Annotated in this window: 50 protein-coding genes and 1 pseudogene (2 of these 51 cut by a window edge); 20 read left to right on the top strand and 31 right to left on the bottom strand. The window is 60.6% G+C overall.

What is annotated here, in order from left to right; all coding sequences use genetic code 11:
- Positions 1-598, bottom strand: the 5' portion of a protein-coding gene (locus MUN80_RS03785) for a T9SS type A sorting domain-containing protein (RefSeq protein WP_244719832.1). 3392 nt of this gene lie to the left of the window's left edge; 598 of the gene's 3990 nt are visible here — the first part of the coding sequence; its start codon is at positions 596-598; its stop codon lies off the left edge, out of view.
- A gap of 291 nt (positions 599-889) precedes the next feature.
- Between MUN80_RS03785 and MUN80_RS03780 the strand changes: the two genes are divergently transcribed.
- The 3 genes from MUN80_RS03780 to MUN80_RS03770 all read left to right on the top strand — a co-directional run bounded on the left by MUN80_RS03780 (position 890) and on the right by MUN80_RS03770 (position 4809).
- Positions 890-1489, top strand: coding sequence for a gluconate 2-dehydrogenase subunit 3 family protein (locus tag MUN80_RS03780; RefSeq protein ID WP_244719829.1), 600 nt, complete (start codon positions 890-892; stop codon positions 1487-1489).
- 115 nt (positions 1490-1604) lie between these two features.
- Positions 1605-3281, top strand: coding sequence for a GMC family oxidoreductase (locus tag MUN80_RS03775; RefSeq protein ID WP_244719827.1), 1677 nt, complete (start codon positions 1605-1607; stop codon positions 3279-3281).
- Positions 3282-3471: 190 nt separating this feature from the next.
- On the top strand, positions 3472-4809 hold the full coding sequence (locus MUN80_RS03770; RefSeq protein WP_244719825.1) for a family 1 glycosylhydrolase: 1338 nt from the start codon (positions 3472-3474) through the stop codon (positions 4807-4809).
- A gap of 12 nt (positions 4810-4821) precedes the next feature.
- Here the strand turns inward: MUN80_RS03770 and MUN80_RS03765 are convergent, their stop codons facing one another.
- From MUN80_RS03765 to MUN80_RS03735, 7 genes are all read right to left on the bottom strand, one after another.
- Positions 4822-5406, bottom strand: a complete 585-nt coding sequence (locus tag MUN80_RS03765; RefSeq protein WP_244719822.1) for an immunity 53 family protein — start codon at positions 5404-5406, stop codon at positions 4822-4824.
- A gap of 84 nt (positions 5407-5490) precedes the next feature.
- Complete coding sequence (locus tag MUN80_RS03760) at positions 5491-7002, bottom strand: catalase (RefSeq protein WP_244719820.1); 1512 nt, start codon at positions 7000-7002, stop codon at positions 5491-5493.
- Positions 7003-7311: 309 nt separating this feature from the next.
- On the bottom strand, positions 7312-8259 hold the full coding sequence (locus MUN80_RS03755; protein WP_244719818.1) for an SdiA-regulated domain-containing protein: 948 nt from the start codon (positions 8257-8259) through the stop codon (positions 7312-7314).
- A 46-nt stretch (positions 8260-8305) separates the two neighbouring features.
- On the bottom strand, positions 8306-8599 hold the full coding sequence (locus MUN80_RS03750) for a hypothetical protein (RefSeq protein ID WP_244719816.1): 294 nt from the start codon (positions 8597-8599) through the stop codon (positions 8306-8308).
- 90 nt (positions 8600-8689) lie between these two features.
- Complete coding sequence (locus MUN80_RS03745; RefSeq protein ID WP_244719814.1) at positions 8690-9577, bottom strand: sensor histidine kinase; 888 nt, start codon at positions 9575-9577, stop codon at positions 8690-8692.
- Complete coding sequence (locus MUN80_RS03740) at positions 9481-10059, bottom strand: hypothetical protein (protein WP_244719812.1); 579 nt, start codon at positions 10057-10059, stop codon at positions 9481-9483. The genes MUN80_RS03745 and MUN80_RS03740 overlap by 97 nt, the downstream gene beginning before the upstream one ends.
- 126 nt (positions 10060-10185) lie before the next feature.
- Positions 10186-10863, bottom strand: a complete 678-nt coding sequence (locus tag MUN80_RS03735; protein ID WP_244719810.1) for a response regulator transcription factor — start codon at positions 10861-10863, stop codon at positions 10186-10188.
- Between the two features lie 108 nt (positions 10864-10971).
- Here MUN80_RS03735 and MUN80_RS03730 point away from each other — a divergent pair, with 108 nt between their 5' ends.
- The 4 genes from MUN80_RS03730 to MUN80_RS03715 all read left to right on the top strand — a co-directional run bounded on the left by MUN80_RS03730 (position 10972) and on the right by MUN80_RS03715 (position 15734).
- Positions 10972-11904 carry a hydrogen peroxide-inducible genes activator gene (locus MUN80_RS03730; protein ID WP_244719808.1) on the top strand — a complete coding sequence of 311 codons (933 nt, stop codon included), beginning with the start codon at positions 10972-10974 and terminating at the stop codon, positions 11902-11904.
- Positions 11905-11967: 63 nt separating this feature from the next.
- A complete protein-coding gene (locus tag MUN80_RS03725; protein WP_244719806.1) occupies positions 11968-12741 on the top strand; it encodes an alpha/beta fold hydrolase in 774 nt (257 codons plus the stop codon).
- An 81-nt stretch (positions 12742-12822) separates the two neighbouring features.
- Positions 12823-14832 carry a type I pullulanase gene (gene pulA, locus MUN80_RS03720; RefSeq protein ID WP_244719804.1) on the top strand — a complete coding sequence of 670 codons (2010 nt, stop codon included), beginning with the start codon at positions 12823-12825 and terminating at the stop codon, positions 14830-14832.
- A 65-nt stretch (positions 14833-14897) separates the two neighbouring features.
- Positions 14898-15734, top strand: a complete 837-nt coding sequence (locus MUN80_RS03715) for an MIP/aquaporin family protein (protein ID WP_244719800.1) — start codon at positions 14898-14900, stop codon at positions 15732-15734.
- A 259-nt stretch (positions 15735-15993) separates the two neighbouring features.
- Here MUN80_RS03715 and MUN80_RS03710 read toward each other — a convergent pair whose 3' ends face one another.
- The 3 genes from MUN80_RS03710 to MUN80_RS03700 form a co-directional block, all read right to left on the bottom strand.
- Positions 15994-18333, bottom strand: a complete 2340-nt coding sequence (locus MUN80_RS03710; RefSeq protein ID WP_244719797.1) for a patatin-like phospholipase family protein — start codon at positions 18331-18333, stop codon at positions 15994-15996.
- Positions 18334-18471: 138 nt separating this feature from the next.
- Positions 18472-18843 carry a DMT family protein gene (locus tag MUN80_RS03705; RefSeq protein ID WP_244719794.1) on the bottom strand — a complete coding sequence of 124 codons (372 nt, stop codon included), beginning with the start codon at positions 18841-18843 and terminating at the stop codon, positions 18472-18474.
- 366 nt (positions 18844-19209) lie between these two features.
- Positions 19210-19446: a hypothetical protein gene (locus MUN80_RS03700; protein ID WP_244719792.1), complete on the bottom strand. Its 237-nt coding sequence runs from the start codon at positions 19444-19446 to the stop codon at positions 19210-19212.
- A gap of 403 nt (positions 19447-19849) precedes the next feature.
- On the opposite strand from MUN80_RS03700, the gene MUN80_RS03695 reads away from it, so the two are divergent.
- Positions 19850-20818, top strand: a complete 969-nt coding sequence (locus MUN80_RS03695) for a GDP-mannose 4,6-dehydratase (RefSeq protein WP_244719789.1) — start codon at positions 19850-19852, stop codon at positions 20816-20818.
- Positions 20819-20895: 77 nt separating this feature from the next.
- Here MUN80_RS03695 and MUN80_RS03690 read toward each other — a convergent pair whose 3' ends face one another.
- From MUN80_RS03690 to ruvX, 4 genes are all read right to left on the bottom strand, one after another.
- A complete protein-coding gene (locus tag MUN80_RS03690; protein ID WP_244719787.1) occupies positions 20896-23736 on the bottom strand; it encodes a S9 family peptidase in 2841 nt (946 codons plus the stop codon).
- Between the two features lie 99 nt (positions 23737-23835).
- Positions 23836-24813 (bottom strand): zinc dependent phospholipase C family protein, encoded by a 978-nt coding sequence (locus MUN80_RS03685; protein ID WP_244719785.1) that lies wholly within the window; start codon positions 24811-24813, stop codon positions 23836-23838.
- 139 nt (positions 24814-24952) lie between these two features.
- Positions 24953-25561, bottom strand: coding sequence for a peptide deformylase (gene def, locus MUN80_RS03680; protein ID WP_244719783.1), 609 nt, complete (start codon positions 25559-25561; stop codon positions 24953-24955).
- Positions 25558-25968, bottom strand: coding sequence for a Holliday junction resolvase RuvX (ruvX, locus tag MUN80_RS03675; protein WP_244719781.1), 411 nt, complete (start codon positions 25966-25968; stop codon positions 25558-25560). Before ruvX ends, def begins: the two co-directional genes overlap by 4 nt.
- 411 nt (positions 25969-26379) lie before the next feature.
- Between ruvX and MUN80_RS03670 the strand changes: the two genes are divergently transcribed.
- Positions 26380-27756, top strand: a complete 1377-nt coding sequence (locus MUN80_RS03670; RefSeq protein ID WP_244719779.1) for a S41 family peptidase — start codon at positions 26380-26382, stop codon at positions 27754-27756.
- Entirely contained in the window at positions 27663-28067 is a 405-nt protein-coding gene (locus MUN80_RS03665; RefSeq protein ID WP_244719777.1) for a DUF8443 domain-containing protein, read from the top strand. The genes MUN80_RS03670 and MUN80_RS03665 overlap by 94 nt, the downstream gene beginning before the upstream one ends.
- A 201-nt stretch (positions 28068-28268) precedes the next feature.
- Here MUN80_RS03665 and MUN80_RS03660 read toward each other — a convergent pair whose 3' ends face one another.
- Both MUN80_RS03660 and MUN80_RS03655 read right to left on the bottom strand, forming a co-directional pair.
- Positions 28269-29300 (bottom strand): transglutaminase-like domain-containing protein, encoded by a 1032-nt coding sequence (locus MUN80_RS03660; protein ID WP_244719775.1) that lies wholly within the window; start codon positions 29298-29300, stop codon positions 28269-28271.
- A gap of 114 nt (positions 29301-29414) precedes the next feature.
- A complete protein-coding gene (locus MUN80_RS03655) occupies positions 29415-29999 on the bottom strand; it encodes a hypothetical protein (RefSeq protein ID WP_244719773.1) in 585 nt (194 codons plus the stop codon).
- Positions 30000-30155: 156 nt separating this feature from the next.
- Between MUN80_RS03655 and MUN80_RS03650 the strand changes: the two are divergent.
- The 3 genes and pseudogenes from MUN80_RS03650 to MUN80_RS03640 all read left to right on the top strand — a co-directional run bounded on the left by MUN80_RS03650 (position 30156) and on the right by MUN80_RS03640 (position 33461).
- Positions 30156-31363 (top strand): annotated as a pseudogene (locus tag MUN80_RS03650) (homogentisate 1,2-dioxygenase).
- Between the two features lie 210 nt (positions 31364-31573).
- Positions 31574-32779 carry a T9SS type A sorting domain-containing protein gene (locus MUN80_RS03645; protein WP_244719771.1) on the top strand — a complete coding sequence of 402 codons (1206 nt, stop codon included), beginning with the start codon at positions 31574-31576 and terminating at the stop codon, positions 32777-32779.
- A 154-nt stretch (positions 32780-32933) separates the two neighbouring features.
- A complete protein-coding gene (locus MUN80_RS03640) occupies positions 32934-33461 on the top strand; it encodes a hypothetical protein (protein WP_244719768.1) in 528 nt (175 codons plus the stop codon).
- A gap of 55 nt (positions 33462-33516) precedes the next feature.
- Here MUN80_RS03640 and MUN80_RS03635 read toward each other — a convergent pair whose 3' ends face one another.
- The 6 genes from MUN80_RS03635 to MUN80_RS03610 form a co-directional block, all read right to left on the bottom strand.
- Positions 33517-35076, bottom strand: a complete 1560-nt coding sequence (locus MUN80_RS03635; protein WP_244719765.1) for a T9SS type A sorting domain-containing protein — start codon at positions 35074-35076, stop codon at positions 33517-33519.
- A 280-nt stretch (positions 35077-35356) separates the two neighbouring features.
- Positions 35357-36913: a hydroxymethylglutaryl-CoA reductase gene (locus MUN80_RS03630; protein WP_244719762.1), complete on the bottom strand. Its 1557-nt coding sequence runs from the start codon at positions 36911-36913 to the stop codon at positions 35357-35359.
- Positions 36914-36974: 61 nt separating this feature from the next.
- Positions 36975-37781, bottom strand: coding sequence for an energy transducer TonB (locus MUN80_RS03625; RefSeq protein ID WP_244719759.1), 807 nt, complete (start codon positions 37779-37781; stop codon positions 36975-36977).
- 4 nt (positions 37782-37785) lie between these two features.
- The gene (locus MUN80_RS03620) at positions 37786-38580 is read right to left on the bottom strand and encodes an energy transducer TonB (protein WP_244719756.1); all 795 of its coding nucleotides are present in this window, start codon (positions 38578-38580) and stop codon (positions 37786-37788) included.
- 92 nt (positions 38581-38672) lie between these two features.
- On the bottom strand, positions 38673-39140 hold the full coding sequence (locus tag MUN80_RS03615) for a hypothetical protein (protein WP_244719753.1): 468 nt from the start codon (positions 39138-39140) through the stop codon (positions 38673-38675).
- 434 nt (positions 39141-39574) lie between these two features.
- A complete protein-coding gene (locus tag MUN80_RS03610; RefSeq protein WP_244719750.1) occupies positions 39575-40375 on the bottom strand; it encodes a WG repeat-containing protein in 801 nt (266 codons plus the stop codon).
- A 211-nt stretch (positions 40376-40586) separates the two neighbouring features.
- Here MUN80_RS03610 and MUN80_RS03605 point away from each other — a divergent pair, with 211 nt between their 5' ends.
- The gene (locus tag MUN80_RS03605; protein WP_244719748.1) at positions 40587-41402 is read left to right on the top strand and encodes a phytanoyl-CoA dioxygenase family protein; all 816 of its coding nucleotides are present in this window, start codon (positions 40587-40589) and stop codon (positions 41400-41402) included.
- A gap of 102 nt (positions 41403-41504) precedes the next feature.
- Entirely contained in the window at positions 41505-42290 is a 786-nt protein-coding gene (locus MUN80_RS03600; RefSeq protein ID WP_244719745.1) for an SDR family NAD(P)-dependent oxidoreductase, read from the top strand.
- Between the two features lie 7 nt (positions 42291-42297).
- Here the strand turns inward: MUN80_RS03600 and MUN80_RS03595 are convergent, their stop codons facing one another.
- Entirely contained in the window at positions 42298-42954 is a 657-nt protein-coding gene (locus MUN80_RS03595) for a phosphatase PAP2-related protein (RefSeq protein WP_244719742.1), read from the bottom strand.
- 158 nt (positions 42955-43112) lie between these two features.
- Between MUN80_RS03595 and MUN80_RS03590 the strand changes: the two genes are divergently transcribed.
- The 3 genes from MUN80_RS03590 to MUN80_RS03580 all read left to right on the top strand — a co-directional run bounded on the left by MUN80_RS03590 (position 43113) and on the right by MUN80_RS03580 (position 46648).
- Complete coding sequence (locus tag MUN80_RS03590; RefSeq protein ID WP_244719739.1) at positions 43113-44393, top strand: amidohydrolase; 1281 nt, start codon at positions 43113-43115, stop codon at positions 44391-44393.
- Positions 44394-44455: 62 nt separating this feature from the next.
- Positions 44456-45772, top strand: coding sequence for an amidohydrolase (locus tag MUN80_RS03585; protein ID WP_244719736.1), 1317 nt, complete (start codon positions 44456-44458; stop codon positions 45770-45772).
- 9 nt (positions 45773-45781) lie between these two features.
- Positions 45782-46648: an ATP-grasp domain-containing protein gene (locus MUN80_RS03580; RefSeq protein ID WP_244719734.1), complete on the top strand. Its 867-nt coding sequence runs from the start codon at positions 45782-45784 to the stop codon at positions 46646-46648.
- A gap of 213 nt (positions 46649-46861) precedes the next feature.
- On the opposite strand, the gene MUN80_RS03575 is transcribed toward MUN80_RS03580, so the two are convergent.
- Positions 46862-47629, bottom strand: a complete 768-nt coding sequence (locus MUN80_RS03575) for an SDR family oxidoreductase (protein ID WP_244719731.1) — start codon at positions 47627-47629, stop codon at positions 46862-46864.
- A gap of 294 nt (positions 47630-47923) precedes the next feature.
- On the opposite strand from MUN80_RS03575, the gene MUN80_RS03570 reads away from it, so the two are divergent.
- Positions 47924-50374: a M4 family metallopeptidase gene (locus MUN80_RS03570; RefSeq protein ID WP_244719728.1), complete on the top strand. Its 2451-nt coding sequence runs from the start codon at positions 47924-47926 to the stop codon at positions 50372-50374.
- Positions 50375-50452: 78 nt separating this feature from the next.
- Here the strand turns inward: MUN80_RS03570 and MUN80_RS03565 are convergent, their stop codons facing one another.
- The 3 genes from MUN80_RS03565 to MUN80_RS03555 all read right to left on the bottom strand — a co-directional run bounded on the left by MUN80_RS03565 (position 50453) and on the right by MUN80_RS03555 (position 53073).
- Positions 50453-51397: a DUF6794 domain-containing protein gene (locus MUN80_RS03565; protein ID WP_244719726.1), complete on the bottom strand. Its 945-nt coding sequence runs from the start codon at positions 51395-51397 to the stop codon at positions 50453-50455.
- A gap of 145 nt (positions 51398-51542) precedes the next feature.
- Positions 51543-52277 carry a hypothetical protein gene (locus MUN80_RS03560; protein ID WP_244719723.1) on the bottom strand — a complete coding sequence of 245 codons (735 nt, stop codon included), beginning with the start codon at positions 52275-52277 and terminating at the stop codon, positions 51543-51545.
- A 76-nt stretch (positions 52278-52353) separates the two neighbouring features.
- Positions 52354-53073: a tetratricopeptide repeat protein gene (locus MUN80_RS03555; RefSeq protein ID WP_244719721.1), complete on the bottom strand. Its 720-nt coding sequence runs from the start codon at positions 53071-53073 to the stop codon at positions 52354-52356.
- Between the two features lie 203 nt (positions 53074-53276).
- On the opposite strand from MUN80_RS03555, the gene MUN80_RS03550 reads away from it, so the two are divergent.
- Positions 53277-54164 carry an alpha/beta hydrolase gene (locus MUN80_RS03550; protein WP_244719718.1) on the top strand — a complete coding sequence of 296 codons (888 nt, stop codon included), beginning with the start codon at positions 53277-53279 and terminating at the stop codon, positions 54162-54164.
- A 134-nt stretch (positions 54165-54298) separates the two neighbouring features.
- Here the strand turns inward: MUN80_RS03550 and MUN80_RS03545 are convergent, their stop codons facing one another.
- The 3 genes in view from MUN80_RS03545 to MUN80_RS03535 are tightly spaced (at most 45 nt apart) and all read right to left on the bottom strand, a layout consistent with a single transcriptional unit that may run on beyond the window.
- Complete coding sequence (locus MUN80_RS03545; protein WP_244719715.1) at positions 54299-54808, bottom strand: methylated-DNA--[protein]-cysteine S-methyltransferase; 510 nt, start codon at positions 54806-54808, stop codon at positions 54299-54301.
- Between the two features lie 45 nt (positions 54809-54853).
- The gene (locus MUN80_RS03540) at positions 54854-55573 is read right to left on the bottom strand and encodes a phospholipase D-like domain-containing protein (RefSeq protein ID WP_244719712.1); all 720 of its coding nucleotides are present in this window, start codon (positions 55571-55573) and stop codon (positions 54854-54856) included.
- Between the two features lie 6 nt (positions 55574-55579).
- Positions 55580-56628 carry the 3' portion of an amine oxidase gene (locus MUN80_RS03535; RefSeq protein ID WP_244719709.1) on the bottom strand. The gene runs 181 nt beyond the window's last position, so 1049 of the gene's 1230 nt are visible here — the last part of the coding sequence; the start codon falls outside the window, past its right edge; it ends in the stop codon at positions 55580-55582.

Raw genomic sequence — 56628 nt, 5'->3', positions numbered from 1 at the left:
TGCCCGCGTCGAAGTTGTAGCCGTAGAAGCAGTCCTGGATGGTGTTCGACAGAAACCGGTTCAGGTTGTTGTTGCCGTCCTGCAAAAACACTCCGGAGGTTTTGGTGGCATTGGCCCGGTTCAGGTCCACGGTGCTGTTCTGCACCAGGTTGTTGGTTGCCCCGTTTTTCAGCCAGAAACCGTATTCCAGCTGCTGAGCGGCCGTAGTGTTGGTGGCCGCATCCGCTACGTCGATGCCATTGATGGTCACGTAGTCGGCCCCGTCCAGGGTCAGGCCGGCGTCGGTGGCACCGGTGCCGGTGCCCTGCAGCCTGGGGTTGGCGCCGGTACCGTCCTTGAGGAAGATGATGCGGCCAGTAGCCGTACCGCTGACGGTAATGGCTGGGACAATTTCGGTAAAGACGGCCCCGCTTTTTACCTGAAACAGCACGCCGTCAGCACTCACGCCGCCGGCATTCAGGGCCGTAATGGCGGCCGTAAAGGACGGGTAGTTGTCGGGGCCCGTGCCGGCCGGGTCTATGGTTTTGGGGCCGCTGAGTTGGGCGGCCGCCGGGTGCGCCAGCCCCAGGGCCAGCAGTGAGTAGAGAAGGTGTTTCATCCGCAACAGGTGTGGTTCGGCAGAGAGTATTAAATCCTGTTCAAGGTAGACAAAACCCAGCGGAGTGTTGCTTTTGGGCTATATAGGCGGTTCACGGAGTAGGAGGGGGTTTACCTGCTAAGCCCGGCTTGCGTAAGCGGGTTGTATTCACATAACGCATTGATTATTTTATCAATTGGCCGGACAAAACCCCGCTGGGCCGGTTAAACAGGTGCCCTGAAGCTCAACGGCAATAACCTTCCGGGCGCTTAGCTCGTCAGTAACGTATCTTTTATGGCTTTCCTTCCCGATATGGCTTCTTCTGCTTACCCCGCAGGCACCGTACGTGCCCTGCTGGCCACCGACCTTGTGACCGAAGCCACGCGTACGGCCCTGCAGGCCCGCCTCGACGCGCCCGACTACGAGCCCCAGTTTTTTGATGCGGCTACCTACGAGCTGCTGCGCATGGTGGCGGCCCGCCTGTTTCCCCAGCCCGACCGGGACTCGCCCATCGAGCTGGCCCCGGCTATCGACCAGCGCCTGCTCACGGGCGGCTCCGATGGCTGGCGCTACGACGTGCTGCCTCCCGATCGGGAAGCCTACCGCCTGGGGCTGGGTGGCATCCGGGAAAGCGCCCGGGTTATATTCGGGGCCCCGTTTGAGGAGCTGACGGGCCTGCAGCAGGACGCTGTACTGCAAGCCGTGCAAAACGAAACCGCGCCGGGCCCACTCTGGGATACGCTGTCGGCTAACCGCTTCTTCGAGGAGCTGCTGGCCGAACTGACCGAAAACTACTACGCCCACCCCCTGGCCCAGGAAGAAATCGGCTACGTGGGCATGGCCGACGTGCCCGGCTGGAGCAAAATCACCCTCAACCAAAAAGAAGACCGGGAGCCAGCGGTGAATGAGTGATTGAGTGAATGAGTGAAGTGGATTTTCGGCTGGCGCAGCCTTGCGGCAACAGAACAACTCACTCATCTACTAATTCAAGCATTCACTATCTCACTCATTCACTCATTCACCGTTTATGCCCGACGAAGAAACCTTGGAAGAAGGCATTCTGAACCCCGTTAAGCCGGAAATTCAGGATCCGCTGCTCCAAAGCCTGCTGGCCGATGCCCCGATGGTCGAAAGGCCCATCGTGCCCGAACCCGCGCCCCTGGAAATTCCGCTGCCCGCCGAAACCGTGGATTGTATTGTCATCGGGACTGGGGCCGGTGGGGCGCCGCTGCTGGCCCGCCTGGCTATGGCCGGCCTGAAGGTGGTGGCCCTGGAGGCCGGCCCCTGGCACGACCCGAAAAAGGACTTTGCCACCGATGAAAAAGCCCAGGAATTTCTGTTCTGGAACGACGAGCGGCTCTCGGCCGGCCACGACCCGGTGGCCTTCGGCAAGAATAACTCGGGTACCGGTGTCGGCGGCTCTACGCTGCACTACACGGCCTACACCCCACGCCCTCAGCCCGAAGACCTGCACCTGCACCGCGACTTTGGCGTGGGTCAGGACTGGCCCTTCGGCTACGAGGAGCTGGAACCCTACTTCGAGGAACTAGAGCAATTTCTGGGTATTTCAGGCCCGACGCCGTATCCGTGGGGGCCGGCCCGCCGCAAAGGCTACCCGCTGGCTCCGCTGCCGCTGAACGGCGCCGCCCAACTCATGCAGCGGGGCTGTGAGGCGCTGGGAATCAGGACGTCGCCGGCGGCCAACGCAGCGCTGTCGGCACGCTATTACCAGGAAGGCGTAGGCTGGCGCGAGGCCTGCACCAACCGGGGCTTCTGCCAGGCCGGCTGCAGCACCGGGGCCAAGGCCAGTATGGACGTGACCTTTCTGCCCCTGGCCGCCGCTTATGGTGCCGACATCCGGCCCGGCTGTTACGTGACGGAAATCGAGCGGGACGACACGGGCAAAATCACCGGCGTTATCTATCAGCAGAATGGAGTAGAGCAGCGCCTGCGCTGCCGCCACCTGTTTCTGTGCGCCGGCGCCGTCGAAACGCCGCGGCTGCTTTTGCTCAACGAATTGGCCTTGAGCAGCGGGCACGTGGGGCGCAACTTTATGGCCCACCCCGGCGTGCAGGTCTTCGGCACCTTTGCCGAGGAAGTCCGGCCCTTCAAGGGCATTCCCGGCTCGTTGATTTCCCAGGATACCTTCCGCCCCAAGGATGCCGATTTTGCCGGTGGCTACTTGCTGCAAAGCATAGGCATCATGCCTGTCACGTTTGCCGGACAGGTGGCCCGGGGGCGTAAACTATGGGGTGAGCCGCTGCGCCAATACATGCAGCAGTACAACCACATTGCCGGCATCAACATCCTGGGCGACTGTCTGCCCCACGCCGACAACTTCCTGGAACTGGCCGAGGAAAAAGACGCCCGCGGCCTGCCCAAGCCCCGGTTGCACTTCACCAACCACGAAAACGAAATCCGGATGAACGCCCACGCCGAAAAGCTGATGCGGCAGATCTGGGAAGCCGCCGGCGCCACCGATATCTGGGCTTTTCCCCGCTCGGCTCACGTCATCGGCACGGCCCGCATGGGCCTTTCGGGCGACGACGCCGTGGTGGATGCCAACGGCAAAGCTTTCGACGTGCCCAACCTCTACATCTGCGACAACTCGGTGTTCCCCAGCGCCCTGAGCGTGAATCCCGCCCTGACTATCATGGCCCTGGCCCTGCGCACCGCCGACAAATTCCTGGAAAACCAGAAGTAGGCCGAGCGTCTTATATCCCGAGCAGTGCCCGAAGAGCAAGGTGGTAGACCGGCGTTGTTTTAGCAAACAATGACCCCTAACGCAAACAAACTCTGGCTCAACAGATTATTTACCTAGCCCTTATCAGCTACCAGAGTCAATACTTCCCCGTCCTTGCTTCTGTCAGGAAGCTTTGGTCAACCAGCATCGTATGGCGAAAGACTTTTTAAAGCATATCAAAGCCCGGTTCGGGGAAGGCAACTATGCCGGCGACGAATACGGCGGAGCCGGGGGGCGCGACGGCAGCGGCCTGCCTACCGGAGAGCCCGGCAACTTCATGTTTGCCACCGGCATCGAGTGCTCCTATCCCACCATCGACAATGGCAAAACCCGGCGCGACCTGCTGGCCGAGTGCGGGCACTACGACCGGTGGAAAGAGGATTTGGCCCTGGTAAAAGACATGGGCCTGAAGGTGTTGCGCTACGGATTGCCCTACTACCGCATTCATAAAGGGCCGGGCCAGTACGACTGGGAGTTTGCCGACCAGGTAATGGCCGAGATGCAGCGCCTGGACATCACCCCGATTCTGGACCTGCTGCACTTCGGCCTGCCCGACTGGCTCGGCAACTTCCAGAACCCCGAGCTGCCGGTGTACTTTGCCGAATACGCCGAAGCCGTGGCCCGGCGCTACCCCTGGGTGCGGTACTACACGCCCATCAACGAGATTTTCGTGACGGCCCGCATGAGCGCCAAGGACGGCATCTGGAACGAGCAGCTGCGCTCCGACCAGGCCTTCGTGACGGCCATGAAGCACATTGTGGCCGCCAGCATCATGGCCAACCAGCAGATTGCCCAGGTGAGGCCCGACTGCATCATTGTGCAAAGCGAGTCGGCCGAGTACATCCACGAGCTGCGCGCCAACCCCTGCGCCCGGATCAAGCTGGAAAACAAGCTGCGTTTCCTGTCCCTGGATTTGCTCTACGCCCACCACCCCGACGCCGACGTGCTCAATTATCTCTACGACAACGGGATGACTCGTGAGGAGTACGACTGGTTTATGGCCGGTGAGCCGCCGGGCTACCAGGTGATGGGCAACGACTACTACGGCCGCAACGAGCGAATCATCTTGCCCAACGGCGAGGAGTGTACCAGCGTGGACGTGCTGGGCTGGTACAACATCACCCACGAGTACTACCTACGTTACCGCAAGCCGGTGATGCACACCGAAACCAACGTCTTCGACGCCCACGATGCGCCCACCTGGCTCTGGAAGCAGTGGGTCAATATTCTCCGGATGCGCGAAGAAGGCATTCCGGTGCTGGGCTTCACCTGGTATTCCCTCATCGACCAGGTCGACTGGGACATAGGCCTGAGCCAGAAAGTGGGTAAAGTCAACGCCTGCGGCCTCTACGACCTCGACCGGAACCCCCGCAAAGTATCCGAAGCCTACCGCCAGCTCTTGCAGGAGTACGGCCAGATTACCATCGTGCCCCACGGGGAAATGTTCCAGGTAACCAAGCAGCCCGCCACGCTAAAGGTGGAGGTGTAGGTGCGTAAGGTTTTATCGAAGGGTTTGTCTCGAATAAATATAATTCCAGCCGTAGTTGTAAGTCAGCATCAGGAGCCTGTCCATGTCGGTGTCTGATGTTTGAGCAAGCTCTTCCAGGGCTGGCTTTATTCTGTGCGCTAACTCGCGCCCTCTATCTGGCATAGTCTGCGCTGTTACGCCCTCTGCCTCTATGAGCTGCTCGAGAAGCTTGCCTATCGGTTTTGGCAGGCCTCTGTCTAGCGTAAATCCCTCGGCAATAGGAATAACGCGGGAGCTTGTATGCTGGTGAAGAAAAGCTTCTTCTCCAAATTCAGCCAAAGCTCGGAACTCATTTAGTAGAAACTCAAGCTTGGTTGGGTCACCTGAAGCGTCAAACACTTTATCTACTACCTTGATGTAGTGCCAGTCATCGGCTGATTCTCCAACTGATACTTCCAAGCGAATGTCTTCCAAGTCGGTATAAGCCAGGTCTATTCTAACCCACCAGCCAGGATTGTCGAGCGTCTCAATTTTGACTCCGTATTCATGCTCCCACTCTCCATCACACTGCGAGAGGTACCAGTTTTGAATCCACGTTAAGATGTTTGCCTGCTTCATTAACTGAAAGTAATGAAAACCAAACAGCCGACCTCCTTACGGAAGCCGGCTGTTTGTGCAGAAAAAGGCAGGTCAGGTAGTAAGCTAAACCGTAGCGGCTGCTACGTGTTGCGTGGGCATCTCCACATCCACGCCCAGGCCTTTGGCAATGGCCATGCCCAGGCGGATGTCGGCGCGGAACCAGTGGCAGAGCTGGCGCTGAATGATCAGGTCCTTTTTCGGGCCGCTGATGCCGCTCATCGAGCCCACGATGTTGTCGATGAGGTTGCGCTGGGCCTGGGCATCGAGCAGGCGGAACAGGTTGCCGGGCTGGGTGTAGTGGTCGTTGTCGCCGGGGCCTTCGTTGCGGTCGAACCGGTCAGCGTAGAGGCCGTCGAGCAGTTCGGCGGGTTCCCCTACAGTCTTGTCTTCCATCGGGCCATCGAAGGAGTTGGGGAAGTAGTTGGGGCCGGGGCCGCCGTTGTCGCCGAGGGCCATCTGGCCGTCGCGCTGGTAGTTGCTGAAGCCGTAGGGGCAGGCATTCACGGGCAGATGCTCGTAGTTGGCCCCGAGGCGGTAGCGTTGCGCGTCGGGGTAGCCCAAGAGGCGGCCCTGCAGCATTTTATCGGGCGAGTAGCCGATGCCGTCCACCACGTGGGCCGGGGCAAAAGCGGCCTGCTCGACGTGGGCGTGGTAGTTGACGGGCACTTCGTTGAGTTCCATTACGCCTACTTCCTGCAGCGGAAATTCGCCCTGGGGCCACACTTTGGTCAAATCGAAGGGGTTCCAGCGGAAGGTGCGGGCCTGCTCCTGGGTCATGGTCTGGATGAACATCTTCCAACGGGGAAAATTACCGTTGTCGATGGCCGCTACCAGGTCGTGCTGGGCAAAGTCGGCATCCTGGGCCTTCATCTGGGCCGAGTCGTCGCTGCTGAAGTTCTTGACGCCCTGCTCGGTGCGGAAGTGGAATTTCACCCAGGTACGCTCATTGTTAGCGTTAATCAGGGAGAAGGTGTGGGAGCCGTAGCCGTGCATGTGGCGGTAGCCGTAGGGCGTGCCGCGGTCCGACATCAAAATCGTGACCTGGTGCAGGCTTTCGGGGTTCAGGCTCCAGAAGTCCCACATCATCGTCGGCGACTTCAGGTTGCTCCGCGCCTCGCGCTTCTGAGTGTGGATAAAGTCGGGAAACTTCACCGGGTCTTTCACGAAGAACACCGGCGTGTTATTGCCTACCAAATCCCAGTTGCCGTCTTCGGTGTAGAACTTCAACGCAAAACCGCGGGGGTCCCGCTCGGTGTCGGCCGAGCCTTTTTCGCCGCCCACAGTGCTGAAGCGGGCAAACATGCGGCACTCATTCCCGATTTTGCTGAAGAGCTTGGCCCGGGTCAGATGGGTGATGTCGTGCGTCACGGTGAAGGTGCCGTAGGCCCCGGAGCCCTTGGCGTGCACCACGCGCTCCGGAATCCGCTCCCGGTTGAAGTGAGCCAGCTTTTCGTGCAGAAAGTAGTCCTGCAGCAGCAGCGGGCCCCGGGCACCGGCCGAAACCGAGTTCTGGTTTTCGAAAATCGGGCGGCCCGCCGCCGTAGTCAGCTTCTTGGGTTGAGTGGATTCTTCCATTAGAAAAGAAATGCAGAAAAAGATTGGAGGTCGACTGCGCCCGACTGAACCGGCGCGGAGCAAAGGTTGAGCTTAAGGATGTATAATGAAAATTGATAATGTTGATATTGGTATAGCATGTATTGATACTGAAAGCAGAAAGCCCCGAGCTGACCTGCCGCAGCAGCTCAACTCGGGGCTGATATAGAATTGCTTGACCCGTATGAACAGCAAGCCATGTAACTGTCATATCTCCCGTTGACCGACATGACGAGGGGGCAAAGGTGGTTTTCGGCAGACTTATGAGCGGCCGACACCGGTTGAATCCTCTTACCGGCTCTGGGTGCGGAACAGGTAAATGCTGGCCTCGCCCGAGCCTTTACCCGCTTCGGTGGCCACGTACAGGTCGCCGCTGGGGGTGAAAGTCATGCCTTCTGCCTGGGGAAACAGGTCGTCGGGCAGGGGCTGAGCGGCCAGTAGCTGCCCGTTCTTGTCGAGCTCCACAATGCCGTTTTGCTTGGCCGACAATACGAATACGTGCCCGGTGACGGGGTGCACGGCTAGGGCCGAGGGCGAAAAGCCTTTTCCGCCGCCTTTCTTTTTGCTCTTCTTGCCCGACTTGCCCGCCGCGGCATCAGTAGCCGGGCTGGAGCTGCGAATGGCTTCCACGTCGAGCACGTAAGCCGGCTTGGGTTCGGCCTTGAAGGTTTCGGGATTCAGGCGGTAGATGGCACGTTGCCCAAAGGAAAGGCCGGCCCCCGGCTCGCCCTTGCAAGCTACCAGCAGGGTTTTCGAGGCCGCGTCATAGGTCAGGCCCTCGGTTTCATTATCGAAGCTCAGGCCGGTTTCAAATTCCTCGGTTTTGCCGCCGGAGTAGCGGAACAGCTTTCCGTCGCTGCGCATAATGAACCAATCGGAGCCCACGCGGGCCACGTCTTCGTAGTCGCCGCTGCCGGCGAAGGGAATGACTCGGTCGACTTTCTTCGTGCTCAGATTGTACTCGTAGAGGTTGCCGGTTTCGTCTTCGATACCGGTAATATGGGTGCTGCCGGCCAGGGCAATGCCCGACAACTCCGCCAGCTCGGACGGCATGGAATACGTAGCGACCGGGCGGGTAAAATCATAGGCCATAGCGGCTTTAGGTGCCGGCTGAGTTGTGCGCTGACTCACGGTCTGGACCGGCAGCGCGGCTTCGGAGGCCGTTGGCTCAGCCGAATTGGTGGCGGGAGAGCTGCACGAGGCGGATAGGAAAATCGAAGCAAAAAGCAGGTTTTTCATAGGAAATCGGTCGGAATAGAGAGCGGAAAGGGGGTGGGAGGCAAGTTTATTGGCTGACAATACGATGGGCCGGCGCGGAAGTATGGCTTTGACACTCGGCAAGTTGGCGGCGCGTTTGGCGGAGCTCCTCGCTCAGCGCCACCCAGGATGCATCATCTTCTTCGTTGGTATCGTCATCGTCGTCGTCGGGGTTGCTGACGAGCTGAGCCGGGGAGGCCGGCGGTGGGGCGGTGGGGGCCGGCGTGCGGTGTAGCAGCAGATACAGATTTAGCCCAAAGGAGAGCAGCAGCATAGCCAGCCAGGCCAGCACAGGGGGAGACGCATGAGTGGTTGGTTTCATCGGGTGCTTGCGTAAGTTCTCTGCAAAGGACCGGCCCCGACATTAACGTGGTCTGACTACCACATTAAAATAACCTGAACGCGCGGCAGCTTACGCGGCCGGCAGCAGCACCGTCACCGTGGTGCCCTGCCCCACGCGGGAGTCGAGTACCAGCCGGCCGGTGTGCACCTGAATAATCTTCTGAGTAATGGCCAAACCCAGGCCGTAGCCGGGCTTGTCGTGGCCGTTGCGGCCCCGGAAGAGGGGCTCCAGCACCCGGGCCGCTTCCTCGGGCGGCAAGCCCGGACCGGTATCGGCCACGGTGAGCTGCAAGGTGTGGCGCGTCTGGTAGCCTAGCTGCACGCGCACGGACTGGTCGGAGTATTTGCAGGCGTTATCGAGCAGGTTGAGCACGGCCGTTTGCAGCAGTTGGGCGTTGCCGCGCATCCCGAATACTTCCTCCACCGACTCAGGCCAGGTCCCAAAATCCACCTGAATGGGGCGGCCGGGGTAGCGCAGCTTGCAGGCATCCACGGCCTGCAGCACCACGTCGTCGAGCGACACAGGGGCGCGGGCAAAGGACGTGTCGTCGGCCTTGGCCAGAGCCAGCAGGCCGTTGGTCAGGTCAATGACTTTCTGGATTTCCTCCACCGCCGAGTCGATGCTGCGCTTGGCGGCGGGCAGCTCGGTGTCATAGGCCGAGGCCGTTTCCAGGGTGCCCAGCACGTTGGCCAGCGGGGTGCGCAGCTCGTGGGAGGCATGGGCCACAAAGCTTTTCTGGTTTTCGAAGGCATGCTCCAAGCCGCTGAGCATCTGGTTGAAGGTCATGGCCAACTGGGCAATTTCGTCCTGCCGGTTGCCCTCGTCCACCCGCCGCTTCAGGTTGGAGGCTGTAATGCCCTTTACCTCGGCCACCATGCGCTGCAAGGGCCGCAACGACCGGTCGGCAAACAGCCAGGCGGCCCGATAATGAGCACCAATGCCCCAAGGTTGCCCCAAAGCAGAATCGACGTCAGCGTGTCGAATTCCCGGCCGCCGAACTGGTCCCGCCCGGCCACGAACACCAGAAAATCCCGCTTTTTGTGCCGGTACAGAATGCCCAGGGTCTCGATCTTGCCCTGCCGGAAACGCGCTGGTTTCTTGCGGGTAATCTTATCAAAATACTCCGCGTCGCGGGACGGGGCGGGCTCGTCTTCCTGGCTTAGGTGAAATACCAGCCGCCGCTGCGCATCATAGATGCTGATGCGCTCATTGTGCATGGTCAGCAAGTCTTTCTTGCGGAAGCTGCGCAGCACGTCGGGGTCCAGGTCGAGGCGGTGAATAAGCAGGTTGGCCGTCTGCTCGGCCTTGCCTTCCAGCCGGTGGTAAAAGCGCAATTCCCGCGCCCGGGCACTGTAGTAATAGATAAACCCCGTCAGGCACAGCTGAATGGCAAACACCAGCGCCATAAACCGCAGAATGAGCTTATTGCGAATCAGCATGGGGTTAATGTGCTAGTGGGTTGGAATGTGCTCAGGTGCTAATGAGGCTACATGTGGGAAATGCGTCCTTGCGAGTGAAGCCAAGCAAGGACAGGACCTCGTTTCTCACATTCCTCACATTTTCCCTTATTCTTCCCGCATCACGTAGCCCATGCCGACCACGGTGTGGATGAGTTTGGGCTCGTGACCTTTGTCGAGCTTGCGGCGCAGGTGGCTGATGTAGACGTCGATGACGTTGGTGTTGGTGTCGAAGTCCAGCTCCCAGACTTTCTCGGTGATGTCGACGCGGGAAACGATCTTGCCTCGGTGCAGCAGCAGGTGTTCCAGCAGGGCGTATTCCTTGGCCGTCAGGTCGATGCGCTGCCCGGCCCGAGTTACGGTTTTGCTTTCCAGGTTGAGCTCCAGGTCCGCCATGCGCAGGGTGCGCTTCACGCTGGCTTCCGTGGCGTTGCGCTTGGTCAGGGCCCGGGCCCGCAGCAGCAGCTCCTGAAACTTGAAGGGCTTGACCAAGTAATCGTCGGCCCCGGCCTCGAAGCCCTGGGTTTTGTCTTCCAGGCTGTCGAGGGCCGTGAGCATGAGCACCGGCACGCGGGCGTTGTCGGCCCGGATGAGCTGGCAGAGCGCGAAGCCGTTGATGTAGGGCAGGTTTACGTCGAGCACAATCAAATCGTAGCTGTTTTGCCGGAACAGCGAGAGGCCCATCTGGCCGTCGAAGGCCACGTCCAGCTCGTAGCCTTCGTTTTGGAAGCCTTTCTGAATAAACGAAGCCAGCTTGGGCTCATCCTCGACCAGTAATAATTTCATGCGCCGCGCAAACAGTAAGCACCTGAACTACGGATGGGTTGCCGGCTTGTTGTATAAGAGAGCCTGATAGAACCGGAGCAGGGTATAGTCAACCCTTATCTTTGCCCCATGACCGTACAGCAGCTGGAATACCTCGTGGCCCTGGATACGCACCGGCAATTCGTGCTGGCCGCCGAGAAGTGCTTTGTGACTCAGCCCACGCTCAGTATGCAGGTGCAGAAACTGGAAGAAGAGCTGGGCGTGCTGCTCTTCGACCGGACCCCCAAGGGCGTGCGGCCCACGGCGGTGGGGGCCAAAGTAGTGCAGCAGGCCCGGCAAGTGCTGCGCGAGGTGCAGCAATTGCAGGAAGTAGTGCAGCTCGAAAAAGGCGACGTGGTGGGCGAGCTGCGTCTAGGTGTCATTCCCACGCTGGCACCCTACTTAGTGCCGCTGTTTCTGGTCGAATTGGCCGAGCGCTACCCCGGCCTGCACCTGCACGTAGAGGAGCTGCAGTCGGCCCAGATAATGGAGCGGCTCAAGGGGCACACCCTCGACGTGGGCCTGCTCGTAACGCCCCTCGACGACCGGGCTTTGCGCGAAATTCCGGTGCTGGAAGAGCCATTTCTGGGCTATGTGGCCGAAGGACATCCGCTGTATACCAAAGCGCTGCTCGAACCCGTTGACCTCGACGCCGACGGCCTGTGGCTCTTGCAGCAGGGGCACTGCTTTCGCCATCAGGTGCTCAACCTGTGCAACCCGCCCGCCCCGACCACGCCCCGGCCCTACACCTACGAAAGCGGCTCCATTGAAACGCTCAAGCAGCTGGTGGCGCGCACCAACGGCTACACGCTGGTACCCGAGCTGTCGGTGCTGGAGGAAGTGGGCCAGAACCCGATGGTGAAGCGCTTTGTGGGGCCCGAGCCGGTGCGGGAGGTAAGCTTGGTGGTGCATCACGGCTTCGTGCGGCTGCCGCTGCTGGCTACGCTGCGCGACGTAATTCTGGCCAAGCTGCCCGCGCGGCTGCAAGTGGGGCAGGCCGGACAGAAAATTCGGTGGAAGTAATGGTTGAGCTTACCCGAAAGCCGGGTGCTTTCCGTACGTCATGGAAAAGCTACTGCCCGACTCATGCCCCAACCCGTTGATTTACCCGCCCTGGAAGCCGGCACCGGGCCGCTGACCTTCGTTTTTCTGCACTACTGGGCCGGCAGCGGCCAGGAATGGCGGCTGGTGCTGGAGGAGTTGAGTGCCGATTTCCACTGCCTGGCTCCCGACCTGCGCGGCTTCGGACAAGCTCCGGCCCCGCCTTTGGGCTACGCCGTGGAAGACTACGCGGCCGACATACTGGCCTTCATCAAGCAGCGCGGCCTGACCAGCTTCGTGCTGGTCGGCCATTCGATGGGCGCCAAAATGGCCATGTTTGTGGCCTCAGAACAGCCAGTGGGCCTGCGCGGATTAGTGCTGGTGGCCCCGTCGCCGCCTACCATCGAACCCATGACGGACGAGGAGCGCAGTGCCTCGCTCAAAGCCTTTGGCCGCCCGGAAGCCGCCGCCGCTACTTTCAATAAAATCGTGGTGCGCCCTGTCTCGGAGGCGGTAAAGGCCAGTATTATCGCAGACAACCTGCGCGCCTCGCACCCGGCCTGGGACGCGTGGATGCGCTATGGCAGCCGGGAGAATATTGCCGCCCGCCTATGCCTGGTGCAAGTGCCCTGCTTTATCCTCACCGGTAGCGCCGACCCGATTATGTCGCCCTCGGTCCACGGCCTGGAAACCTTGCCCTACCTGCCCGACAACACGCCCCTGGAAATTCTGGGTGGCGTGGGCCACCTGCCGCCCCTGGAGGCTCCGCAGGAAGTAGCCCGGCTGCTGCGGGAGTTTGTGGGGAAGAATAGGTTATAGCTTTTTCTGTGTCCTTGCGAGCAAGGTGAAGCAAGGACAGCTCGATTCTCAACCCTGCCTGTTTTTGAGCAACTTTACTCTATGAAGTTTTTGCTCCTCCTAAGCCTGTTCCTGGTGGCCTCTGCCTGCGCTGTTTCCCATAAAACCGGCTCCAAGATTCCCGATTTTGCCGCGTATCCTACCTACACCGGCTCCGACCTGGGCCTGACGTTTGTGCGCGGGCAAGCCCGGTTGCGGGTGTGGGCCCCCACTGCCGAAGCCCTGCAGCTCAAGCTGTATACCGAAGGCGAAGGGGGAGCCCCGGCAGCCACCTACGCCATGGAAAAGTCGGTGGGCGGGACCTGGGTGTACCAGCTGCCGGCCCAGCCCCCGGGTCGGTTCTACGTGGTGCAGGCCACCATCGGGGGGCGGCAGATGGCCGAAGTACCCGACCCGTATGTGCACGCCGTGGGCATCAACGGTCTGCGCGGGGCCCTGCTCGACCCGGCCACCGTGAGTCCGCCCGCCTGGCCCGACGACCGACGGCCCGAGCTCAAGCAGGCTACCGACATCGTCATTGGCGAGGCTCACGTGCGGGATTTGAGTATGCACCCGCAGTCGGGCATCGAGCACAAGGGCAAGTTGCTGGGCCTGACTGAGGCCGGTACTGCGGGCCCGCAGGGCGTGAGCACCGGCTTGCAGCACTTGCAGGAGTTGGGCATTACGCACCTGCACCTGCTGCCCACCAACGACTTTGCCTCCGTGGATGAAAGCAGGCTGAGCGAAAACCGCTACAACTGGGGCTACGACCCGCTGCACTACTCCGTGCCCGAGGGCTCCTACGCTACGAACCCCGCTGACCCCGCCGCCCGCATCCGGGAGTTTAAGCAGCTCGTGCAAACCCTGCACCGCCACGACCTGCGCCTGGTGCTCGACGTGGTGTACAACCACACCGCCGACGCGGCCCGCAGCTCCTTCGACCAGCTCGTGCCCGGCTATTACTACCGCCAGAAACCCGATGGCACCTACTCCGACGCTACCGCCTGCGGCAATGAAGTGGCCTCCGAGCGGACCATGGTGCGCAAGCTCATCGTGGAATCGGTGGCGTACTGGGCCCGGGAGTACCACGTGGATGGCTTCCGCTTCGACCTCATGGGCGTGCTGGACTTGCGCACCATGCGGGCCGTGCGCGTGGCCCTGGATGAAATTGACCACAGCATCTTTATCTACGGGGAAGGCTGGACGGCCGGCAGCAGCCCGCTGCCCGAAACCGAGCGGGCCGTGAAAGCCAACGTGTCCAAGCTGGACCGCATTGCCGCCTTCGGCGACGAGTTGCGCGACGCGGTGAAGGGTCACTACGCCCGCCAGAACGAGGCTGGTTTTGCCAGCGGGCAGCCCGGCCTGGAAGAAAGCGTGAAGTTTGGCATCGTGGCCGCCACCCAGCATCCCCAGCTCGACTATGCCAAAGTGAATTACTCTAAAGCGCCCTGGGCCAAGGAGCCCAGCCAGGCCATCAACTACGTGGCCTGCCATGACGACCGGGTGCTCTGGGACAAACTCACCGTAGCCAACCCCGGGGCCTCGGAAGAAGAGCTCATCCGGATGGACGTGCTCAGCAACACCATCGTCTTCACCAGCCAGGGTATTCCGTTTTTGCCCGTCGGCGACGAATTTCTGCGCACCAAGGGCGGCTCCCACAACTCCTACAACCTGCCCGACAACGTGAACCAGCTCGACTGGACCCGCAAAGCTCAGTATCCGGGCGTGTACGAGTTTTACCGCAAGCTCATCGGCCTGCGCCGCACCCACCCGGCCTTTCGGCTGCCCACCCGGGAGCTGGTCGAAAAGCACTTAGCGTTCCTGCCCGCAACGCCGGCCAACACTATCGGTTACCAGCTGCAAGGCCACGCTGGCGGGGATGACTGGGGTACCATCACGGTGCTGTTCAACGGCAACCGGGCGGCCACTACCGTGCCCCTGCCGGCGGGCAGCTATACCATTGTGCTGCGGGGCCAGGAAATCAACCAGAAGGGCCTGGGCACATTGACGGTGGAAGCCGGGAAGCCCTTGAGCATACCCGCCTCCTCAGCCCTGATTCTGGTGCAGCCCTAGCTCGGCGGTAACAACCGAAGCGCCGGGTTAGCGTTTCACCAAGCTCAGGAGTAGTCTTTCATTCAATGACCTTGTTATCCGAAATGCGCCACGCCTGGCACCGACACTGGTCGCACTACGCGGCGGAGGCGGCAGGCATCGGTTTCTTTATGCTGTGCGGCACGCTGCTCACCATCCTGTTTGAGTACCCAGCGTCGCCGGTGTACCAGGCCCTGGCCGGTCAGGACTTGCTGCGCCGCGCCGGTATCGGGCTGGGCATGGGCCTGGTTATTGTGGTGCTGGTGTACAATCCATGGGGCAAGAAGTCGGGGGCGCACATTAACCCGGCCGTGACTATTGCCTTCTGGCAAATGGGCAAAATCCGGCGGGCCGATGCCTTATGGTACATGCTGGCCCAGCTGAGCGGAGCTTTGCTGATGGGCCAGCTGCTCAAGCTGACCTTAGGCTCTGTCTTTGCCCACCCGGCCGTTAATTACCTGGTAACCGAGCCCAAGGAGCACGGGCAGCTGGTGGCTTTCGGCGCCGAGTTCGTCATTTCCTTTATCCTGATGGTAGTCATGCTGTTGGCCCTGCACCACGAGCGGCTGAAGAAGTCGACCGGCTGGCTGATTGGGGTGCTGCTGCTGCTCTATATCACCTTCGAAAGCCCGCTTTCCAGCATGAGCCTCAACCCGGCCCGCACCTTGGGCAGCGCCGTGGCGGCCCAGAGCTACACCGGCCTGTGGCTATATTGGGTGGCGCCCATAGCGGCTATGCTGCTGGCTACCGTTTTCTTTAACAGTGTCTACAAAGGCGAGGAGCTGGCCTGCGCCATCCTGGCCGGCTGCGAAGCCGCCCCGACAGCCCGCACGCCTCCACGCCCCACGCCACCGAGCCCCCAGTGTACCCGCAGGAAGCGGTGAGATAGTGAAGCGGTGAGATAGTGAAGTGGTGAAATGGTAAGTTGAAAAAGTGTCCTTGCGAGGCGCAGCCGGGGCAATCCGTCCTGTGAAATGTGCTGAGTATCCTTCAGTGAAAAGCCCTTTATGCCAGATGGAATAAAGGGCTTTCTGGTAAAAGGACGGTTGTCACTAGCAGAGGACGGATTGACGCCGCTTCATGCACGGAATGTCGTGCCTGCTCGCAAGAACCCGGTGAACATCAAACTCACCAGTTCACCACTTAATCCAACGACCGGTCGCGGAAGAGGACGTAGCCGATGTGGGCAAACACGCCGAATTTGTTGTCGGCATCGTCGTAGTGGATGAACTGCAGAGAGGCCGGGCCCACGGGCGTTTGATACACAAAGCCGGTCATGGCCGTGAGGTAGGGGCGGCTGATGGTATTGCCGCGCTCGGCCAGCAGCGTGTTGCCTTCCTGCCGCTCCCACTGCCGTACCAGCACGTGCCCGTAGATTTCGGTGCGCCACTCCACCGGACCCAGCACGGCTTTGGTATAGCGCAAGCCCACGGCCGCGTAGGCCGTACCCCGGTAACGGTCTAGAAACAGGGTGCGGGAGTCGGGCAGGGGCAAAAAGGCCGGGGCCGAAGTCAGGGAAGCCCGGTAGGTGGCAAAGGGACCCTGGGTAGTAGCCACGGCATCGAAGATGTAGCCCCAGGCATTCACCTTGCGGCCCACCGAATCAACTTTGTTGAAGGTGAAATACTGTTCAATGAAGAGGCTGGCCTTCAGGAAATTGTGGGTGCGGCTACGCTCGGTTAGGTCGCCGGCGGTGGTGCCGGGCGTGTACTTTTCCTGGGCCGATACCGCCCGCACGCTGAAGTCGGCGCGGCGGCCACTAACGGCATACTGCCGGCGGTTCAGGGAGTTACGCTCGAAGCGGCCGGCCGCCGTGACGCCCTGGAGGCGGTCCAGGTCGAGGGTGGCGTTGGAACTGATTTCGTCGGTATTGGCGTACTGGTCGCGGTTTGTGAACAAGCCCCCGCTGAGGGTGTAGCGGCTGCGGTAGTTGGGGCTGAAGCCAATCTGGAGCTCGGTTTTGAAGTCGCGCTGGCTGAGCTGGGTGTTCTGGGCCGTGGAGCCCAGCAGGCCGCCGGTGTCCTGGTAATTGAAGTTGTTGAACGTGACGGTGGGCTCAAAATACAGCGGAATCCGGCCCGGAATGCTGATTCGGAACGAGCCCCGGGCCCCGTTGTAGAAGCGCCCGATGGTGGCATCAGCCCGCACGGTGTAGAGGTAGCGGTTTAGGTACCGGTAAGCCCCGCCGATGTAGAAGTTGTTCATCGAGCGGGTCGAGAGCATCACGCCCAGGTCGGCAGTGAGGTTGCTGTTCTGGCGGGCATCAATGCCCAGCACGTAGCCTTCCTGCTTCTGGTCGTAGCGGATGCGGGGGTACACGTTGTTGAAGAAGTCGTTGTTGACCAGGCGGTAGTAGCCTTCCTCAATGTCGCCGGGGGAGTAGCTAGTGCCGTTGCGCACGAAGAAGCGGCGCACGAAATCCTGCTGCTGGCGGGGCAGGCCCTGCACGGTTATCTGCTTGAAGTCGGGCCGGGGCGCTTTTTCCTGGAAGGCCCGCCGCCGCTGCTGCAGGGCCAGGGTGTCTTCGCGGCGGGGAATCCGCTTGAGCAGCAGCTCCATCTTCTTATCGGCGGCCTGCTCGCCCAGCTGCAGCAGCTGGCGCACCTTGTTGAAGTCGGCGGCGGTGATGCCGTCCAGGTTGGGCTGGATGAAGATGCCGTTCTTGCCCACCGAAGTCGTATCGGCCACGTTCGAGCCCAGAAACACCAGGGTGCTGGTCAGCAGCTGGTCGTCCTTTTCCTTGGGGTACTTATTGAAGGCCACGTCGCCCACGTTTACCCCGATGATGATGTCGGGCTTAAATTCTTCGCGCATTACACCGGTCGGGAAGTTGTCCACCACGGCTCCGTCGAAGAGGTAGCGGCCGTCGGCCTGCCGGATGGGACGAAAAGCCAGCGGAAAAGCCATGGAGTTGCGCACCGCATCCGACAACGAGCCGCTGCGCTGCACCACCTTTTCGCGGGTAAATACCTCCGAGGCCACGGCCCGGTAGGGCACCAGTAGGTTGTTGAAGTCGTAGCCCGAAATAGCGCCGGCCGGGGCCAGCATGGTGGCCAGCACGTAGTTCAGCGTCACGTCGTCGACCAGCTTGGGCGTCACCCGCGTTTTTAGGGTCGAGTCGACGGCCAGGCGCAGGTGCAGGGCAGCTGGGGTGGGGTCTACGTCGTAGTAGTTATACACCTTGCCTTCGAGCGGCGCCCCCGACACCCAGTTCTGAAACTCGGGCTTGAGCACAATTTCCTCGATTTCCTTGGGTGAGTAGCCCGCCGCGTACAGGGCGCCCACGATGGCACCCATGCTGGTGCCCACGATGTAGTCGATGGGAACCCGGTTTTTTTCGAGTTGCTTGAGCACGCCCACGTGGGCCAGGCCTTTGGCGCCGCCGCCGCTGAGCACGAGGCCCACTTTTTGAGCGTGAAGGGAGGAAGGGAGCAGGAATAGAGCAGCCAGCAACGGGGCCAGCCAGCGGTAGATTTTTTGCATAGGAAACGGGAAAGGCCTTACACAGGCCCGCGGCTTTCCCTACGCATTCAGTTTCGGGGAGTTGCCCCGGCGCGGCGCTTCCCGAAGCTGGGCTATACCGGGCTAGGTGAAAAGGCCCGGGTCAACGCTACGGCTACCCTACCACTTCTTGAAGATGACGTAGACGGCCGCCACCAGCAGCCCGAAGCCCAACAGGTGGTTCCAGCCCAGTTTATCGGTTTTGAATACGTACACGGCGCAGAGCGTGAACACCGTCAAGCTCACCACTTCCTGAATCACCTTGAGTTGAAACAGGCTGAAGGGGCCGCCATTTTCCTGGAAGCCCAGGCGGTTGGCAGGCACCTGAAACACGTACTCAAAAAAGGCCAGGCCCCAGCTAATCAGAATCACGCCGACCAGGCCCAGGCCGTGCAGCCACGAAATCTTCTTGAACTGTAAGTGCCCGTACCAGGCGAAGGTCATGAACAGGTTGGAGATGGTCAGCAGCAGGATGGTATAGAAGCCTTTCATCGGCAAAAGCATAGAAGTACACAGGTGGCCGACCGGCAGGCGGCATAGCGCAGTACGGCAAAAGTTCTAGCTGGGCTGTTCAGCGCCCCGCTATTTCCCCAAGCTTCCTTCCGTAGCTCATGACCATGTAGCCTGGGCCGCTGGGTGCATATCGAAGGGGCTAAAGCCAGCATAAAAGTACAGTCCGGTGTGGTAGTCAGGCCAACTACCACACCGGACTGTAAGGCTTCTCTTAATTTCAGGGGGCTTGGAACACCTAGCTTACCACCGTCCTGAGCGGAAAAACTACCGGTAGATGATCCAAAGGCCCTAAAAAAGTGAAATTCGTGCGCCGTGCCCAAACTCGGGGGCCGGATACGGGAGGCATCAGGAAGAAGCTTGGGCGCGGAAGAGTTGGATTTGCTTGGGGTCCCGAATGGCAAACTGCACAACGTAGTCAGTTCCCCTTCTGACGCGTTTGGCTTCCAGCTCGATGCCGAGTATGGCCATGATTTTCTGAATCAATCGGGGAATGGGCCGCGGGATACGGCCATTCTTGAGGTTCACAATCATGGAATAGTTGAGTTGTTGTTTTTCGGTCCAGGGCTTTAAGTCTCCGTGCATAAGGGAGCTCAGCCAATGCTGAACGTAGGCAAGGCCCTCGTCATAGGAGATGAGTAAGCCCGGGTCTGAGGCGGCTGAAGAAGCCGGTTTCGAATCTGACATGAGCGCGGGTACAAGAGGTGTGGAGCATAGAGGACGGGGGTAAGAGTAGGATAATATATACAAAGTTGTTGAAACCAAGCCTGTACAAAATTGCCCCCATCTGACACCTGCCCCAGGCCAATCGGGAAAACTACGGTCACAATACCGGGTTATAGGAGGCGGGTAGATGGAAAGCGGGTCATCTTTGCCTAGCTTGCCTGCCAATTACCCTACTGCCTCCTTTTCGTTGAAGCAAGCTGAACCAGCACTACCGATTTGCTCGTTGTTTTTGCCCGGCGATTATCCTTACGTTTCTACCTGCTTGCCACTATCTACTGTTTTTGTTACGGGCTGCGCCGGCTTTATCGGCTCCCACTTGTGCGAGCGGCTGCTGCACGACGGCTACCGCGTGGTAGGCCTCGACAACTTTGATTCTCTGTATCCACGGGCGGTGAAGGAGCAGAACCTGGCGGCCTTTGCCCAGCACCCGCACTTCACCTTCTACGAAGCTGACCTGCGCCGGGGCCCGGCCGCCTTGCCCGCCGTACAGGCCGATATTGTGGTGCATCTGGCGGCCAAAGCCGGCGTGGGGCCCTCGGTGCAGCAGCCGGCCGCTTACGTGGAAAACAATGTTATGGGCACTCTGCACCTGCTCGAATGGATGCGGGAGCGAGGCGTTCGTAAGCTGTTTTTTGCCTCCTCGTCGTCGGTGTATGGCAACTCGGCCGAGAAGCCTTTTCGGGAGGATGTGAACACGCTGGCTACCTGCATTTCGCCCTACGCCGCCAGCAAACTGGCCGGCGAGCAGCTGGTGCATACCTATCATCACCTCTACCAGCTCGATGCGCTGAATGCGCGCTTCTTTACTGTGTACGGCCCCCGGCAGCGCCCCGATCTGGCCATTCACAAGTTTGTGCGTCTGCTACAGGCTGGGCAAGCCATTCCGGTGTTCGGCACCGGCAGCACCGCCCGCGACTATACCTTCGTGGCCGATACCGTGGATGGTATTGCCCGCGGCTTGCAGTATTTGCTGACTAACCACGGCGTGTTCGAAACCGTGAACCTGGGCAACAGCCGCCCCGTGCCCCTGCTCACACTCATCGAGGCCGTGGGGCAGGCTGTGGGCATCGAGCCCGAGCTACGCTTCGAGCCCCCGCAGGCCGGCGACGTGGACATCACCTTCGCCGACATTCGCAAAGCCCAGACCCTGCTCGGCTACGCCCCCCAAACCAGCCTGACCGAAGGTCTGCGCCAGTTCGTAACCTGGCTGCCACAGGTGCAAGAGGTGTAAAGCTAGGTAGGAGCCACAAGAAAAAAGAACGTCATGCTAAATTCAGCATGACGTTCTTTTTTGGGTTTGTCCTAAGCTTACGGTGCCGTTTTTACCGCACTGCTCGACGTGGTTTCCAGGCCCCAGTTGCGGCCTTTTTCCACGGCGGGCACGCCGCGCTGCAGCCATACCGGGGCCGGAGCACCCTTGAGGTAATGGTCGAAGAACTGCAGCTCCCGCACCGAAATATCCTTGCGGTTTTCGCGCTTTACCAGGTTGTGGGCCTCGCCGTTGTACTGCAGCAGCCACACGGGCTTGCCCAGGCGGCGCAGGTCGGTAAACATTTCTATGCCCTGGTACCACGGCACGGCCCCGTCGGCGTCGTTGGACATAATCACCACCGGCGTCTGCACCTTGGGCAGGTGGAACAAGGGGGAGTTCTGGATGTAACGGTCCGTCTGGTCCCACAAGGTGCCGCCGATCCGGCTCTGGGTGTGCTCGTACTGAAACTGCCGGCTCATGCCCGACTCCCAGCGGATGCCGCCGTAGGCCGAGGTCATGTTCACGACGGGCGCGCCGGCCCAGGCCGCGGCATACATATTGGTTTGAGTGATGAGGTAGGCCACCTGGTAGCCGCCCCAGCTCTGGCCCTGCAGGCCGATGTGGGCCCCATCGACCCAGCTGTTTTTCTTCAGATCCTCTACGCCGGAGTTGATGAATTCCATAGCCGACGGGCCCGGCTCCCCGATGGTGTAGCTGATGTCGGGGGTGAAGACCAGGTAGCCGTTGCTGGCAAACATGGCAATGTCGAGGCGGGAAGGCGTGGGGGCGGGGGCGGTGTACTTGTAAAGGCCGTCGGAAAGCTTTTCGTAGAAATACACCACCATTGGGTATTTCTTGGCGGGGTCGAAGTTCTCGGGCTTGTAGAGCACGCCGGTGGCCCTATAGCCCTTGGGCGTGGTCCAGTGCACGAGGTCAGCCGTAAACCAGTTGTAGTCCTTCTGCTGGGGGTTGATGCTGCTCAGCTTGGTTTCCTTTTTCAGGTCCCGGCTCACGTACAGGTCGGGCGAGGTGCTCACGTTCGACTTGGTGTAGATAAACGTGTCGCCCTTTTTGGCCTGCATCAGGTTGGAATAGCCGAAGGGCGCCATCACCAGCTGCTCGGGGGCTTTTAAGCTATTGATGCTCTTGCGGGAGTAGCCCCACTGCTTGGTCGTTTCGTTTTGCACCAGCAGCAGCAGCTCTTCCTTAGGCTCGATGAACTTCTTCTTGTCGACGGGAATCGTGTAGCGGAAAATCTGCTTGGTGCTGCGGCCCACGCCGCCCGTGAAGTTCACCGCCACGCCGGTTTTGGGGTCTACTTTCCAAATGTCGTACCGGTCGTAGAGCAGCACGGCCGCGTCGTCCTTGGTCCAGGCGGCCAAGCCGTAGGGCTGTGGGTCGTCGGGCGAGTCGTTTTCCTCGTCGGTAAACGACACGCCGGTTTTGCCGGTCAGGTTCACGGTTTTGCGCCCGTCCACGCCGTAGGCAAACCAGTTCTTATTCGCGTAGTCGTACCACACCACGTATTTGCCGTCGGGCGACATCTGGAACCGGCTTTTGGCCGCTTTGGGGTTGATGGCCACAAACTCCCCGCTCACCGTTGACACCAGGTAGGCCTGCTTGAGCGTGGTGCCTTCCCACTGCATCGAGACCCGCTTGCCGGTGTCCGTCACGGCCAGAATGTACTCGGCGTTGGTGTTTTCGGGCAGGAAGGAGTCCCGCAGGTGCTCGTTTTCCAGCTGCACAAACTTGCCACCCTTCTTGGGGTAAATAACCGCCAAGTAATTGCGCTGCAAATCTTTTTTCAGGGTCTTGAGCTGCATGGGCTGCAGGTAGTCATCCTTGTAGTTCCAGATGTCGAGCTTGGCCGTTTCAAAGTCGACGATGCTCGTATCCTGCGGGATTGGGTCAGGGGCCGTGCCGAAAAACAGCTTCTCCCCGTTCTTGCTGAACGAGACCTTGCCAAAGCCGCTCGGCGACCAGCCCTTGCGCAGCGGGGCCCCACTCGGGGCCAGCAGCACCCGGGCCGAGTCGGCGCCCAGGTCGGAGTAGTACAGGCTAAAGGGCTTCGCCAGAGCTTTTTCCGGGTGCTTCTCGGCCGTGAAGGCCACCTGCTTGCCAGCTTCGTCGAAGGCAATGTTCTTGTACACGCCCTTGCCCGCGCTGACCAGCTTGGCCGTGCCCGAGGCCACGTCCAGTACATACAGCCCCGATTTCACGTCCTTGTTGCCCTTGGGCGCCGTCACCGCAAAGCCCACCTTGTTGCCGGGCTTGCTGATCTGGAACTCTGTCACGTACTCAAACGTGCTGGTCTTGCCCGTGAGCAGGTTTACCACCGTCAGCGGGGCGCCTTCCTTCTTAGTTTCCAGCAGTTGGTCGGTGAGCTTCTTGATGGTGTCGGTCGGCGCCTTTTTGGCCGCGTCCTTCACCGGCAGCCGCTCCCCCAGAAAAGCCAGCACGGCCGCCTCTTCCGCCAGCTGAAACGACTTCACGTTGGGGTACTTGCTGAGCTTGTTGCCGGCCAGGGTGTACACGCCCAGGGAGTCCTTGGGCATGTCGGCGGGCTTTTTCTTCTTGATTTTGGCCTGGCGCACCACCTGGTACGGGGGCCGGATGCTGAAGACGGCAAACTTGGAGTCGGCCGTAAACTGGGCCGAGTCGCCGCGGCTCACCTGGCGCAGGGTTTCGTTGGCGGCTGTCTTGAAATAAAGCGTTCCGTCGCCCTGCTGAGGCTTCACCTGAAACAGCACATACTTGCCGTTCTGGCTGATTTTCTGGTTGGCCACGCTTTGCCACTGGTCGTAGACCGAGTGGTCAAGCGGCTTTTTCGGGGTTTGCTGGGCAACGGCGGGCTGCAGAAAAGCCAGGCCGGCCAGCAGGGCAAACGGTTTATACATCAACAGGTAGATAAGCTCGCGGGAGAGAAGGAAACAGTTAGGATTCGGCAAAAGAAGCAAAACCAACCTAGGGGTTGCAGGCAAATTAGCCGGTTCGGCCTAATCCTCATGCCCCGGAACAGCGGCCTGGGCCGGCGCGTTCTTGAGCTCCGCCGATTCCTTGGCCAGGCGCTGCTTCTCGGTTTCGGAAGTCGTGCGGGGCAGCTTGCCCAGGTCCGGCTGCCCGGCATCGACCCAGCAGGTGTACCAGTAGCTGCTTACCAGCTTCACGGCCAGGCGCATCTGCCGTTCTACCTGCCCGTTAAGGCGCTGGTGATACTCGTTGGTGAAGTCCCGCGAATAGACGCGCACGGTCTGGTTGCCGCGCTCCTCGAAGCCAAACTTACGGTCCTCGGCAAAGTCCTTGGTCAGCTCCCGTTCAAAGCGCAGCACCGAGTCGACGGCCGAGTAGGAGCGTCCCACGGCGTTCCAGATGGTTTGGGTCGGGTTTTTCAGATACACCGGCTGGCCCACGAAAAAGTCGTAGTTGGCACTCAGGATTTCCGGCATCCGGCTTTCCCAGAACCCGTGAATGCCACGCTGCCCAGTGAGCTGCCCGTTGTAGTTGTGGGTGGTGTGCAGCGGCACGCAGGCGTCGGCAATGTAGTGGCCCATGTCGGCCGACAGGCTCAGGATCCGGTCGGCGTCCCGCTTTTTAAAGGCGTCAGTCAGCTGGTATTTCATCTTCACCACCTGCCAGGGCACAATGCCGTGCTTCATCAGCGAGTCTTCCCCGTACTTGGCAATGGCGTCGGCCCAGTTGTGGGGCAGCTTGGTCAGGGCACTGTCGCCGTACACGTCCACGTCGAGGAAGTGGCGCGGGGCCTCGCCGGGCACCACCGAGCGGCGGGAATCGGGCCGGGTGGCGTTTTCAGTTAGGTAGTCAATGTTGGCCTTGTAAAACCCGACCATCTCCGGTGGCAGCGTAAATACCGACAGTCGGTTAATCAGCCGGTGCCCGAAAAAACCCCAGGCCTGGGGCCGGTGGGGCAGCAGCCATAAAGTCGCTAACAAGAATAGAGTAAGGGTTTTACGCATAGAGTAATAATAGGGAATTTCGTTAATTGGATATGTTGTCCTGAGTAAACAGCAACCCCTAAGTAACAAAAAAACTCGCCGGCCCGGCGCGCTTTTCTGCGGCCCGACCGGCGAGTTGTGTTCCTTCAAAATTAGCGGCTTAGCGGCGGCCCTGCCCGGCGAAGCGCATGCGGTAGTCGGCATTCACGTCGCCCTTGCTGATGCGGGTGAGCTTGCCCTTGATGAGCTGCTTTTTAAAGCTGGAAATATGGTCGGTGAACAGCACGCCTTCCAAGTGGTCGTACTCGTGCTGAATCACGCGGGCCGTCATGCCCGAGAAGGTTTCCTCGTGCTGTACGCGCTGTTCATCCTCGTAGCGAATCACGATGGTTTCGTGGCGGTACACGGTTTCGCGCACGCCGGGAATGCTCAGGCAGCCTTCTTCAAAGCCCCATTCCTCGCCGGTTTCACTTACCATCACGGGGTTAATGAAAGCGCGCTTTACGGGCGCCTCCGTCGGATCGGCTTCGGTTTCTTCACCGGCTTCCTCGTCCTCGTCGTCGCCCACCATTGGGGCCGAGTCAATTACGAACAGGCGGACGCTCTTGCCAATCTGGGGCGCGGCCAGTCCGACGCCATTGGCGTGGTACATGGTGGCAAACATGTCGTCGATAAGCTGCTTGAGCTCGTCGGCGGGCAAATCGGCCGGAATATCTTTGGCGCGGGACTTCAGGACCGGGTCGCCGAAGGCAACAATGGGATAAATCATCGGGATTCGAGGAAAGATTGCAAAATCAGGGTGGCACTCACCTTATCGACGGTAGCTTTGTCGCGGCGGTCCTTTTTGGATAGGCCGCCAGCCAGCATGGCCGCATGGGCCATGCGAGAGGTATAACGCTCGTCAATTTCGTGGACCGGCACTTCGGGAAAGTCTTTGCGCAGGCGCCGCACTACGCCCACTACGGCGCTGGTCGAGTCGGTGGCTTCGTTGAGCAGCGTCTTTGGCATGCCAATCACCAGGGCCGAAAGCGGCTCCCGGGCGTGCAGGGTTTTGATGTAGGTCAAAAGGTCCTGGCTGTGAATGGTTTCGAGCGGCGTGGCAATAAGCTGGAGCGGATCCGTGACGGCCAGTCCGACTCGTTTGTGCCCGTAGTCAATGGCAAGGATGCGTCCCATGGAAAGCGTAAAAATGACGGCGACCGGAGCTTGGGCCCCAGCCGCTACGCAAAGATACGACAGCCTGCAAGAATGGTGACATGGTCTTCGCCAGTAAGCTCAACTGGATTAGGCTGCCAGAAGGCCGCATCGGACCCGTCTGTAAACGAATTCGTCTAAACGAACCTAGCTTCGAAAAATACTACATTTATCTTTGTGCTCCAGTTATTTAAGCGGAAAGCTGATTTGTAGAATTACGAGTCATAGTTCAGTATTATAGTTCTTAATCCAGAACAAATTGTACTGATATTGGAAAATGCTCATGGTCCTATGTAGCCCTGCGGTTTCTTGGAAAAGTTTTAATAGTTTTGGTAGCCTACTGCTATTCAACAGCCTCATTTATCGTCCGAACTTCTACTCTCTCAGTCGCTTATGAACGTTGAGCCAAACGATGCTCAGGCGCCCCAACCGGTGAATGCGCCGGCTGCTACCCCCCGCAACTCGCGGGCCCAGGTACGGCAGCCGCTGTTATTGGCTCTGGTGCTGGCCTGTGGTATTTTGCTGGGAGCAAACCCGTTTCGGCCCTCCGACCAAAACCCCGATGGCACGGCCCGGGGCTACTTAAAGTTCAAAGAAATCCTAAGCTACGTAGACCGCGACTACGTGGACTCCGTGGATGCTGAGGCCCTATCCGACTACGCCATCAGCCGTATGCTGGAGCGCCTCGACCCGCACTCGGTCTTTATCCCGGCCCGGCAGCAGCAGCAGGCTTCGGCCTTCTTACAGAGCGACTTCGATGGCGTTGGCGTGGAGTTCAACCTGTTCCGCGACACCGTAACCGTCGTTTCACCCTTGAGCGGCGGCCCGGCTGAGCAGGCTGGCCTTCAGCCCGGCGACCGGATACTGGCCGTGAACGGGGAGTCGGTTTCGGGCGTGCATATCACTACCGAGCAAATGTTTGGCAAGCTGCGCGGTCCGCGTCATAGCAAGGTGCAGCTGCTGGTGCAGCGCCGCCTGCAGGCCAAGCCCATGAGCGTGCTCGTGACCCGCAACCGGATTCCCAACAGCTCGGTAGACGTGGCCTACATGCTCGACAACCAGACGGGCTACATCAAAGTAAGCCGCTTTGCCAGCGGTACCTACGACGAGTTTAAGCAGGCTCTGGGCGACCTGCGCCGCCAGGGCCTGAGCCGCCTTGTGCTCGACTTGCGTGGCAACCCCGGCGGCTACCTCGACCGTGCCACCAAGTTGGCCGACGAGTTTATCGGCGGCACCAAGAAGATTGTTTACACCGACGGCAAAGGCGACGTGTACGACACCCAAACCTACTCCCGCACCCTGGGCGAGTTTGAGGAAGGCCCATTGGTCGTACTCGTCGACGAAGGCAGCGCCTCGGCCGCCGAAGTAGTGGCCGGTGCCCTGCAAGACCACGACCGGGCCTTAGTAGTGGGCCGCCGCACCTTCGGTAAAGGCCTCGTGCAGCAGCCCATTGCCCTCAATGACGGCTCGGAGCTGCGTCTGACCATTGCCCGCTACTACACGCCCTCGGGCCGCTCGATTCAGAAGTCGTACCGCGGCGGCTATGAGCAGTATGAGCAGGAGCTAACCCAGCGGCAGAAGCGGGGGAGTATTTCCACGCCGACAGCATCCACTTCGCCGATTCGCTGCGCTACCGCACCGACAAGGGCCGCACCGTGTACGGTGGTGGCGGCATCATGCCCGACCTCTTTGTGGCCCGCGACACGTCGGCGTACTCGGCTTATTACACCCGTTTGCAGAGCCACAACCTGGTGCGGGAGTTTGCCCTGAACTTCTACCAGGACCACAAAACCGAGCTGGAAGCCATGCGCTTCGAGCAGTTCAATAGTACGTTCCGTATTTCGGATGCTCAGCTGCAGGCCCTGACGGCTAAGGCCGCTCACGATGGGGTGCCCGCCGATGCGGCCGGGATGCGACGGTGCTCGACCCTGCTCAAAGACCAGCTCAAGGCCCTGATTGCCCGTAGCGCCTACGGCAAAACGGCTTATTACCAAGTGTTGCGCGACCAGGATGCCGAACTGCAGCAAGCCCTGCGCGCCTTGGGTGACGACGGCTCGACCTTGCTGGGCTTGCTCAAGTAAGCCTTACGGATAACTAAAAAAGCCGCCCCGAATTTCCTGTTGGAAGTTCGGGGCGGCTTTTTTAGTGTCGAGGAAGAAAGACGACAGGTGAAAGCCAGGCATGGCTTTAATCCTTCTGTCTAATTAAAACGTGAAGCGGGTCATTCCTTCCGGCTGTAAACAAGAAGAAATGACCCGCTTTCAGATGGCAGCGCCCTAGTCCTACTTGGTGGCGCGCGCTACGTCGTGGTAGCGGAACTGCTTGTCGATGGAGGTGAAGGGCTTGCCGTCGACTTCGGCGTAGGGGTAGATAAAGTAGTTCAGGGCCAAGCCCTGCTGGCGCGGAGCCAGGGTCAGGTCGCGGCCCCGGGTGAATTCGACGCGGTTTTCGTCGTGGGCCCCGAAGAAGTAGTTGCGCCGCGACGGGTCCTTGGCGGCCTCGGAGGCATCGACGGGCACCCAGCCGGTAGCCTTGGTGTAGAACTCCGCCCAGCAGTGGTAGCCTTTCACTTCGCCCTCTCCCCGCTCGGTGGGCAGCGGGAAGCCGATGCTGAAGCGGGCCGGAATACCCACCGCACGGCAGTACCCGATAAACACGGCGTGGAAGTCGGTGCAGTTGCCACGGCGGGCGTCGCAGGCGTAGTAAATGTCGCCGCGGCCCCAGCCCTGACCGGTTTTGTCGTACTTGACGGTGCTAACCACGTGGTTGTAGATGGCCTGAGCCTTTTCCAGGTCGGTTTTGGCGTTGGCCTTGGCTACCACTTCCTGGGCCCAGAGCCGAATTTTGTCGTCGAGGGGCACGAGCTGGTCGGCCTGCAGCCAGCGCTGCATGTCGGGGTCGGCGGCTTCCTTCTCCTTTTTTGAGCCAGCTTCGGGCACCAGCACCGGGTTTTTGTGTTCCCGGCGGGTGGCCTCAAACTTCATGCTGACCGAAAAGCTGGCAGGCTCGGGGTTGAGCACGCGCAGGTGCAGCACCTTATTGCCGTGGGCCGCATCGAGTAGCTCGTAGGGATAGGACGAGGTGATGACCAGGTTCTTGATGTCCTGCGACTTATCAGAGTGCGGTACCGGAATCCAGAGGTCGGTTTCCTTGGCCTGAGCCGGCAAGTCCTTGACGGTAGCGGTGTACTCGAAAGCAAACGTGCGGGCCCGCACCGGCACTGTACTCACCGGCGACTTGCCGTTCCAGGACAGCAGCGTACCGGCCAGCAGCAGCAGGGAAAAGGCTTTCGGCAGCGAAGAGGAGAAGGACACAATAAAGGGATAAAGTGAAGCCGTGGCAGTAACGGAGAAGGCGCAAAGGTACGCACCCGCGCCGCGTTGTCGACAAAAACCGCGGCACCAGGGCCAGTAACACGTAGCGGGACTCTATAGTGCCAGTGCGGCTTGCAAACGCGCCGTTTCGGGACGTAGTTGCGGGATGATCTGGTCGAGGCCCTGCCGGACGCATTGCACATACAGCACCCGGTCTGGCTGGCTATAGTTGGTGCGGCTAAACAGGCCAGCCGTAGCGCGAGCCTGCCCCGTGCCCCGGTACGAACCGATGAGCTCCCGGCGCTGGTTGAGCACGTCGAGCTGCACGTCAACGACGTAGCGGTAGCGGGCCCAGGGAAAACCAAACAGGTTAAGGCTGCCCGCCGTCATGATCGAAGCAAAGGTGAAGCCCAGGCCGGGCCGGGCACTCACCCGGCGGGTGTGTAGCACCAAAAAGCCCCGCGACTTGCCATACGGCTCACTGAGTACCTCGCGTACTTCGCGCTCAAAAAGGATGCGCACGTCGTTGGGCACGGCCATCGGGCTAAAAGATAGTAGGATACGCTCACTCTGCACCTCGGGCGTAAGCGTGGGCAGGCGGGTAGGCAGGGTTTCGGCCGTAGGATTGAGCAGGGCCGGGTCGAAAGCTTTGCAGCCGCTACTAAGCAATAGAACCGCTAGGATAAATTTTTTTCTCATCTGGCTAAAAATAAGTGTTTTCTGTTCGTATTACCAGCAGCCAGCTCTACCACTGCCCATGTCTAAGCCCAACGGCAGGTGTGGCGGGTTTGGGCCGGGCTGCTTACCTTCACCAACCCAAGTCCACCCGTTTTCCCACCCGAAAATTCGTTTTGTATGGCTTACTACCATCGTATTGGGCAGATTCCGCACAAGCGCCACACCCAGTTCCGCCAGCCCGACGGCACGCTCTACTCCGAGCAGCTGGTGGGCACGTTGGGTTTTCATGGCGTCTCGTCGCTGCTCTATCACATTCACCCCCCACGCAGATCAAGAAAGTAGGGGAGCCGGTGCCTTACGCGCCCAAGCTGCTGAAAGACCGGCCTCTGGAGCCCAGCCACCTGCGTACCCTGAGCCAGACCACCACCGGCGGCGACTACCTGCAGGCTCGGCAGACCCTCATCGGCAATGCCGATGTGACCATGAGCATCTGCAACCCCACGGAGCGGCGCATGGACTATTACTACAAAAACGCCTTGGCCGACGAGGTAATTTTCGTGCACGAGGGCAGCGGGGAGCTGTGGAGCCAGCTGGGCATCGTGCGCTTCGAGCCCGGCGACTACGTCGTGATTCCGCGCACCATTATTCACCAGCTTCACTTCGACGAGGGGCCGGTGCGGTTGCTCATTATCGAGTCGTTCAGCCCCATCGAAACCTGCCGGCGCTACCGCAACCACTTCGGGCAGCTGCTGGAGCATTCGCCCTACTGCGAGCGGGACATCCGGCCCCCGCACCAGCTCATTACCGGCGACGTGCGCGAGTCGGGCGAGTACCTGGTTAAGATCAAGAAGGAAGGCTATTTGCACCAACTTACCTACGGCCACTCGCCCTTCGATGTGGTCGGCTGGGATGGGTACTTCTACCCCTACGCCTTCAGTATTCACGATTTTGAGCCGATTACGGGCCGCATTCACCAGCCGCCACCCGTGCACCAAACCTTCGAGGCGCACAACTTCGTGATCTGCTCCTTTGTGCCCCGCCTGTTCGACTACCACCCCGACAGCATCCCGGCGCCCTACAACCACTCCAACGTGGACTCCGACGAGGTGCTGTACTATGTGGCCGGCAACTTCATGTCGCGCAAAGGCATCGACCTGGCCTCGTTTACGGTGCATCCCAGCGGCATCCCGCACGGGCCGCACCCCGGCACGGTAGAAGCCAGCATCGGCAAAAAGGAAACCCACGAGCTGGCCGTGATGGTCGACACGTTCCGGCCGCTGTACCTGACCGAGGCCGCCCTGCCCTATCTGGATGAGAAGTATCCGATGAGCTGGAACCCGGATTTCAAGCACGAGCCACCCCGCTCAGCCGATATGATGGACTGAGCCACCTATATAACCTGAAAATAGAGTTCGGCCCCGCATGGAGCGCCAACTATTAGCTAGGCAACTGGCTATGCGTTGGTTCTCCGTGCGGGGCCGGATTCGTTGTATGCTGTGTTACCAGTCAGTTAAATAATTTATTCACTATGTATACTATTGTTATATAGTGTTAATATTATGAACTCATTAATCACCTAATCATACTACCCTATCATGAAAAACAAATTCTACTTTTTGCTGGCCCTTTTACTTTGCTGCTTAGCCACTCAGGCTCGGGCCGACCTTGTCGGTATTGAAATCAGCGGCAATTCGACAGGGTGCCCTAACGAAACGGGCTGGTATTCTGCCTACACCAACATCAACACTACCTGGGAGTACACATTTGAAGTGACCGGAGGGACGATTATCGGCCACAACCAATTAGGCGCAAAGCCAGCTCCTGGAACTACCTCCATCACTTTTACAGATATGGAGTATTTTATACATGCTTATCCAGCCATTGAGGTTAAATGGAATAATGGCTCAGGAACAGGCAAGATTAAGGTTAGTACAAGATCGAGCTGGTGGGGGATATGGAATAGTAGAAATGATGCCGAGAAACAGGTTGTCATTGGTACAGCGCAGGTTGGGCCGATCTATCCTGATTACATGGATTGCAGTGCAGGCTTAGTGACCTTCCGAATTGCATCGGTACAAGGTGCTACCCGCTATGATTGGTCGTGCTCGGAAGGATGGCCCCTGACCTACCTGGAAGCCGGCGGCTGCGTTGCTCGGTTTGTGCCCAACACGAATGCTACCACCGGCACGGTTACAGTAACCGCCTATAATGGCAACTGCCCGCTCACAAGCACGACCAGCACAGTTACTTTTTACCGGGAGCCGACGATTGCTCAGATAGCCGGTCCTTACGCTATTCCGCTGAACTCTGTCGGAGCTTGGGAAACCGGTGGGGGAAGCAACTACAACTGGACTATTCCCTCTGACTGGCAGATTGTTGGTGGGCTGGGTACCAACCGCATTCAGTTGCAGGCGCCTTCGTACACGAACTCAAGACTGCTGAGCGTCAGCTATATTGATGCGTGTGGTCAGCCTATTTCGATGACGATTACCATCAATGCCGGTGACCAGGAGCCTTACCGCCCGGCGAAAGAAGAAGAAGAAACCAGCTCCACGTTAACCCAGAACCTTGAAGTATATCCCGTGCCAGCAACGGATGTCATCAACTTCAGCTTGCCAGCCTCCGAAGGCACGGTTGCGAGTGCGAAGCTTTATACCATGCAGGGACAGTTGGTAGTAGAGTATAAGAAAGAGAGCTTGACTTCTATTGCCACCAAAAACCTGCCCCGGGGTGCCTATTTCCTGGTTGTGACTAACAACAAGGGGACGTCAACTAAGAAAAAAGTACTGTTGACGAACTAAGAAATGAGCTTGACCGGGGCCGGATTTAGCTACTGGCTCTGGGATTAAGCGAATTTGGTCAGTAGATTGCCCACCGAACCGCCGGCACTAAACTTTTAGTGCCGGCGTTATCGTTTTCCAACCTCTTCTTTACCTTCTGCAAGAACTGACCAACATGAAAAAAGTCATCCTTCTGGCCCCGTTGTTTCTGCTGCTGGGCTTCATGAGCTGCAAAAAGATCAAGCAGCTGCTGACCTTCGAAATCTCGTCGTCGCAGAACATCAAGGTGCCGGCCAGTTCGGTCTTTATTGCCACGCCCGTGGTGCTGCCGGTGCCCGTCACGGTCAATGCCAACGAGACGTTTAAGAACAATAACACCAGCGCCGACCTGGTGAAAGACGTGTCGCTGAGCAAGCTCACGCTCACCATCACCGACCCGCAGGCCGAGAATTTTGACTTTCTGAGCAAGATCAAAATCTCCATCGGCACCGACCAGAACGACATCGTGCCCCTGGCCTACCTCGATGCCGTGCCCAAGGGCGTGTCCAGCATTGAGCTGACGGCCAGCGGTACCAAGCTCGACAAGTACATCAAAGCCTCCAGCTACACGCTCCACACCGAGGCTACCGTGAACCGCTCCATTGCCCGTGAAATCACCGTACGTGCCGATTCCAAGTTCAAAGTAACCGCCGACCCGCTGTAAAAGCCGGGTTGCATCAATTGCAAAGGGCCGCTGATGTCAGCGGCCCTTTTGCGTTTTAGTGGATTACCGTCACGCGGCGGTGCAGAGTGGTGGCTCCAATCTTGACTTCGAGCAGGTAGACGCCGGTGGGCAGGTCGCGCACCGGCACGGTTAGCTGCTGGTGGCCGGCGGGCAGGTTTTGGTGCAGGGCCGTGCGCAGCAGCTGGCCGGTAGGGGTGCGTAGCTCCACGTGGGTCAGGGCGGCGGTAGGAAGGTCCAGGGCCAGGTGCAGGGTGTGAGCGGCGGGGTTGGGGTAGGTTTGCAGCGTCAGCTCGGGCAGGGCGCCCGGCCCTTTCGAGGCCAGTACGGTCACGTCAATCAGGGCCGTCCAGACGCTGAGCTGGGTGTTGTCGAGGCGGGTCCAGACGGGGCGCACCACGTTGTCGTGGGCCGTGATGTTGCTGTAGTCCCCGAAGAAGGTGTCTTCGTTGGGCACAAACGGGCTCTGGCTGATTCGGAAGTTCTGGAACGTCTGGCCCCCGTCGGTACTGCGGGCGGCGTACACGTCGGTACGGGTGTCGGTGTAGTTGCGTCGGTCGTAGAAAACAAACCACAGGTAGCCGGTTTTCTGGTCGACGGTCATCCAGGTGAAAAACTGGTGGCGGCCCGGCGCATCGTTGTTGACGCGGGTGGGCGCGCTCCAGGTCTGGCCGCCGTCGGTGCTGCGGGTCAGCCACACGTCGGTGTCGGAGGGGCCGTTGCGCTGGTCGGTCCAGTTCACGTAGATGGTGCCGCGGTGCGGGCCGGGGCTTACGTCGCAGACCGTTACAGGCAAACCGTTGGCCCGGGAAATGCCCGGCACGGCGTAATCCCAGCCGCCGGGCTGGCTCACGATGGTGCGCTCTTTGGGCAGCCAGGTCTGGCCCAGGTCCAGGCTGCGGTTGAAAACGATGCCGCGGGGCCCGGCCCAGGCGGTGTAGATTTCGCCGTTAGGTCCTACCGTCGGCACGGCGCCTTCCACGGTTTCGTCCTCATCCACGGCGTCGCCGCCGTAGAAGCTGATGCGCTGGGGCGGGCTCCAGGTTTGGGCCTGGTCCAGGGATTTAGAGAACAGAATCCGGGTACTGTCGCGGGAGCTAAGGCTGCCGTAGTTGTCGAACTCGGTCCAGGTGGCGTACAGGGCGTTGGTTTTGCGGTCTACGGCCACCCATTCCTTGTCCTGCTGCTTGGGCGGGTTCAGGGCAAAGTAGCTGCGGTAGCTGAAAGGCTGGGCAGCCGCGGCAGTGCGCTGCACCAGCAGCCGGTCGATAAACGGAAACGAGTAGGAAGTGGCGCCAGGGTTCGACAGGTGGAAGTAATAGAACGCGCCGGTCGTGTCGGCCACCACCACCGGGTCGCCCCACACGGAATAGGGCGAGGTCAGGGTGCGCCACGTCCAGGTGCGGCCCCCGTCGAGCGAGCTGTACTGGTTGTTGAGGTTGGCCCCGGCAATGAGCTGCTGGGTGTTCTTAGGGTTGATGGCAATGCTCGTCTCGTTGGGCGAGTTCTGCACGCTGATCAGCACGTTGGGGTGAGCCGCCTGAGCGCGCAGCAGGTGGGGCAGACTTACTAGGCCAAGTAGTATGAGTCTTTTCATAATAGGCAATAAGGTTAAGCAACCAGGGGGTAAAGAACGCACTTCCTTGGCAAGGACCCGCCCATGGTGCAAAGTGTTGCCTGCTACCCGCCGTCGGGCTGGCACCCAATATATTAAGTAGCGGCAGGAAGCGGCTACGGAGTAAAAAAGAACGTCATGCGGCGCTAGGCGAAGCATCTTTGCTGCAGTAGTAACTAACTTTTACCAGTGCGGGAAAGATGCTTCGACCAGCGCCGCATGACGGGCAGGAGCTGTCGGAAGGCGCGCCTAGGGCACCGGTCTAGCGGTTGCGGCCGTACTGCTCGTGGCTGCTGACCCAGTCGGAGGAGGAAATAGCGGAGCCCAGGCTCAGTTCGCCGGCCAGCACCACGCCGGCCACGATTTCGGCAAACTTGTTTACCGTGCCCCGGCCCACGCAGCCCAGCATCCGCAGGCACTCGTTCTGAGTGGCCAGGCCAGTGCCGCCGCCGTGAGTAGCCACGATGAGCGAGGGAATGGTAATGCTCAGGTACAAGTCGCCCTCCTTGGTGACTTCCGAGTACAGCACGCCAGCCGACGATTCCGACACGTTGGCCACGTCCTGGCCGGTGGCAATGAAGAGGGCCGTAATGCCGTTGGCCGAGTGGGCGCCGTTGTTGTTGGCCCCGCTCAGAAAGGCGCCCACATTGCTCACCTGCCCGTGGTAGGCCAGCTGCTCGGGCGTCACGCGCATACGCTGCTGCAGAATGTCGCGCTTAATCACGCACTCGGCTACCACGCGCTTACCACGGGTGCGCATCACGTTGATCTGGCTGGCTTTCTTGTCGGTGGCGAAGTTAGATTCGAGGTAGAAATGGCGAATGGGGGCGCCCTTGTAGTTTTCCAGAATCCAGGAGCAGGCGGCAAACGTGGCCCGGCCCACCATGTTTTGGCCGGCCGCGTCGCCGGTTGAGAAGTTGAAGCGCAGGTAGGCAAACTTGTTGCTCAGATACGTGTCGATGTACTGGAGCTTGGCTACGCGGGAGGTGCTTTCGGCTTCAGGCCGGATCTTGTCGATTTCCTCTTCCACCCACTTGCCAAAGTCCCGGGCCCCGCGGGCGTCGTCGAAGACAAAGACCGGAGCCCGCTGCATGGCGTCGCCGATGACGGTGCACTTCACGCCCCCGCACAGGTTAAGTACCTGGATGCCGCGGTTGTAGCTGGCTACCAGAGTGCCTTCCGTAGTGGCCATCGGAATCAGAAAGTCACCCTGGGCGTGCTCGCCGTTCACGGTCAGGGGCCCGGCCAACCCCACCGGAATCTGGGCCACGCCGGTGAAATGCTCGCAGTTGCCCTGCAGGTCGTGGGCATCGAAGGAGTAGTGCTTCAGGTGCTTGAACTCTTGGCCCGAAAACTCCTCGGCAAAGCGCTGCCGGGCCTGAATGGCGGCCTCGGAGTAGTCATCCTGGTCCTGGCGCGGGATACGGGTGCGACTCGCCGACTGGTTGACAATAGCATCTTCCACCTCCACGTTCAGGTCGCCGAAGGGGTCGGCGGCAAACTGCACGCACACTTTATGAATGCCTTCCTTCAGGTGCTCCGTGACCAGGTGAAACGTGGCAGCCTGGCCCACGGGCAGCTCGTAGCCGGCCGAGTCGGCGTTGAAGACCGTGGCGGGGCGCACATCGCCGTTGCCCAGGTCGAGGGCAATCTGCTCCAGGCCCAGGCGCTGCCCGTCAATCAGCACGGCGTCGATGCGGGTGATGCGCACCGTGTCGAGGCGGTTTTTGATGCTGAAGGCCACGCCCTCGGGCGTATTGTGCAGGCTGCCGCGGGTGTAGAGCAGCTTCAAAAGCATGGGGCTGGGCGTGAAAATCATAAGGCGCAGGGGATGGGGTTCGGGTTGGATGCGGGGAAAATAGAAAGTTTTCCGTAGAAGGCTACTGTATACGGCGCTGTGCGCGGGCCTGGCGGCGGGCCTCCTTGGCCGTTGGTTCCCTCGGAAGCTCTGGACCGAAGCGAATTGGGAGGGTATAGGCAACTGCTACCGGCTGCTGATTCTGCCGGGCGGGCTCCCAGGCAGGCATTTGCTGCACGAGGCGCAGGGCTTCCGCGTCGAAGGCCGGGCCCAGGCCTTTGATAACTTTGGCGTCGGCAACGGCCCCCGTTTTGGTGACCACGAAGCTGACGAACACTTTGCCCGAAACGGTAGAGTCGGGTGGATACCGCAGGTTCTGCCGTAAGTACGCAAGCAAGCCTTCTATGCCCCCGGGGTAACTCGGCATTTGCTCTACGTATACACCCAGAAACGGCTCTTTTCGTTGGTCGCTTAATTGTGGTGCCGGCTGCAAGGCTTCCAATCCCAGCGCCTCCAAACTTTTGGGTTGTAACTCGGTAGCAGGTTCAAAATGCGTTGCCTCACCTGCTTTTTTCACCTGGGCCCAGGCTTCTCCGCTCGTCATTCCTAGCCCGCACACCAGCACAAGGGCCACCACGAACCGTCGCAGCTTGGGCCGCAATTGCACCCGCGGCGGGGCGGCCAGCTGGTCTTGCCGGAAACGACCACACAAATGCCCGTTCGGCGCGGCCGTGCGGGCGGCAGCCAAATCGGCCTGGGTAGCGGTGGTGAAGTCCACTACTTCCCGGTTGCAGCTCTGGCAGTGGCGGCCTTGGGCGGTGGGCGTCATCTGCTGCCAGTCGGCGGGGCAGGCGGCCAGGCGCACGTTGAGAATGGGCAGGACGAGCATGTTACTAGCGTTGAAACGTGACGGGAATGGTGTAGTATACCTCCACGGGCCGGCCGTTTTGCTGGCCCGGCGTAAACTGGCCATCCAGGAGCCGTGCTACCCGTAGGGCTTCCGCGTCCAGCAGCGGGTGAATGCCTTTCAGCACCTTAAACTCCCGCAGCTTGCCGTCGGGACCCACGATGAAGTTGACGAACACCCGGCCTTCGGCATCAAGCAGGCCCGTGTTGGGAGGCCAGCGCAGGTGTTGCTGCACAAACCGGATGGCGCCGGCCGTTCCGCCTTCCTTAAACTCGGGCATCTGCTCCACGTAGCTGAACACGGCCGGCTCCTCAAGCACTACCTCCGGCTCCGGGTCGTGCGCAATTATGTCTCCACTGAACACCGTAACGGTTTCCAATTCCGGCGGTGGCGGCTTGCGGGTCACGGGCTTGCGGGCCGCCGGCTTGTGGGCGGTGGTGGCTTTGCGCACCTGGGCCCAGGCTTCCCCGCTCGTTAGGCCCAATCCACACACCAACACCAACGCCACCAGAAACTGGCGCAGCCGGGGCCGCAGCACTATGTGCCGGGGTAAAGGAGCCGGTTGGTTGGCAGCCAGTTGCGCCTGGCGCACCCGGCCGCACACCCGCCCGTCGGGGGAGGCGGCGCGGGCCACCAGCAGGTCGGCGTGGGTGGCGGCGGTCAGGTCTACCACTTCCCGGTCGCAGCTGCGGCAGTGGCGGCCTTGCGCGGTGGGTATCATTTGCTGCCAGTCTTCGTGGCAGGCGCGCAGGCGCACGTTGAGCAGGGGCAGGTCGAGCATCGGCGGGCGGGATAGGAGCGTGAATAAGAAGCTAGTTGAGCTAACGACAAAAGGGGATAGAGACGCATACTTGCGTCTCGTCGTTGGCGTCGCTAGAAGTATCGTTCAAGGCTTGCGCCGCGACTACACGGCTCTGCACCCCGGCGGCTACTGCGGGGGCGTGGGGGCGGGGTTTCGTTGCGCACTACGGCCAGCAGCCAGTCTTCGCCGAAGCGGGTAAGGCGATACTGCCGCCACCGGCCCTGCTGCTGGTAGTGTAGCAGCCCGGTCCGCACCAGCCCGCCGTGGGCCCAGCTGCCGGCTACCCGTCCCACGCCCCCGAGGGCGGCCAACTGGGGCGCGGTGCGGGTTTCGTGGGTCAGAAAGGCGTAGAGCATGCGGGCCTGGGTGTGCCGGCCCCGGCTATTGCGGTTGGGCAGCAGGTGGGCCAGCTCGGCTTCAAGGCGCTCCAGGGTGCGGGCGGGCGTGAAGGTGTGCTCGTCGGCGGGCGGGGGCTGGCCCCGGCGGGCAATGCGGGCTTCGAGCTGGCGGGTAAGGTCGGTGGGGGCGACGGTCATCATGGGGGCAGCAGTTGGCTTGCGGAATATAGGCACGAATCGGCAACTTGCTGAACCGCAGGCCGCCCGGTCGCCCACCCGGCCGCCCCGGCCCTTGCAAGGGCCCTGCATCAGGCCCTTGGTATACCGTCTGGCCTGATGCAGAGCCTACGCCAAGGCCTTCGGATACCTCCTTCAGCGCTGCGGGTACCTAAAAAAGGGTGTGGTGTACAGTATTCAGTTGTGCGGGTACCTAAACCAGACCTTTGTGTATAGTACTCACCAATGAGTGTGCATAACTCAGGCCTTCGTGTATAGTATTCACTTATGCGTGTGCATAAATGAGGCCTTCGTGTATAGTACTCAAGCGTACGTGTCTATAAACCAGGGCTTGGGGATATGTAGTGCCTGTTCAAACTGTCGGCGAAGCCTATGGGAGGCGGCCCGCCGGGGCCGGGCTAGTCGAAGTACTCCCGGCCGCGGGTGTCGATGTAGCCGCTGCGGCCGTCGGCGGTAGTCACGCGGGCCACGTCGGCCACGAAGGGCTCGGCGGCCTGGTACTTGGGGGCTACCAGTAGGGTACCATCCTCGGCCAGGTAGCCAAACTTGCCCTGCTGCTCTACTACGGGATAGGCGAAGTTGTTGGTCTCAATAGCCTTTATGGTGTCGTACTCCAGGGGTAGGGTTACTTTGCCCTTGTTGTTGAGCACGCCCCACTTGGTGCCCTGGCGCACGAAGAGCAGGCCGTTGTAGTTTTCCAGAATCTCGTCGTACACGTTGGGCACCACGGCTTGGCCTACGGTGAAGCGGAAGCCCACCTTGCCGTTTTGCCGGGTCAGGTCGCCCTGGGTTAGAAACTCGGTTTCCGGCTCGGGTTCGGGAGGGGTGGTCAAGCGCTGGCCGGTGCCGTCAATCTGAAACGTTTCGCCGTTGAGCTCTACCGTGGCCCGGTTGCGGCTGAAGGTGCTGGCCTTGGTAAACTGCACCGGCGTGACGGGGTTGCCGCCTCCATCAATGTAGCCATAAAGCGGCCCGATGCGCACCCAGGCCAGCTCCTGCACGAAAGGACCGGCCTCGTCGAAGCGCAGGGGCAGCACCAAGCGGCGGCGCTGGTCGGCGTAGCCCCACTTGGTACCCTGGCGGAACGGCACTAGCCGGGCCGAGGTGCTCTGGGCCGGGCTAGTGCCGGTTAGCAGCAGGGCCAGGGCTAGCAAAGCCGCTGATTTAGGGAAGCAGTAAAACGGGGAAAAGCCAGACATTGCCGCTAAGATACACGGCTGATTCTGAATCAGAAACTAAGGCCTTCACAGGCACTTCACGACCTGGCGGCGTACTTCACGGGCGCTGCCCGCTCAATTTTGGCTCTAACTAAGTAGGGGTACTTGGGGTTTTAAGGCTCCTCTAATGGCAGCGGGGCCCCGCTTTTGTACCTTCGCCCCGCTATTCCTCCGTATCCCTTGGCTTACCACTATGGCTTTACTCCCTACTTATCCGCGTTTTACTCTTGGAACCACGCTAACGGCTGAGCAGCGGGAGTTTTTTCGGCAGCACGGGTTTCTGCACTTCCGCGCCTTTGTTTCGCCCGAGCAGGTGCAGCAAATTCTGGCGGCCACGGAGGCCGTGCAGGCGCGGTGGCTGGCCGAAGGCGTGGAAAAAGTCAACGGCGTGCCCATCAAGTACGGCAAGGACGTAGACGGCTCTCGCATCGTGCAGCGCTTCGCCTTTGCTTCCCAGCACAGCCCCGTGCTGCACGAACTGCTCCAGGACCCGCGGTTTGAGGCCTTGTTTCCGCTGCTGGAAGCCCCCAACGGGCGGGTGGGCGAAAACGAGAAGGATGGCCTGGTTATCAACCACTACGTGAACGTGCCGGGCTCGGAGTTCAGCCAGATGGGCTGGCACACCGATTCGCTGCGCGACGTATTCTACGGCAAGCGCATCGGGCCCATGCTCAATGTGGGCCTGCACCTGGATGGCACCGCAGCCACCAACGGCGGCTTGCGCATTATTCCCGGCACCCACCGCCAGAGCCTACACCAGCTGCTGTTTCGCAAGAAGTACTACAAGGACGTGTCGTACGACCCCCACGAGCTGGCCGTCGAAACCCAGCCCGGCGACCTGACCGTGCACGACGGCCGGATGTGGCACCGCGTGGCCCAGTCGCCGCTGGTGGGCGAGGCTTCCCGCCGCCGGGTGATGTACGTGCCCGTCATCAGCGGCAAATACGCCCCCAAGCAGCCCGACAGCCCCACGCCTTTTTACCTGCGGTTTTTACACCTGGTGAAATAGTGAGATGGTGAACTGGTGAGTTGATGTTCATTCCGAGCGGATTGAGCAACAAGCGCCAGCCGAACGACAACTCACTATCTCACCAACTCACCAACTCACCATATGCCCTACGCTCTTATCACCGGCGCTTCCCGCGGCATTGGCCGGGCCCTGGCCGCCGAACTGGCCGGGCGCGGCTACCACCTGCTGCTCACGGCCCGCAGCCAAGACCAACTCGCGCAGGTAGCCACCGAGCTGGGTGCCCAGCACGGCGTCGAGGCCCGCTTCCTGCCCCTGGATTTGGCCGAGCCCGGCGCGGCAACCCGGCTGGCTGAGTGGGCGCGGCAGCACACGAAGGAGCTGGCAGTGTTGGTCAATAACGCGGGCTATGGCCTCTGGGGCCGGTTTGAGGACTTGCCGCTGGCGGCCCAGCAAAACATGCTGCAGCTCAACATGCTCCTGCCCGTGGAGCTGACCCACCAGCTGTTGCCCCTGCTCAAGCAGCAGCCCAAGGCCTACATTCTCAACATTGCCAGCACGGCGGCCTACCAGGCCGTGCCCACCCTCACGCTCTACGCAGCCAGCAAGGCGTTTTTGCTCACCTTCTCCCGGGGCCTGCGCTACGAGCTGCGCGACTCACCCGTATCGGTGACCTGCCTGAGCCCCGGCGCTACCACCACCGACTTTGCCGACCGCGCCGGGATGAGTGCGGGCCTGCAGGAAGTGGCCGCCAAGCTCTCCATGACACCCGAGCAGGTAGCCAAATTCGGCGTTACGGCTTTGCTGGCCGGTGAGGCCGAGGTAATCCCCGGGGCCCTGAACAAGGTTTCGGCCCGGCTTACCGGCTTCGTGCCCAAGGCCCTAACCGAGAAAATTGCGGCCAATATTTACGAGAAGCACCTGAAGTAAAGTCAGGCTAGTAGCGGGCTACGCGGCGGGCCAGCCACACGCTCAGGCCAGCAAACAGCGGAGCGGCCAGCACGTCGTAGGTGTAATGAGCGTGCTGTACCATGACGAGCAGCCCAATTAGCGCGGCGGCCAGCAGCAGGGCAACCCGCAGAGCCCGGTTCTGCACGGTGAGGCCCAGCACGAGTACCGTGGCGGTGTGGGCCGAGAAGAACAAGTCCTTGGTAATGGGCGTGGCCGAGGCGTAAAACAGGTTGTCGACCAGCGGGTCGTGGAGCAGCACCAGGCCAGTGGGCGGCTCCAAAGGCAAGAGCCAGAGCGTGAGCAGCCGGAAGCCGTGTAGCAGGCCGTAGCCCCATAACGCCCGCAGCAGCAGCGCCGGCCGGGGTACCAGATGCACCACCGCCCCGGCAATGCTCAGGTAAATAACCCCGAAGGTGAGCCACGACACGTCGTGGGCGGGCAGCGCGGCCAGCACCGGGTCGGGCAGTACCACGCCGGGCCGGGCCTGGATAAAGGCGAAAAACCGCGGAATAACGGCCCCCAACGCCAGCAGCCCAGCCAGGATGCCGAGGAGGCGGTAGCGGAAAGCCGGTTGCCGCCACAGCTGCGGCCAGGTGGCAACGGCAGCGGCCGGAGAGGAGCTTGTGGCGGATGGCAGCGGCATAGGAAGCAGAAAGGAAATGCAAAAATAGTGGATGCCACCCGGCTACGGCGGAAAAACAGCTATGCTGCAAATGAGCCCCGTATTGTACCTTGCTGACTCAACTCCCGACCCGCCGGCTTCTGATGAAATACTTCTATTCTGCTATTCTTTCCTCCAGTATGCTGGCAAACTTAGCCACCTCCGCCGCCGCCCAGAACGCCGCGCTGAATGCTCGGATTGCCAAGCTCTCGGTGGCTGAAGAAGCCAAAGTCATAGCCTGGCGGCGCGATTTTCACCAGAACCCCGAGCTGGGCAATGAAGAGAAGCGCACGGCCGGCATCATTGCCGCTCACCTCAAGAGCCTGGGCCTGGAAGTGCAAACCGGCGTGGGCCGCACCGGCGTGGTAGGCATTCTGCGCGGCGGTAAGCCCGGCCCAGTCGTGGCCCTGCGCGCTGATATGGACGCGCTGCCCGTCACCGAAACTTCGGGTGTCCCGTTTGCCTCGACGGCGAAAACCACCTACCTGGGCCAGCCCGTAGGGGTGATGCACGCCTGCGGCCACGACGCTCACATGGCCATGCTCATGGGGGCGGCCGAAGTATTAAGCCAGGTGAAAAAGGACTTGCCCGGTACTGTGAAGTTCATCTTTCAGCCCGCTGAGGAAGGCTCGTTGCCCGGCGTAGAAGGTGGCGCCAAGCTCATGATTAAGGAAGGCGTGCTCGAAAATCCGAAAGTCGAGGCCATTTTCGGGCTCCACATCAATGCCCAGACCGAAGTCGGCAACCTCTCGTTCCGGCCGGGCGGCGAAATGGCGGCTTCCGACCGGTTTACCATCAAGGTCATTGGCAAAGGCTCCCACGGGGCCCGGCCCTGGAGCAGCGTCGACCCGGTGGTGACGGCCGCCCAGATTATCGTGGGGCTGCAAACCATTGTGAGCCGGCAGGTAAACCTGACCGATGATGCGGCCGTCGTGACGGTAGGTACGCTCAAGGGCGGGGTGCGCTACAACGTCATTCCGGCCGATGTGGAGCTGAGCGGCACCATCCGGACGTTCAACAAAAAGGCTCAGGAGCAAATCTGGGCCGCCATCCGGCGCACGGCCACCGGCATTGCCGAAAGCGCCGGCGCCACGGTGGAAGTCGACATCGTGAACTACGTGCCCGTCACGTTCAACGACCTGCCCCTGACGGCCAAGATGCTGCCCACGCTGCAGAATGTGGCGGGCGGGGCGGCCAACGTAAAGGAAGTAAAAGTCAACACCTGGGCCGAGGATTTCTCCCTGTACCAGGAAAAGGTGCCCGGCGTGTTCGTCTTCGTGGGCGGCATGCGCAAGGGTGGCGACGTAGCTACCACCGCCGACCACCACACGGCCGGCTTCACCCTCGACGAAAGTGGCTTCACGCTGGGCGTCAAGACCCTGGCTACGCTGGCCGCCGACTACCTGAGCATGAAAAAATAGCCGGCCGGCAACCTTCCGCGCCTTTTTGCCTCTATCCCCCGACCTACCTGACCTTTCCGCCGATGAAGTCAACTCCTTACGCCCTGGCTGCCCTGCTCACGGGGGCTTTGCTTTCCCATACCGCCCAAGCCCAAAACACGGCCCTCGACGCGCGCATTGCCAAACTGGCTACGGCCGAGGAGGCCAAAGTCATAGCCTGGCGGCGCGACTTTCACCAGAACCCCGAGCTGGGCAACGAGGAAAAGCGCACGGCCGGCATCGTGGCGGCTCACCTCAAGAGCCTGGGCCTGGAAGTGCAAACCGGCGTGGGCCGCACCGGCGTGGTAGGTATTCTGCGCGGCGGTAAGCCCGGCCCAGTCGTAGCCCTGCGCGCTGATATGGATGGCCTGCCCGTGACGGAAAAAAACGAGCTGCCCTTCGCCAGCAAGGTCCGCACCCAGTACAACGGGCAGGAGGTGGGCGTGATGCACGCCTGCGGCCACGACACCCACGTAGCTATGCTCATGGGGGCGGCCGAAGTATTGAGCCAGGTGAAAAAGGACTTGCCCGGTACTGTGAAGTTCATCTTTCAGCCCGCCGAAGAGGGCTCGTTGCCCGGCGTGGAAGGCGGCGCCAAGCTCATGGTGAAAGAAGGCGTGCTCGACAATCCGAAAGTCGATGCCGTGTTCGGGGTGCACATCAATGCCCAGACCGAGGTCGGGACGCTTAAGTACCGGCCCGGGGGCGAAATGGCGGCCTCCGACGTGTTTACCATTAAAGTCAAAGGTAAGTCGGCCCACGGCGCCTACCCCTGGCTGAGCGTGGACCCGGTGGTGGTGTCGTCCCAGATTGTGATGGGCCTGCAAACCATTGTCAGCCGGCAAACCCAGCTGACCGAGGACGCCGCCGTTATTACCGTGGGCATGGTGCACGGCGGGGTCCGCAACAACATTATTCCCGAGCAGGTGGAACTCACCGGCACCATCCGGACCCTCAACAAGGACATGCAGCGTAAAATCTGGGACGATATCCGCCGCACGGCCACCAACATTGCCGAAAGTGCCAACGCAACGGCCGAAGTCGACATCGTGAACTACACACCCGTGACCTTCAACGACCTGAAGCTAACCGAGCGGATGCTGCCCTCGCTGCGCACCGCCGCCGGTTCGGCCGACAAAGTGGTGCTGCAAAAGGCCGTGACCGGGGCCGAAGACTTTGCCTACTACCAGGAAAAAGTGCCCGGCCTGTTCGTCTTCGTGGGCGGCATGACGCCCGGCATCAACCCCGCTACTACCGCCCCGCACCACACCGCCGGCTTCCGCATCGACGAAAGCGGGCTGACGCTGGGCGTTAAAACCCTGGCCACTCTGGCTGCCGATTATTTAACCCTGAAAAAGTAAGGTACCCCAATGAACATTGCCCTCGTGACCTGCGAAAGTCTGACGCAGTACGCCGCGCCCACCGTGGAAGATGAAGACAGCCTGCTCACCCGTTACTTGCGCGAGCAAGGCCACCAGGTAACCCCGCGGGTGTGGACCAACCCGGCTGTCGACTGGGCTGGCTACGACAAAGTGGTGGTCAAATCCCCTTGGGACTACTTCGACCGGGTCGACGATTTCTACGCCTGGCTCGACCGGATGGACGCTACCGGCATTCAGCTGCTCAATCCGTCGAGCATTATCCGCTGGAACGCCGACAAGAAATACTTGCGCGACCTGGAGCAGGCCGGCGTCAAAATCGTGCCTACTCACTGGCTCCCCAAAGGCAGCGAGGTGGTGATTGACGACCTGTTTGACAAGCTCGGCAGCGACCAGCTGGTGGTGAAGCCGGCCGTAAGCGGTGGGGCCAAAAACACTTTTACCCTGACCCGCCTCGAAACTGCCGAGCGCCTGCCTCAACTCACTGAGCTGGTGCAGCACGAAGATTTCCTGGTTCAGCCCTTCCAGCCCCAGATTCAGACCGAAGGCGAATGGTCCCTGATTTACCTCGGCGGCCAGTTCAGCCACTGCGTACTCAAGACGCCCAAGTCCGGCGACTTCCGGGTGCAGCACTACCTCGGCGGCGGCATCGAGCCCCGCGAGGCTCCCGCCCACCTGCGCCAAGCCGCCGACCGTATCATTGCCCAGTTTGCCCAAGACTGCCTCTACGCCCGCGTCGATGGGGTAGACGCCAACGGGGAGTTTCTGCTCATGGAACTCGAGCTCATCGAACCCTTCCTCTACCTGGCTTCCAGCGAAGGTGCCCTAACCCGCTACGAAGCTGCCCTGCACCAATAAGGTTCATAACTGACTGTTTGTTGTTGCTGCATCTGTCATTGTAAGCAGCGCGAAGCAATCCGTCCTCTGCTTGTGACAAACAGCCTTTTACCAGAAAGCCCTTACTACAAGCAGTAGTAAGGGCTTTTACTTTGGAACACTCAGCACATTTCAGCGGACGGATTGCTTCGCGCTGCTCGCAATGACAGGTTGAATACTGGCCTGCGCGAAATCCTAGAACCCATTCACGCTGAAGCCGCCGTCGACGCTCAGGGTCTGGCCGGTGATGTAGCTGGCGGCGGGCAGGCACAGAAAGGCCACGGCGCTGCTGACTTCCTCGGGCTCCCCAATGCGCTGCAGCGGTGTGCGGTCCAGCACGCTTTGCCGATACTGCTCATTGCTAAGCACACCCGCGGCCAGCGGCGTGCGGATATACCAGGGCGCAATGCAGTTGACGCGGATATTATCCGGGGCCCACTCCACGGCCAGGTTGCGGGTCAGTTGAATAATAGCCGCTTTGGTCATGCCATACACTGAGCCCGTGCGCAGGTGCACCAGGCCGGCCACCGACGAAATATTGACGATGCAGCCCCCGCCATTGAGTTGCAATAGCGGATAAGCGGCCTGGCACATGCCAAAGGTGGATTCCAGGTTGGTTTCCATCACGTGGCGGTAGTCTTCGGGGCTGTACACGGCCGTCGACTTACGGATGTTGGTGCCCACGTTGTTGACCAGGATGTGGAGCTTGGGCCAGCGCCGACTGACTTCACGCAGCAGGTTTTCCCGCTCGTCGGGGCGGCTCAGGTCGGCACTCAGGGCGTGGGCGTCCAGTCCCTGAGCTTGCCATTGCGCCACCTGGGCTTCGAGGTCGGCGGTACCCCGGGCCACGGCAATGACGGTGGCGCCAAAGCGCAGCAGCTCCTCGGCCACGGCCGCCCCGATGCCCTTGGAAGCTCCGGTTACCAAGGCAACGCTACCCTCGAGGTTCCAGCGTTTATTCATATTTATCTATGTTTAGTTGGAAGAAGCGAGTGTTTCGGAAACGTATAAAATTTTGGTGTCTGTCTCCTTGCAAATGATTGTAGCCGATTCGTGGCGAAGTGTTAATCAATGCATTAAAACGCTTTAATGCCGGTGGGTCAAGCTTTACTATGTTTGATAATATTTCATAAAAACAATCATATGTATGGCATAGGTTGCAATGAAAGTGAGTTGGTATTGAAAAATTATTACCTTGCCAGCGCTCGGTAGCCATTCCGACATCCGACCCTTTTCCACTTTCCAAACCACGCATTCATGAAAAAAAAGTACTCGGCAGTAGCTGTGCTACTGGCTAGCGGCCTTGCTTGCTCTACCACCCAAGCGCAGGATAAAGCCGGCATTCAGCAAAAAGTCCTATCGGAGAAAGGTACTCCGGAACTGATAGCCTTCCGGGCCGATGCCCCTGCTTATACGCTCAACGACGCCCGCAAGGCTCTGGCCGAACAGCTGCAGCTGGCCACCAGCGACCAGATGCTGCGTAGCAAAACGGAAATTGACCCATTGGGTTATGCCCACGAGCGCTACGACCAGTATTACAAAGGCATCAAGGTAGAACACGCCTCCTACACGCTGCACGCCAAGCAGGGCAGCGTGCAAAGTATGTCGGGCAACTTTGAGCGCATCGGCAACCTGAACGTGACGCCCGCCATCAGTGCCTCGGCGGCGTTGCAGTCGGCGCTGCAGTTTGTGGGCGCCAAGAAGTATATGTGGCAGGATGCCCGCGAGGAAGCCGGCCTGAAAGAAGAGCAGAACAACCCCGCCGCCACATACAAGCCTCAGGGTGAGCTGGTAATCGTGAACAATCAGGAGACGGGCAAGCCCACGCTGGCCTGGAAGTTCAACGTGTATGCTCAGCTGCCCCTGAGTCGCGCCTACATCTACGTGGATGCTGCTACGGGCACCGTGGTACTGCAGGACGCTATTATCAAGCACGCTGCGGGCACCGCCACGTTTGCCACGGCCTACAGCGGCACCCGCTCGCTGGCCAACGAAACGGTAGTGGCCGGGCAATACCGCCTGCGCGAGTACACCCGCGGCCTGGGCATCGAAACCTATAACTGCCGCAAGGGCAACAGCTACACCTCGGCCGTCGACTTCACCGACGCCGACAACAGCTGGACTGAGTACAACAACGCCAACTTCGACAACGTGGCCGGTGATGCGCACTTCGGCGCCCAGGCCACGTTCGACTACTGGAAACTGGTACACGGCCGTAGCTCCTACGACAATGCCAACGCCAAAATCAAGAGCTACGTGCACTTCGACGACACGCCCGGCGACGGGGTGGGCTACGAAAATGCCTACTGGAACGGCTCGGTCATGACCTACGGCGACGGGGCCACCCGCTTCCGCCCGTTGACAGCCCTGGACGTGTGCGGCCACGAAATCGGCCACGCCGTGTGCGAAAAAACGGCCAACCTGACCTACCAGAACGAGTCGGGGGCAATGAACGAAGGCTTCTCCGACATCTGGGGAGCGGCCATCGAGGAGTACACTGCCGCCAAACTGGGTTTGACCAAGTCGACCTGGATTATTGGGGAAGACATTGACAAGCAGCGCCCCGGCCTGCGCTCGATGAGCAACCCTAACGCTGAAGGTCAGCCCGATACCTACAAGGGCACCTACTGGAAGGCCACCACTACTTCGCCGACGCAGTCGAACGACTACGGCGGGGTGCACACCAACAGCGGCGTACTGAACCACTGGTTTTACCGCGTGGTGGCCGGGGGCAGCGGCACCAACGACATCGGCAGCGCCTTCAACGTGACTGGTGTGGGCATGGATGCCGCCGCCAAAATTGCCTACCGCACCGAAAGCGTCTACCTGACAGCTTCGTCGAACTACGCAGCGGCCCGTACTTATTCGATTCAGGCGGCTACTGATCTGTACGGGGCTGGCTCGGCTCAGGTGCAGGCCGTTACCAATGCCTGGTACGCCGTCGGCGTTGGGGCAGCCTACAGCGGTGGCGGTGGCACTACGCCTACACCGACTACGTATTGCACTTCGAAAGGCAACAGCGTAGCCTATGAATTCATCGACTACGTGAGCCTGGGTACCCTGACCCGTTCTTCGGGTGCTGATGCCGGCTACTACAACGGTACGGCCCTGACGGCTCCAACCCTGACGGCCGGCACCACCCAGACCATCAGCTTCAGCGCGGGCTTCACGGGCTCGGCTTATTCGGAGTACTTCAAGATATACATCGACTACAACCAGAACGGCGTCTTCACCGACGCGGGTGAGCTGGTAGTAAGCACGGCTGCCAGCACCTCGACCACGACTCGCTCGGCCTCCTTTACGGTTCCGGTTTCCGCCAAAAACGGCAAAACCCGTCTGCGGGCAGTTATGAGCGACAACTCGGCCACTACCAGCTGCAATGCCTACAGCTACGGCGAAACCGAAGACTACAGCGTGACCATCAGTGGCGGCACAACCTTCGCGGGCTTGAATGGCATTTCGGCCAGCCGGGTTTCGAGCCAGTTCGACGTGTACCCGAACCCAGCTACGGACCGCCTGAATATTGCTCTGCCCAACAACGCCGAAGTTGTTTCGGTGCAAGTGCTGGACGTGCGTGGTGCTGCCATCAGCGTGACCCGCTACGAAGGCAACGGCCAGCTGAACGTGGCCGGCCTGGCTAAAGGTATGTACACCCTGACCGTGAGCGACGGACAGACGACCTACCGTCAGCGCTTTGTGAAGGAGTAGGTTTGCCTGCTTTCTGAAAATCAAAAAAGGCCCGTCAAGCAATGACGGGCCTTTTTTGAGTTCTGCGGTGAGGCTGTGCTACTGTGGCGGCTTTACAATCTCAACCTCTTCGGCGTAGGCTTCGGGTGGTAAGCTGTTGAAATCATCGATTCGACGGCGGCGCAGAAATTTCCGGTATGGCTTGGAGTAATAGAGTTTCGGCGGTGGCGGCGGCCCCGGCGCTACGACGGGCGGCACAAGTTGGGTAAGGGCCTTGATGCCCGCCTCGTCTGGGGCTTTGCCGTTTAGGTACTGGCTGTAGGTATCAAGCAAGATGCCCGACATATCATCGGGGTGTGTCACGCCTTTGGCTTCGAAATACTGCTGCAGTCGGGAGCCGCCCCAGAGCTGCCAGCTGTTGCGCATCCAGAGGCCCAGGCCAAAATGGAACCGGCTGAGGCCGTATTCCGGGTCGGGGTGGCGCAGTTGCTGCTTAACCGTGTCGGTCAGTAGCTGGTCGAGTTGGCGGAAGGCGTCCGGCAGGTTCTTAGGAATGTAGATGCCGCTGATGGAGTCGGCCGTCAGGTGGCGGGCGTGGCGCAGGTCACTGAGGCGCTGCAACGAATCGGCCGTAGCATTGAGCTTCCGGGCCTCGGTGCTTACGTCAAAGGGCTGGTTGCGCAGATAGCGCAGGTAAGAGAGGTAAATAAGGTAGCTACGCATTTGGTCGGCATCGTAGCGCCACAGGTCCGGCTTAGGCTGAATGAAGGTGTCCAGGTATCGTTCCAAGCGGTTAGGTTGGCCGTTGGGAGCCTTTGCCCACTCATTGAGCAAGAAAATGCCGTTGATATCTTCAAAATTGCTCGGCTCCAGCGTCTTAAAGTGAGCTTTGGCTTTGGGACTAAGGATTTTGTCGAGCTGCTCGTTGGCTTCCGTCAGGTTGGCCGGAATGTAGAAACCGTGTTGGTTGACTGACGCGGGTTGGGCCTGGGCTGAAGCCAGCAACCCTAGTACGCACAAGATGGCAAGACAATTTTTCAGCATATACAGAAGACAAAGGACCGCCAAGGTAACGTGCAACCTCTTTTTGCATTGAGTGAAGCCGATGCTGCCAAGCAAAAAGCGGGGCCTTCCTACTCACCGGTGAGTAGGAAGGCCCCGCTTGGCAAGGGCGCTACGAACCCTATGCTTACCGCCAGGGCGAGTATTCAAGCTTGAGTTCCATCAGGCCAAATCCGTCGTTGCGAGCTGCGTTGCCACGCTGGCTGATGTCGTCGAGGTGGTCGGTGGTGGTGAAGTAGTAGGAACCTTCGGCCGAAACATTGAGCTGGGGCATCAGGCGAAAGGTCAGGCCCAGGCCAACCGGCGCAATAAGGGCCGTGGCGGGGTAGTCATTGCGCTCAGTCGGCAGGAAATTGGTGCTGGGCACTGGTCGGGCATTGCCCAAGTATGCTTCGGGCGTGTAAAGCAGAGCCCCAACGCCAGCCTTTATATACGGTTTAATCATTGCCGGAGGTCCGTGCGAATCGGCAAACTCGCTTTCGTCCCGCGTCAGTTCGTAGCGCACGAAGCCGGTCAGGGCCCCATTGGTACTGCGGAAAGCGTAGCCACGTTCGGGCAGCTGGTCTTTGGCTCCGAGCTTGAATACGGACAGCTCGCTACCCAGAATTACCCGGGGGCGCACCATGTAGAGCACGCCCACGCTGCCACTAGGACCAGGCAGGTTGTCGGCGAAGCTTTCGGCCAGGTCGCCGTTATAAAAACCCGCGCCGCCCCCCAGGGTCAGGTACACCGGACCACGGTGGTAGGGGCGGGCCGAGTTGGTGAAGTGCCGGCGCCGCCGCTCGGGGCTCTGGGCCGCGGCAGTGTGCGCGTACAGCGAGAAAAGCAGCAAGCTGCCGAGGAAAGTCAGGCGAATGTTCACGGCCAAATACAGTTGGTGAGCAGCCCGAATACGCACGCCGGGCGCCTACCGTTGCTGCTGGCTCCGTCGGTCCGCCTTATTTGAACATGCCCTTGGGGTCGGGCAGCTTGGCCGTCAGGTCGCTGATCAGGTCTAGGTCGATGCTGCTTACATTCAGGTTTTGGCCTTTGTGCACGGCGTCCCAGGCCTTGGTATAGTCCTCGCGCAGGTAGTGTACGCGGCCCATCTGCTGCCAGGCGTAGGCGTTGTTGGCATCGGCTGCCAACGCTTTTTCCAACTGCTGCTGGGCCTGGTCGAGGTCTTTTTTCTTCTTGGTTTGCTGGTAGCGAATCAGGTAGCTGGTGCCCAGGTCAGAAAGTATGAGCGAACTGGTAGGGGCTACCGTCAGGCCTTGGGTGAGCAGGCTGATGGACTCGTCGGCAGTGGGGTTGCGACTGGCAATAACGCCCAGGCCGCGGTAGGCATCGGCGTTTTTCTGATCCAGCAGCCAGGCCAGGTTGAAGCGGTACAGGGCCGTGTCGGGCTGGTTTTCGGTGATATACTCGTAGCCTTTGTCCGAAAAGAACTTGCTGGCTTCGGCGCGGGAAGCAAAGTTTCGTTCGATGTCGGCCAGGAAGGCAGGGCCCACCAACTGCTGAGCCGCCTCCACCGACAAGCCCCCGAAGAGCGGCAGCAGGCGGTTGGCGGCCGTGCCAGCGGCTTCGGTTTTTACTTTGACTTTGGTTTTACGCTGGGCGTGCGCCGGGGCGGTGGCCAGGGCCAGACCGCAGACGAGGAGCAGCAGGTATTTTTTCATGGGAAAGAGCAACTAAGAAAAACGACGGGAAAGAAGCCAGCCCGAAGGCCGTCAGGCAAATATAGGACGGCGCCCGGCAACCCCGCGCGCCCGGACGCGTTGGGCTGGGCTAGTTCACCAATCCGGGAGCTGCCCAATAAAGTATATAGAGCCACGTCGGGTTCCCGGCCCGCTGCCCAACTTCGCCGTACCCTTTCCCGTCTATGCGTTTTTCCCGTTTGCTGGCTTTGCCGGCGTTTGTTACCGTATTGCTGCTGGTGCTGGTAGCCAATGAAATGGCCCAGGCCCGGCCCAGCCGCCGGTTTGCCAACCTGGCCTACGTGCCCGCCTCGGAAGCCGGCTTCGATACCGAGCGGCACCGCCTCGATGTGTACGCGCCTCGCCAAAAGGCCACAGTGCCGTATCCGGTGGTGGTCTTTATTCACGGCGGCAGCTGGAACAGCGGCAACAAGAACTTCTACTCCTTTATCGGACGGCGCCTGGCCAAGCAGGGCGTGGTGGCCGTCGTCATCAACTACCGCCTGGCGCCCAAGGTGCAAGTGCCCGCCATGGCCGACGACTGCGCCCGGGCTGTCATCTGGACCACTCAGCACATTGCCGAATATGGCGGCGACCCGCAGCGGCTCTTTACCATGGGCCACTCGGCCGGGGGCGGACTGGCCGCTTTGCTAGCCGCCGATAACACCCTGTTCAGCCGCCGCGGGCTGGCCACCAACCCCGTGCGCGGCGCCATCCTCGACGACCCCGCCGGCCTGGATATGTATGATTACTTGCGCAAGATGCAGTACGGCGGCGACGAGCAATATCTGGTGCCCTTTGGCAAGGACCCGGCCGTGTGGAAATCAGTGTCGCCGATGTACTACGTAACGGCCGCCACACCACCGTTTCTGGTGTTTATCGGCGGCGAAACTTACCCGTCCATTAGTAGCAGCAGCCAGAAGTTTCGGCTAAAGCTGAAGGAATTGGGGCGGGAGCCGCAGTTTGCGGTGCTGCCCGGCAAAAAACACGTGCCGATGGTGCTACAGCTCTATTGGAAAGACAACGTGATATACCAGGAGCTGCTCAAGTTCGTGGGCGCCGCCGGGGCCTAGGGCTTACTTTTTGGGCTGGCGGTACACAAACTCAATCCCGTCGGGCAGGGAGCGGAGGCGGCTGGTAGCATGCCGCTCGTTTAATAGAAAGCGCCAGCGGCCGGCCAACCCGCAAATCGGGATAACTCCGGCGCTTAACCGAACAGCGAGGTTTGAGCAGCGGGCTGCTCGTGGGTCAGCAGCCACTTTTTGCGCGGCAGCCCACCGGCGTAGCCTGTAAGCTGCCCGCTGGCCCCGATGATGCGGTGGCAGGGCCACACAATGGCCAGCGGGTTCTGGCCGTTGGCCGCGCCCACGGCCCGTACCGCGCCAGGGTTGCCAAGCTGCCGGGCCAAATCGAGGTAGGAAGCTGTGCGCCCATAGCTCACACCCTGTAGCACCTGCCACACCCGCTGCTGAAACTCGGTGCCACGGGGCAGGTCATACACCAGGGAAAAGTCGCGCAGCTCCCGCCCGAAGTAGGCCCGTAGCTGCTGGTGAGCTTCGCGCAGACACGAGGCCACGGCCGCCGCGGGTGTTTCAGCTTGCGTGGCGGCTTCGTTTAGAAAGGTCACGGCAGCCAAGCCCGCTTCCGAGCCTTTGAGCTCCAGCAGGCCAATGGGCGTGGGCAAATAGGAATAAGCAAAGTCGGGGGCGGTGGGCATGGGCACACTGGTTACCCCGGCAAGTTACGTTCAACGGCGGCTTTGTTAGCCCCCGAACGGCACCATTACCTCCCAGAGCCGGTCAAACTCGGTCTGGTAGCGCGTCACGGCCGAAGTGTCGTCGGTGATGAGCAGGTTTTCCAGGTTGACCATAGCCGCCGAGCGGGTCCAGTTGTAGCTACCCGTGAGCACCAGGCGTTGGTCGGCCAGGGCAAACTTGTGGTGCATGTGGTCTGTGGTCTGGTCGATGCGGATGGAGATTCCGCTGGCGTGCAGCTGCTTGATGTCGGAGCCTTTGTCGAACAGCTTGTCGTTGTCGGTCAGCAGGCGGATAGCCACGCCCCGCCGGTGGGCCGCCAGCAGGGCGTCGGTTATCCTATCATCGGAAATGGTAAACACGCACACGTCGAGCTGTTGGGCGGCGTGGTTAATAAACTGCCGGATGGCATGCACGCATTCGGTACCGGGGCTGAAGTGGACGCTGGTCTGGGCGGGCTGGGGCGGGGCCAGGGGCAATAGCAGGGCGCTGGCGGCCTCCAGCCATTCCACCACGGCCTTGTCCTCAAACGAGTTGAACCGCTCCCGGGCCAAAGCAAACAGCTGCTGACGCAGGGTATGCAGGGCCGGGCCCTGCTGCCCGTGGGCCGCTAGCCGGCTGCGCAGCTCCCGCGCCTCCGCCACCGACAGTGTGGAATCGGCAAAGGACTGCTCGAACTGGCGCAGCAGGTCGGCCGTGCCCGCACTATCGGAAGAGGAGGCGCTCATGGCAGCTTAGGTCAGCGACAACGACAAGGCCACATCCGACTCCGTGACGAGCGTAATGGGCTTGGGAATAGCTGCCGACACAGTTTCCTGGGCTTGCAGCAGGGCTTCGGCATAGGCCGTATCCAGGATGCGGGTCAGGCCGGGGTCGGGCGCAGCCGTATCGGCGTCCCAGAGGCCGGCGCGGTGCCAGGGCGTGAGGTGGTCCCAGTCGGGCCGGTCGATAATGGGGTAGAGGCAGGCTCCGAATACCGGCACGCCGGCTTGCAACGCTAGGGCGCACTCCTTGCCAATCATGTCAATCCAGAGGGGCCGGTCGATGCCGGGGTGGCTGGTTTCGGTGAGCACCACGGGACGGTTGTAGCGCTGCCAGGCCCGGGTCAGCAGAAAGCTTAAGGGGCGGAAGCGTGGGTCATTGAAGTCGTCGGCCCAGGGCAGGGTCTGGTGCGGGTCTAGCTGCCACTGGTTGTCGTAGTAGTAGTTAAAGCCCAGCAGGTCCAGGTATTCCTCGCGGCCGCCCAGGTCGGGGCACATCCGGCCCGAGAGCATATCCACGGCCTGGAACTGGTTTTCATCAAACTCCTTGGCCCGCTGCCGCAGGTGAGCGTCGGCGCCGGGGGCAGCCACGATGTGAATCAGGGGCTCGGTGGTTAGGATACGGATGCTGGGGTCAGCCTCGCGCAGGGCGGCCACGCCTTCAATGTAGGCCCGCATCAGTCCGCGCTTTACTTCCCAGCCCTGGCCCACGCAGTAGGGCGTGGTGCCGCGTACGTCGCCGCCCAGCCAGCTCATAAAGCTTACCTCGTTGATGGGCGTCACGATGAGCGTATCGTCGGGGCGCTGCGAGCGGTAGAAATCCACAAAGGCCCGGCAGAGGTGGGAAAAGCGGCGGGCAAACATCGGGTGCAGGGGCGTCAAATCGTCGGGGTAGCCGAAGTGGCACAGGTCCCAGATCTGCTGGATGCCGTGGCGCTTGCCCGCGTCGAGCATGACTTGCACCGTACTCCAGTCATATTGATACGGTACTTTCTCCACCTGGCTCCAGCGGATTCCTTCCC

It is taken from the genome of Hymenobacter cellulosivorans, assembly GCF_022919135.1.
Lineage (GTDB): Bacteria > Bacteroidota > Bacteroidia > Cytophagales > Hymenobacteraceae > Hymenobacter > Hymenobacter cellulosivorans.
This window is presented reverse-complemented; position numbering and strand designations above follow the sequence as displayed.

Coding starts and splice junctions, on each gene's coding strand:
- MUN80_RS03780 (WP_244719829.1), top strand. CDS start 890: ATGGCTTCTTCTGCTTACCCCGCAGGCACCGTACGTGCCCTGCTGGCC.
- MUN80_RS03775 (WP_244719827.1), top strand. CDS start 1,605: ATGCCCGACGAAGAAACCTTGGAAGAAGGCATTCTGAACCCCGTTAAG.
- MUN80_RS03770 (WP_244719825.1), top strand. CDS start 3,472: ATGGCGAAAGACTTTTTAAAGCATATCAAAGCCCGGTTCGGGGAAGGC.
- MUN80_RS03765 (WP_244719822.1), bottom strand. CDS start 5,406: ATGAAGCAGGCAAACATCTTAACGTGGATTCAAAACTGGTACCTCTCG.
- MUN80_RS03760 (WP_244719820.1), bottom strand. CDS start 7,002: ATGGAAGAATCCACTCAACCCAAGAAGCTGACTACGGCGGCGGGCCGC.
- MUN80_RS03755 (WP_244719818.1), bottom strand. CDS start 8,259: ATGAAAAACCTGCTTTTTGCTTCGATTTTCCTATCCGCCTCGTGCAGC.
- MUN80_RS03750 (WP_244719816.1), bottom strand. CDS start 8,599: ATGAAACCAACCACTCATGCGTCTCCCCCTGTGCTGGCCTGGCTGGCT.
- MUN80_RS03740 (WP_244719812.1), bottom strand. CDS start 10,059: ATGCTGATTCGCAATAAGCTCATTCTGCGGTTTATGGCGCTGGTGTTT.
- MUN80_RS03735 (WP_244719810.1), bottom strand. CDS start 10,863: ATGAAATTATTACTGGTCGAGGATGAGCCCAAGCTGGCTTCGTTTATT.
- MUN80_RS03730 (WP_244719808.1), top strand. CDS start 10,972: ATGACCGTACAGCAGCTGGAATACCTCGTGGCCCTGGATACGCACCGG.
- MUN80_RS03725 (WP_244719806.1), top strand. CDS start 11,968: ATGCCCCAACCCGTTGATTTACCCGCCCTGGAAGCCGGCACCGGGCCG.
- pulA (WP_244719804.1), top strand. CDS start 12,823: ATGAAGTTTTTGCTCCTCCTAAGCCTGTTCCTGGTGGCCTCTGCCTGC.
- MUN80_RS03715 (WP_244719800.1), top strand. CDS start 14,898: ATGACCTTGTTATCCGAAATGCGCCACGCCTGGCACCGACACTGGTCG.
- MUN80_RS03710 (WP_244719797.1), bottom strand. CDS start 18,333: ATGCAAAAAATCTACCGCTGGCTGGCCCCGTTGCTGGCTGCTCTATTC.
- MUN80_RS03705 (WP_244719794.1), bottom strand. CDS start 18,843: ATGAAAGGCTTCTATACCATCCTGCTGCTGACCATCTCCAACCTGTTC.
- MUN80_RS03700 (WP_244719792.1), bottom strand. CDS start 19,446: ATGCACGGAGACTTAAAGCCCTGGACCGAAAAACAACAACTCAACTAT.
- MUN80_RS03690 (WP_244719787.1), bottom strand. CDS start 23,736: ATGTATAAACCGTTTGCCCTGCTGGCCGGCCTGGCTTTTCTGCAGCCC.
- MUN80_RS03685 (WP_244719785.1), bottom strand. CDS start 24,813: ATGCGTAAAACCCTTACTCTATTCTTGTTAGCGACTTTATGGCTGCTG.
- def (WP_244719783.1), bottom strand. CDS start 25,561: ATGATTTATCCCATTGTTGCCTTCGGCGACCCGGTCCTGAAGTCCCGC.
- ruvX (WP_244719781.1), bottom strand. CDS start 25,968: ATGGGACGCATCCTTGCCATTGACTACGGGCACAAACGAGTCGGACTG.
- MUN80_RS03670 (WP_244719779.1), top strand. CDS start 26,380: ATGAACGTTGAGCCAAACGATGCTCAGGCGCCCCAACCGGTGAATGCG.
- MUN80_RS03665 (WP_244719777.1), top strand. CDS start 27,663: ATGCCCGACCTCTTTGTGGCCCGCGACACGTCGGCGTACTCGGCTTAT.
- MUN80_RS03655 (WP_244719773.1), bottom strand. CDS start 29,999: ATGAGAAAAAAATTTATCCTAGCGGTTCTATTGCTTAGTAGCGGCTGC.
- MUN80_RS03645 (WP_244719771.1), top strand. CDS start 31,574: ATGAAAAACAAATTCTACTTTTTGCTGGCCCTTTTACTTTGCTGCTTA.
- MUN80_RS03640 (WP_244719768.1), top strand. CDS start 32,934: ATGAAAAAAGTCATCCTTCTGGCCCCGTTGTTTCTGCTGCTGGGCTTC.
- MUN80_RS03635 (WP_244719765.1), bottom strand. CDS start 35,076: ATGAAAAGACTCATACTACTTGGCCTAGTAAGTCTGCCCCACCTGCTG.
- MUN80_RS03630 (WP_244719762.1), bottom strand. CDS start 36,913: ATGATTTTCACGCCCAGCCCCATGCTTTTGAAGCTGCTCTACACCCGC.
- MUN80_RS03625 (WP_244719759.1), bottom strand. CDS start 37,781: ATGCTCGTCCTGCCCATTCTCAACGTGCGCCTGGCCGCCTGCCCCGCC.
- MUN80_RS03620 (WP_244719756.1), bottom strand. CDS start 38,580: ATGCTCGACCTGCCCCTGCTCAACGTGCGCCTGCGCGCCTGCCACGAA.
- MUN80_RS03615 (WP_244719753.1), bottom strand. CDS start 39,140: ATGATGACCGTCGCCCCCACCGACCTTACCCGCCAGCTCGAAGCCCGC.
- MUN80_RS03610 (WP_244719750.1), bottom strand. CDS start 40,375: ATGTCTGGCTTTTCCCCGTTTTACTGCTTCCCTAAATCAGCGGCTTTG.
- MUN80_RS03605 (WP_244719748.1), top strand. CDS start 40,587: ATGGCTTTACTCCCTACTTATCCGCGTTTTACTCTTGGAACCACGCTA.
- MUN80_RS03600 (WP_244719745.1), top strand. CDS start 41,505: ATGCCCTACGCTCTTATCACCGGCGCTTCCCGCGGCATTGGCCGGGCC.
- MUN80_RS03595 (WP_244719742.1), bottom strand. CDS start 42,954: ATGCCGCTGCCATCCGCCACAAGCTCCTCTCCGGCCGCTGCCGTTGCC.
- MUN80_RS03590 (WP_244719739.1), top strand. CDS start 43,113: ATGCTGGCAAACTTAGCCACCTCCGCCGCCGCCCAGAACGCCGCGCTG.
- MUN80_RS03585 (WP_244719736.1), top strand. CDS start 44,456: ATGAAGTCAACTCCTTACGCCCTGGCTGCCCTGCTCACGGGGGCTTTG.
- MUN80_RS03580 (WP_244719734.1), top strand. CDS start 45,782: ATGAACATTGCCCTCGTGACCTGCGAAAGTCTGACGCAGTACGCCGCG.
- MUN80_RS03575 (WP_244719731.1), bottom strand. CDS start 47,629: ATGAATAAACGCTGGAACCTCGAGGGTAGCGTTGCCTTGGTAACCGGA.
- MUN80_RS03570 (WP_244719728.1), top strand. CDS start 47,924: ATGAAAAAAAAGTACTCGGCAGTAGCTGTGCTACTGGCTAGCGGCCTT.
- MUN80_RS03565 (WP_244719726.1), bottom strand. CDS start 51,397: ATGCTGAAAAATTGTCTTGCCATCTTGTGCGTACTAGGGTTGCTGGCT.
- MUN80_RS03555 (WP_244719721.1), bottom strand. CDS start 53,073: ATGAAAAAATACCTGCTGCTCCTCGTCTGCGGTCTGGCCCTGGCCACC.
- MUN80_RS03550 (WP_244719718.1), top strand. CDS start 53,277: ATGCGTTTTTCCCGTTTGCTGGCTTTGCCGGCGTTTGTTACCGTATTG.
- MUN80_RS03545 (WP_244719715.1), bottom strand. CDS start 54,808: ATGCCCACCGCCCCCGACTTTGCTTATTCCTATTTGCCCACGCCCATT.
- MUN80_RS03540 (WP_244719712.1), bottom strand. CDS start 55,573: ATGAGCGCCTCCTCTTCCGATAGTGCGGGCACGGCCGACCTGCTGCGC.